The sequence below is a fragment of the Pseudomonas putida genome (assembly GCF_025905425.1).
Taxonomy (GTDB): domain Bacteria; phylum Pseudomonadota; class Gammaproteobacteria; order Pseudomonadales; family Pseudomonadaceae; genus Aquipseudomonas; species Aquipseudomonas putida_AF.
In genome coordinates this window covers 6,036,638-6,094,308 of record NZ_CP109603.1, presented here as the reverse complement: position 1 = coordinate 6,094,308, position 57,671 = coordinate 6,036,638, and the positions used below count along the sequence as shown (strand labels likewise).

Here is a 57,671-nt window from a genome sequence, read left to right as displayed (position 1 = left end):
GAGCAGCACGTGGAGTCGGCGCTTTTTCCTTCTCCTTGACCTTGACCTTGATCGACACGCGAGGCGCTTCGCCACGACGACGATCGTCATCGCGAGTGCGGCTTTCGTTGCGACGGGTCTCGTCTTTCTTGCGCTCGGCGGCACGTGCAGCGGCATCTTCCGATGCCGGCGCGTCAGCGACTACCGGTGCAGGGGCAGCTGCGGCGGCAGCGGCAGGCGCGGCAGCCGGCTTGGCAGCTGGGGCTGCAGGGGCGGCATCAGCGGACTGACGACGGGCCTGCTCTTCGTTGCGCTGGCGAACGTCGGCGTCAACCTTGTCACGCGCAGCGTTTTCCGCCGCACGGCGCTCATCTTGCTCGCGCTTCTGCTCAGCCTGGATCTCTTCCGGGCTGCGCTGAACGAAAACTTTCTTCTTGCGTACTTCTACGCTAATGCTCTTGCTACCGGCGACACGCAGGGTGCTGGTGGTTTTGCGCTGCAAGGTAATCTTGCGCGGCTCTTCCGCCTTGCTCTTGTGGCTGCTTTTCAAATGAGTCAGCAGAGTCTGCTTCTCATTGTCGGTCACTACCTGACCGGCGTCGGTGTGCGGCAGACCTGCCTCACGCATCTGCTGCAGCAGGCGCTCTACCGGTGCCTCGACCTCTTGGGCCAGTTCTTTCACCGTGACTTGCGTCATGCACTTCTCTCCTCAGGCCGCGCCTAATTACTCGAACCAGTGGGCTCGGGCGGCCATGATCAACTTGCCGGCACGCTCTTCGTCGATGCCGTCGATGTCGAGCAGATCGTCGATCGACTGCTCGGCCAGGTCTTCGCGGTTAACCACGCCGCGCACCGCCAGTTCCGCCGCCAGGTCCTTGTCCATGCCCTCAAGGGAGAGCAGGTCTTCGGCCGGATGGGCGTCTGCCAGTTTTTCTTCGGTAGCGATGGCCTTGGTCAACAAACGGTCCTTGGCTCGAGCGCGGAGCTCATTGACGATATCTTCGTCAAAGCCATCGATGTTGAGCATTTCTTCCAACGGTACGTAGGCAATTTCTTCGAGGCTGGTAAAGCCTTCGTCGACCAGCACTTGGGCCAGCTCCTCGTCGACTTCCAGTTCATCGATGAAATTGCGCAGGATGTCACCGGTTTCTGCTTGCTGCTTGGCCTGGATGTCCTTTTCGGTCATCACGTTCAAGGTCCAGCCGGTCAACTGACTGGCCAAACGAACGTTCTGACCGCCACGGCCAATGGCCTGGGCAAGGTTGTCTTCGGCGACGGCGATGTCCATGGCATGGGCATCCTCGTCAACGATAATCGCCGCGACTTCAGCCGGCGACATGGCGTTGATGACGAACTGCGCCGGGTTATCGTCCCAGAGGACGATATCCACACGCTCACCACCCAACTCTCCGGATACGGCCTGGACGCGCGAACCGCGCATGCCGATACAGGCACCTTGCGGGTCGATACGCTTGTCCTTGGAGCGGACGGCGATCTTGGCTCGCGAACCCGGATCACGGGAGGCAGCCATGACTTCAATGAGGCCCTCGGCAATTTCCGGCACTTCAATGCGGAAAAGCTCGATCAGCATCTGTGGCGCAGTGCGCGACAGGATCAGCTGAGGACCACGGTTTTCAGTGCGGATTTCCTTGAGCAGTGCACGCAGGCGCACGCCAACCCGGAAAGTCTCGCGGGGAATGATGTCTTCGCGAGCCAGCAAGGCCTCGGCGTTGTTGCCCAGGTCAACGATGACGTTGTCGCGGGTAACTTTTTTGACGGTACCGGAGATGATCTCACCCACGCGTTCGCGGTAGGCATCGACCACCTGGGCGCGCTCGGCCTCACGGACCTTCTGCACGATGACCTGCTTGGCGGTCTGGGCGGCGATACGACCGAACTCGATAGACTCGATCTTCTCCTCGATCACGTCACCGACCTTGGCTTCAGGGTGGGTCTCGTGAATCTTGCTCAACCAGGTCTCGATCGCCGGATCATCAAGATCGGCTTCATCGACCACGGTCCAGCGACGGAAGGTCTCGTAGCTACCGGTGTGGCGGTTGATTTCCACACGCAGGTCGACTTCGTCCTCAAAACGTTTTTTGGTTGCAGTGGCCAGGGCCACTTCCAGCGCTTCGAAAATGACGCCGGGCGGTACACCTTTTTCGTTGGATACCGATTCAACAACCAGCAGTACTTCTTTGCTCATCGTACGCCTCGCCTTGCGCAAGCCATTAGGCCCGGATAGTCCGCCGGGCCCGGCACGTCTCAGTCAAAACTGGGAATAATATTGGCCTTGTCGATCGAGTCGATCGGCAACAGGAACTCCTGGTCGTCCACCTGGACCACCACATCCTGCTCCTCCACACCGCGGAGAAGGCCCTGGAAGTTACGACGACCCTCGAAGGGTGAGCGCAGCTTGATCTTCACTTGTTCGCCGGCATGCGAGGCAAACTGTTCAAGCGTGAACAGTGGGCGTTCCATGCCTGGAGAGGACACCTCAAGGGTGTATTCAGAGCTGATCGGATCTTCTACATCGAGAACACCGCTGATCTGGCGGCTGACGATTGCGCAGTCGTCCACCAGAATCCCGCCTTCTTTGTCGATATAGACGCGTAGTACCGAATGCTTGCCCTGGGAGACGAACTCGATCCCCCAGCATTCAAAGCCCAGCCCCGTAACCACCGGGGCCAACAAGGCCTGCAACTGTTCTAGCTTGCTCGACACCTGAACCCCCTCGTGCATGCTGTGCAAATAAAAAATGGGCGAAGCGCCCATCCCTGAAAGCGCCGTTGGACAACGACGCCGAAAAAACTGTTCGGCTAGCAAAAAGCCCCTGAAAAGGGGCTCCGCTGAAGCTGGTTGCGGGGGCTGGATTTGAACCAACGACCTTCGGGTTATGAGCCCGACGAGCTACCAAGCTGCTCCACCCCGCGACAAAGCTGGGGCGAAAGTATAAGACCGAACCCTGTACTGGGTCAATCCAACCTCCACCTACAAGAAAGCCCGCTTAAAGCGGGCTCTCTTGCTTCAATTGGTACCGAGAAGGGGACTCGAACCCCTACACCCTATGGGCACAACCACCTCAAGGTTGCGTGTCTACCAATTCCACCACCTCGGCAATACTACATCTTGAAACCCGTTACTTCTGCTCTTGAGCCGGAGGAGGTACATCACCCGTTGTAGGAGTGGTTTCGCTCTTCTGCTGTTGGAGCACCGGTACATCATCATTTACTGCCGGCTTCTGCTCTTTCACTTCCAACACTGCTGGATCTGGAAGGCCCGCCTGGGTCAGCTTGTGAGCTTGTTCCTTGGCGAAGTATCCTAACCCAAGTGCTGTCAAAAAGAAAGTGGCAGCGAGTATTGCAGTGAATTTACTTAGGAAGGTTGCAGAACCCTGGCTTCCGAACACAGTATTTGAAGCACCTGCGCCGAAAGATGCACCCGCTTCCGCACCCTTACCCTGTTGCAACAGAACCAGCACTACTAGCGACAGCGCTGCCAACAGATGAAAAACAACGATGACTGTTTCCAGCATTTGTTCAGTTTCCTGCGGCGCGACAAATTGCACCGAATTCGTCTGCGTTCAGGGACGCTCCACCAATGAGCCCCCCATCGATATCCGGCATGCCGAACAGTTCGGCCGCATTGGCCGCCTTCACGCTGCCGCCGTAGAGCAGCTGCACCTTCGCAGCCACTTCAGCATCTTCTGCCGCCAACTGACCGCGGATGGCTGCGTGCACATCCTGAGCCTGTTGTGGCGTGGCCGTTAGGCCAGTGCCGATGGCCCATACAGGCTCATAAGCAATTACTGCATTGGCAAAAGCCTTAACACCGAACGCTTCGATGATACTGCTTAGTTGACGCCCGACAACTTCGAGTGTCTTGCCCGCCTCGCGCTCTTCAAGGGTTTCCCCTATGCAAAGCACTGGCTTCAAACCTTTAGCCTGTGCGGCTGCAAACTTGCGGTTAAGCACTTCATCACTTTCGCCAATGATCTGACGACGCTCCGAATGCCCGACCAACACCAACTTGCAGCCCACTTCGGCCAGCTGCTCCGGGGAAACTTCCCCGGTCAGCGCACCCTGTTCGGGTTGTACAGCAGAATTCTGTGCGCCGACAGTTATTTCTTTACCTGCCAGGCCATCGATCACTTGATTGATGAACAAGGCCGGTGGAAACACCGCGACTTCCACTCCGCTCGGCAGGGCGAGATTGCTCAAGCCCTCGGTCAGCTCAGCGACGCTGGCGCGGGTACCGTGCATCTTCCAGTTACCAGCTACCATGGGGCGACGCATGCTTTACCTCGTCGGTCAAAGTGGGCGCAGATCTTACCCAACCAGATCTGCGCTGGCAAGCGCCTTCAGACACAAACTTCGCCGACCAGTTTCGCCAGCGCTTCGGCATGGGCGCGAACCTGACTTTCGTCATCGCCTTCGACCATGACCCGCACCAACGGCTCGGTGCCGGATTTGCGCAGCAGCACGCGACCACGACCGGCCATTGCCTCGGTAACCTTGGCACTGGCTTCCTTGACCGCTGGGTGCTCCAGAGGGTCGACCTTGCTTGCCCCATAGCGCACGTTGATCAGCACCTGAGGGCACTTGCGCAGGGCCTGACGGGCCTGGGCCAGCGTCTCTGCGCGACGCTTGAGCGCCATCAGCACCTGCAGTGCGGCGATGATCGCATCACCGGTGGTGGTGTGGTTGCAGCACACGACATGCCCGGAGTTTTCGCCACCGACCAGCCACTCGCGCTCGAGCAGCTCGGCCATGACGTAACGGTCGCCAACCTTGGCCCGCACGAACGGAATGTCCAGCTCCTTGAGCGCAAGCTCAAGGCCCAGGTTGCTCATCAGCGTACCCACTACCCCGCCCTGCAGCTTGCCGCGGTCATGCAGGTCACGCGCGATGATGAACAGCAATTCGTCACCATCGACGATGGCACCGGTGTGATCGACCATCAACACCCGGTCACCGTCGCCATCAAAGGCAATACCGAGGTCCGCATGACCGACCAGGACAGCAGCCTGCAGTGACTCGATGTGGGTCGAGCCGCAGCCTTCGTTGATGTTCAGCCCGTCGGGCTGAGCATTCAGAATGGTCACGTCGGCACCCAGCTCGCGGAACACGCTCGGCGCGACCTTGTACGTGGCGCCGTGGGCGCAATCGACCACCAGCTTGAGCCCTTCGAAGAGTGTGCTCGACGGCACGCTGCTCTTGCAGAACTCGATATAACGGCCGGCCGCGTCGTTGATACGCGAGACCTTGCCCAGCTTGCCCGACTCAACCACCGTCATGGGCTGATCGAGCAGCTCTTCGATCATCAGCTCGACTTCGTCAGGCAGCTTGGTGCCCTGGCCAGAGAAGAACTTGATGCCGTTGTCATCGTGCGGATTGTGCGAAGCGCTGATGACAATGCCGGCTTCGGCGTGGAACGTGCGCGTCAGGTAGGCGATGGCCGGGGTCGGCATCGGCCCGAGCAGCATCACATCGGCACCGGCCGCGGAAAGCCCGGCTTCGAGTGCAGATTCGAACATGTAACCGGAAATACGCGTGTCCTTGCCCACCAGCACACGGCAATGGCCTTGCTTGCGGAAGGCCATGCCGGCCGCCCAACCGAGCTTCAGCATGAAGTCCGGCGTAATCGGGAATTCGCCGACGCGGCCACGAATGCCGTCGGTACCAAAGTATTTTCTGCTCATAGCGACTCCAATGTTCTTATTCGGCGTTTTGTACCGCAGCGATCATGCGTACTACATCGACAGTTTCGGCCACATCATGGACGCGAAGGATGCTCGCCCCCTTGGTCATGGCCAACGCTGCCAGCGCCAAGCTGCCGTACAAACGCTCGCCGACCGGACGATCCAGCGTCAGGCCGATCATGCTCTTTCGTGAAACGCCCACCAACAGTGGGCGCCCAAGGCGATAGAGCGCTTCCATGTGCTTGAACAGGCTCAGGTTGTGCGCCAGCGTTTTGGCAAAACCGAAGCCTGGGTCAAGAATGATTCTGCTTGCATCGATGCCCGCCGATGCGCAGGCGGCCATCCGTTGCTCAAGATATCGCGTTACGTCAGCCGTCACATCATCGTAATGCGGGTCGTCCTGCATGTTGCCCGGCTCGCCACGCATGTGCATCAGGCAGACCGGCAGACCGGTATCAGCCGCGGCGTCCAGGGCACCATCGCGCTCCAGGGCGCGAACGTCGTTGATCAGGCCAGCCCCCAGCCGCGCAGACTCACGGATCACCGCAGGCGTGGACGTATCGACCGAAATGACCACATCCAGACAGCTGCTTATCGCCTCGACCATCGGCGCCACGCGCTCGATTTCTTCGGTCACGGACACTGCACGCGCACCTGGGCGGGTGGATTCGCCACCGATGTCGATCAGCGTGGCGCCGGCGGCCACCATCGCTTCGGCATGGCGCAGCGCTGCGTCGCGCTGACTGAAGCGCCCGCCATCGGAGAAGGAGTCGGGGGTGATATTGAGGATACCCATGACATGGGTACGCGACAAATCAAGAACCCGGTTGCCGCAAGGCAACCGGGTTGGGTACTGCACTGAACTCATAGATGCCCTTAGTGTTGAGCCGCTGGGCCGCCAATCGGCGATTCTGGGCGATCACCCTGGGCTGCAGGGGTACCTGAAGCCGAGTCACCATCCCAGTCCCGCGGTTCGCGAGGGGTACGGCCGGCCATGATATCGTCGATCTGCTCGGCGTCGATGGTCTCGTACTTCATCAGCGCGTCAGCCATGGCATCGAGCTTGTCGCGGTTGTCGGTCAGCAGTTGCTTGGCAGTGGCGTAGCACTGATCGATGATGCTGCGCACTTCCGAGTCGATCAGCTTGGCGGTTTCGCCCGACACGCTGGCGTGCTGGCTGCCGGCACTACGGCCGAGGAACACCTCACCCTCTTCTTCAGCATACATCAACGGGCCAAGCTTCTCGGAAAGGCCCCACTTGGTGACCATGTTCCGGGCAATCTGGCTGGCACGCATGATGTCGTTGGAGGCACCGGTGGTGACGCCATCGAAGCCCAGGGTCATCTCTTCGGCGATACGGCCGCCGTACAGCGAGCAGATCTGGCTGATCAGCGCACGCTTGGACAGGCTGTAACGGTCTTCCTCAGGCAGGAACATGGTCACACCCAGGGCACGACCACGCGGGATGATAGAGACCTTGTAGACCGGGTCATGCTCAGGCACCAGGCGACCCACGATGGCGTGACCGGCTTCGTGGTAGGCGGTGTTCTGCTTTTCCTTCTCGGACATGACCATGGACTTGCGCTCTGCGCCCATCATGATCTTGTCTTTGGCCAGTTCGAACTCTTTCATTTCGACCAGGCGCTTGTTGGAGCGGGCGGCAAACAGCGAAGCTTCGTTGACCAGGTTGGCCAGATCGGCACCGGAGAAGCCTGGAGTGCCACGGGCAATGACCGCCGGGTTGACGTTCTCGCCAACCGGCACCTTGCGCATGTGCACCTTGAGGATCTGCTCACGACCGCGAATGTCCGGCAGGCCGACCACCACCTGGCGGTCGAAACGACCAGGACGCAGCAGCGCCGGATCGAGGACGTCTGGACGGTTGGTGGCGGCGATGACGATGATGCCATCGTTCATCTCGAAGCCGTCCATCTCTACCAGCAACTGGTTGAGGGTTTGTTCACGCTCGTCGTGACCACCGCCCATGCCGGCGCCACGGTGGCGACCAACGGCATCGATTTCGTCGATGAAGATGATGCATGGCGCGTGCTTCTTGGCCTGCTCGAACATGTCGCGCACACGGCTGGCACCCACACCAACGAACATTTCAACGAAGTCCGAACCGGAAATGGTGAAGAACGGCACTTTCGCCTCACCTGCGATGGCCTTGGCCAGCAGAGTCTTACCGGTACCCGGAGGGCCGACCATCAGCACACCGCGCGGAATACGGCCGCCGAGGCGCTGGAACTTGCCCGGGTCGCGCAGGAACTCGACCAGTTCGCCGACCTCTTCCTTGGCTTCGTCGCAACCTGCGACGTCAGCCAGGGTGGTCTTGACCTGATCTTCGGACAGCAGGCGCGCCTTGCTCTTGCCGAAACTCATCGGCCCGCCTTTGCCGCCCGCGCCACCTTGCATCTGGCGCATGAAGAACATGAATACCGCAATGATTACCAGGATCGGGAAGCTGGCTACCAGCAACTGAGTCCAGATGCTCTGTTGCTCAGGCTGCTTGCCTTCGACGACGACGTGGTTGTCGACCAGGTCGCCGATCAGGCCATTGTCGGTAATGGCCGGGCGCACGGTCTTGAAGTTGTCGCCGTCGGCACGCTTGCCGGTAATGATGTAGCCGTCGACGGTCACACGCTCGACTTTCCCGTCTTTAACCTGTTGGATGAAGTCGGAGTAGTTGAGGGTCTGCGGCTCGTTAGGGCTGGAGAAGTTGTTCATCACTGTCACCAGGACAGCCGCGATGATCAACCACAGGATCAGATTCTTTGCCATGTCGTTCAATTCGCTACCCTCTGAGGCCGGCGCACGACGCAGCCGTGCCTCGCATGATATTCATCGCCCTAACTTACTACATTACCTACGCATCCGCAGGCACCGTCTGTAACCCTTTGTGAAACCTAGACTACACGAAGTTCGGACGATACAGACGGGGCGGCCGATTGGAATTAACTATCGACCATCCCGTAGCACGCCTTTCACACGCCTTTGAAACCTTTACCCAGCAGGTACTGCTCACGCGAGCGATCCCGCGAAGACGATGGCTTGCGCATCTGTACCTTGTCGAACTTGGTGCGCACGTCCTTTAGGTACATGTCAAAGCCTTCGCCCTGGAAAATCTTGATGAGGAAGTCACCACCAGGCTTGAGCACGCGGGTGGCCAGGTCCAGTGCCAATTCGCACAGGAACATGGCGCGTGGCATATCCACCTCAGGCGTACCACTCATATTGGGGGCCATGTCGGAAATCACAAGGTCTACGTGAGAATCACCGACGGCGTCGAGGATCTGCTGCAGGACTTCATCCTGAGTGAAGTCGCCTTGAATGAAGGTAACGTCAGGGATCGAGTCCATTTCCAGGATGTCCGAGGCGATCAGACGGCCTTGGCCACCAATCAGACGACTGGTCACCTGCGACCAGCCACCAGGCGCAGCGCCCAGGTCGATCACACTCATGCCAGGGCGGATCAGGCGGTCTTTCTCCTGGATCTCCAGCAGTTTGTAGCTCGCACGCGAGCGGTAGCCATCCTTCTGCGCCTGCTTCACAAAAGGGTCGTTAAAATGCTCTCGCAGCCAGTTAGCGCTGCTTTTGGAACGTTGTACCACGGGGCACCTCGATGATATGCGTCGTGATTGACTGGGCGGAGCCAGGGGCCCTCGGGTAAAATGCCTGTCAATTTTACAGAATCAGACGGAAAGGGTCAGATTATGCCGCTCAATAACGAGCAGAAGAAGCAATACAAGTCCATTGGTCATGACCTGAAGCCGGTCCTGATCGTTGCTGGCAACGGTGTTAACGAAGGCGTTGCCGCCGAACTGGAACGCGCACTCGCCGATCATGAACTGATCAAGGTCGAGATTCGCTCCGAAGATCGTGAAGAACGTGCCGCCGCCATTGCCGAATTGTGCAAGGTCGGCCGCGCTGAGCTGGTGCAGACCATCGGCAAGAAAGCGCTGATCTACCGCAAGAACCCACAGCCTAACAAACAGCTGTCCAACATCCACCGCTTCAAGTAACAGCGGCTCCGATCAGTGGCGCGCCTGGCGCGCCCTGACCGGTACTGGTTGGGCTACCAGCACGATGCCGGAAAAACCCAGCACCAGAAAACAGAACATCTGCCAACGCTCGCCCACGGAAACCCCGTAGCGCAACGTGTAGTAGCTGACGCAAGCGCCAAAGCCGAGCAACAGCATCTGCCCACGGAACTGCCGCCACCAGGCTGACAGGCCGTCCACCCTCGCCAATACCGCCAACTGGGTCAACAACCCAAGCAGCGCCACCCCGACCAACCAACGATCGATCTGGCCAGCGACGTCCTGCACCAGCAACGGCGCCAAGCCAGTGACTTTGAGCGCGGGCACCAGCCCCACATGGAACACCCACAAGCCGCCGACCCAGAAAACCTGGGCCAGCTGCCAGAGGATCCCTTCAAGGGATGGCGCCCGCAGGCGCCGGTCAGATGTGCTGGACTTCGACAATCTCGTACTCGACCGTGCCGCTTGGCGTCTTGATGACGACGATGTCGCCTTCTTCCTTGCCGATGATGGCACGGGCAATCGGCGCACCTGCCGAAAGCTTGCCGAGCTTGATGTTGGCTTCGTCCTCACCAACGATCTGGTACTTCACCCGCTCGTCGGTCTCGGTATTGGCCAGCTCAACGGTGGTGCCGAAAATGACCTTGCCGGTATGGGCAATGGTGGTCACGTCGATCACGACCGAGTTCTGCAGGCGGCCTTCGATATCGCGGATACGCGCTTCGACCATGCCCTGCTCCTCACGGGCGGCATGGTATTCGGCGTTTTCCTTGAGATCGCCCAGCTCGCGCGCCTCACCAATGGCCTGACTCAAGCGCGGGCGCTCGGTCTTGCTCAGGAAAAGGTGCTCTTCTTCCAGGGCGCGAGCGCCCTGGACGGTCATCGGGTATTTGGTAATGCTCATGCTTTGAGTCCTGCATGCAGATCCTGCAAGCGACGAACGGTCTTCTCAGGACCAAACTTCAACGCTTCGCAGATGGCTTCACCGGCCGCAATGGTGGTGGTGCAGTAAATCTTGTGCTGCAGCGCATTGCGACGAATCGAGTAGGAATCAGCGATCGACTGACGGCCTTCGGTGGTGTTGATGATCAGCGACACTTCGTCGTTCTTGATCATGTCTACCACGTGCGGGCGACCTTCGGTCACTTTGTTCACACGGCGCACTTTCAGGCCTGCCGCCTCGATAACCTTGGCGGTGCCGGCAGTAGCAACCACTTCGAAGCCCAGGGCGATCAGGTCGCGGGCAACGCCAGCCACTTGTGGCTTGTCGTCGTCACGCACGCTGATGAACGCAGTACCGCCGGTCGGCAACACTTCGCTGGCACCCATCTGGGCCTTGGCGAAGGCTTCACCGAAGCTATCGCCGACGCCCATGACTTCACCGGTCGATTTCATCTCAGGGCCGAGGATCGGGTCAACCCCTGGGAACTTGGCGAACGGGAAGACGGCTTCCTTGACGCTGTAGAAGTTCGGGATGATTTCCTGGGTGAAACCGATCTCTTTCAGGGTTTTGCCAGCCATGACACGGGCCGCGATCATCGCCAGGGAGGTGCCGATGCACTTGGAGACGAACGGTACGGTACGCGAAGCGCGCGGGTTGACTTCGATCACGTAGATCTTGTCGCCCTGCAGGGCCAGCTGAACGTTCATCAGGCCGACTACGCCCAGCTCCAAGGCCATTTTCTTGACCTGTTCGCGGACTTCGTCCTGCACGTGGGCCGGCAGCGAGTACGGTGGCAGCGAGCACGCCGAGTCACCGGAGTGAACACCCGCCTGCTCGATGTGCTGCATGATCGCGCCGATCACCACGTCAGTGCCGTCGCAGACCGCATCCACGTCCATCTCGATGGCGCAGTTGAGGAAGTGGTCGAGCAGTACCGGGCTGTCGTTGGAAACCTGTACCGCCTCACGCAGGTAGCGCTTGAGCTCGTCCAGTTCGTAGACGATCTCCATGGCGCGGCCACCCAGCACGTAGGACGGGCGCACCACCAGCGGGTAACCGATACCGCCAGCGGCACGGATTGCCTCTTCTTCGCTGCGCACGGTGGCGTTTGGCGGCTGCAGCAAGTTCAGGCGCTGAACCATCTGCTGGAAACGCTCACGGTCTTCGGCACGGTCGATGGCGTCTGGGCTGGTACCGATGATCGGTACGCCGGCCTCTTCCAGGGCGCGCGCCAGTTTCAACGGGGTCTGGCCGCCGTAATGGACGATCACGCCCTTCGGCTTCTCGACGCGGCAGACTTCCAGCACGTCTTCCAAGGTCAGCGGCTCGAAGTACAGACGGTCGGATGTGTCGTAGTCGGTGGAGACGGTTTCTGGGTTGCAGTTGACCATGATGGTCTCGTAACCGTCTTCACGCAGGGCCAGTGCCGCGTGTACGCAGCAGTAGTCGAACTCGATGCCTTGGCCGATACGGTTAGGGCCGCCACCCAGAATCATGATTTTGTCGCGGGTCGACGGGTTGGCCTCGCACTCTTCCTCGTAGGTCGAGTACAGGTAGGCGGTGTCGGTGGCGAACTCGGCAGCGCAGGTGTCGACGCGCTTGTAGACCGGGAACACTTCCAGCTTGTGGCGGTGGCGACGCAGGTTCTTGTCGGTGATGCCGAGCAGCACAGCCAAACGCTGGTCCGAGAAGCCCTTGCGCTTGAGGCGCAGCATCAGGTTCTTGTCGATGGCCGACAGGGCGAGGGTCTTGACCTTCTCTTCTTCCTTGATCAGATCTTCCATCTGAACCAGGAACCACATGTCGATGCCGGTCAGGGCAAAGATCTCTTCGCAGGTCATGCCCAAGCGCATGGCGTCGGCGACGTACCAGATGCGCTCGGCGCCCGGCACGGTCAGCTCGCGCTTGAGGATGCTGGCAGCTTCTGGGCTGGCCAGGTCGACTTTCGGGTCCAGACCGCAGGCACCGACTTCCAGGCCGCGCAGGGCTTTCTGCAGGGACTCCTGGAAGGTACGGCCGATGGCCATGACTTCACCCACGGACTTCATCTGGGTGGTCAGGCGGGCGTCGGCTTTCGGGAACTTCTCGAAGGCGAAACGCGGCAGCTTGGTGACGACGTAGTCGATCGACGGCTCGAAGGACGCTGGGGTGCGGCCGCCGGTGATGTCGTTCTGCAGCTCGTCGAGGGTGTAACCAATGGCCAGCTTGGCGGCGATCTTGGCGATCGGGAAGCCGGTGGCCTTCGAAGCCAGGGCGGACGAACGCGATACGCGCGGATTCATCTCGATGACGACCATGCGGCCGGTGTCTGGGCAGATACCGAACTGCACGTTGGAACCGCCAGTTTCGACACCGATTTCACGCAGCACCGCCAGCGAGGCGTTGCGCATGATCTGGTATTCCTTGTCGGTCAGGGTCTGCGCAGGGGCAACGGTGATCGAGTCACCGGTGTGCACGCCCATCGGGTCGAAGTTTTCGATCGAGCAGACGATGATGCAGTTGTCCTTTTTGTCGCGGACCACTTCCATCTCGTACTCTTTCCAGCCGATCAGCGATTCGTCGATCAGCAGCTCTTTGGTCGGCGACAGGTCCAGACCACGGGTGCAGATTTCTTCGAATTCTTCACGGTTGTAAGCAATACCGCCACCGGTGCCGCCCATGGTGAACGACGGGCGAATGATGCACGGGAAGCCGAGCTTTTCGAGGACCGCATAGGCCTCTTCCATGCTGTGGGCGATACCGGAGCGCGGGCACTCCAGGCCGATGTCCTTCATCGCCTTGTCGAAGCGCGAACGGTCTTCTGCCTTGTCGATGGTGTCAGCGTTGGCACCGATCATCTCTACGCCGAACTTCTCCAGAACGCCATGGCGCTCCAGGTCCAGGGCGCAGTTCAGTGCGGTCTGGCCACCCATGGTCGGCAGGACCGCGTCTGGGCGTTCTTTTTCGATGATCTTGGCTACCGACTGCCACTTGATCGGCTCGATGTAGGTAGCGTCGGCCATCGACGGGTCGGTCATGATGGTGGCTGGGTTGGAGTTCACCAGGATGACGCGGAAACCTTCCTCGCGCAGGGCTTTACAAGCCTGGGCGCCGGAGTAGTCGAATTCGCAGGCCTGGCCGATCACGATCGGGCCAGCGCCGAGAATCAGGATGCTTTTAATGTCTGTACGTTTTGGCATGGTTGTCACTCAAATCCGCGGGTCAGTCGGCAAGCCGTCTTGAACAATCTGGGTCAGGCGCTTCCGGGCGCGGCGCGAGCCGGCCCGGGGCCTTGATGCAGGATGCTCAGCGGCGCTTGGCCATGGCATCAGTGAAACGATCGAACAGTGGCGCGACGTCAGTCGGGCCTGGGCTCGCTTCAGGGTGGCCCTGGAAGCTGAACGCGCTCTTGTCGGTGCGCTCGATACCCTGCAGGGTGCCGTCGAACAGCGACTTGTGGATGGCGCGGACATTGCCCGGCAGGGTGGCTTCGTCAACGGCGAAACCGTGGTTCTGGCTGGTGATCATGACCACACCGGTGTCCAGGTCCTGGACGGGGTGGTTGGCGCCATGGTGGCCGTGGCCCATTTTCAGGGTATTGGCGCCGGAGGCCAACGCCAGCAGCTGGTGGCCCAGGCAGATGCCGAATACCGGGATCTCGGTTTCGAGGATCTCTTTGATCGCCTGGATCGCGTAGTCGCACGGCTCAGGGTCGCCAGGGCCGTTGGACAGGAACACGCCATCGGGGTTGAGGGCGAGCACTTCGCTGGCTGGGGTCTGGGCAGGCACCACGGTCACGCGGCAGCCACGGGCAACCAGCATGCGCAGGATGTTCAGCTTGACGCCGTAGTCGAAGGCGACCACGTGGTAGGGCAGCTCGGAGGCTTCCAGGGTCGGGTGGCTGTCGGTTTTCAGTTCCCAGACGCTTTCGCGCCACTCGTAGCGCTCCGTGGTGGAAACGACCTTGGCCAGGTCCATGCCCTTGAGGCCCGGGAAGGCGCGGGCAGCGGCGATGGCGGCTTCTTCGCTGATGTTGTCACCGGCGAGGATGCAGCCGTTCTGAGCGCCCTTTTCACGCAGGATACGGGTCAGGCGACGGGTGTCGATGCCAGCGATGGCGACGACGTTGTTGGCCTTGAGGTAGTCAGGCAGCGACTGGGTGTTACGCCAGTTGCTGGCCAGCAGCGGCAGGTCACGGATGACCAGGCCGGCGGACCAGACGCGGTTCGACTCGGCGTCTTCCGGCGTGGTGCCGGTGTTGCCAATGTGCGGATAGGTCAGGGTAACGATTTGCTGGGCGTAGGAAGGGTCTGTAAGGATTTCCTGGTAGCCGGTCATAGCGGTGTTGAATACCACCTCACCAACGGTCTGACCGTCGGCACCGATGGCTTCACCGCGAAAAATACTGCCGTCGGCAAGGGCGAGTATGGCTGGCTTTGTCAAGAAGACCTCCCGTAAATCAAGCATGAAAGGGCGATCGCAGGTTGCAAAAAAGCGGAGTGACGTATGGACACGTCACCCCGCTTTCATGTGCTGAATTCAATTCGCTGCGCGCTTTTAGTGGACACACTAAAGCTGTAGCTTACAGAAAAGTGCGTTTTGGGTCTACCGTATATGTGTCTCTAAAACACATGATTGCGACAGACCTGATGAACTGCGGTGGCTTGCCCGCGAAGAGACCACCGCAGCTCGAACGGCTCAGCGCAGTTCGAGCACATCCTGCATGTCGTACAGGCCCGGCTCGCGCCCGTCCAGCCACAGCGCAGCACGTACCGCACCCTTGGCAAACGTCATGCGGCTCGACGCCTTGTGGGTGATTTCCAGGCGCTCGCCTTCGGCGGCGAACAGCACGGTGTGGTCACCCACTACGTCACCGGCACGCACAGTGGCGAAGCCGATGGTCTTGCGATCACGCGCGCCTGTCTGGCCTTCACGGCCATACACTGCCACCTCCTGCAGGTCACGGCCCAACGCATTGGCAACCACTTCGCCCATGCGCAGCGCAGTACCCGACGGCGCATCGACCTTGTGCCGGTGGTGCGCCTCGATGATCTCGATGTCGACATCATCACCCAGCACCCGCGCCGCCATGTCCAGCAGCTTGAGGCTGAGGTTGACACCCACACTGAAGTTGGCGGCGAACACGATCGGAATTTCCTTGCCCGCGTCAGCCAGCAATTGCTTCTCTTCGACGCTGAAGCCAGTGGTACCGATGATCATGGCCTTGCCGTGCTTACGGCAGAAGGCCAGGTTCTTCAGGGTCACCGAAGGGTGCGTGAAGTCGATCAGCACGTCGAACTCGTCAATGACCTTGTGCAGATCATCGACGATTGGCACGCCAATGCGCCCCAACCCCGCCAGCTCGCCAGCATCGGCACCCACCAGGGTGCTGTCCGGACGATGGATGGCAGCCGTCAGGCCAGCCTTCGGGGCCTGATGCTGAACAGCCTCGATCAGGACCTTGCCCATCCGCCCTGCTGCGCCCATTACCGCAATACGTCGCATAACCTGTTCCTTGTCAGAGATCGCCGAAGAAGCGCTTCACACCATCGAACCAGCCACTGGCCTTGGGCGAATGGGAGCTGTCGCCTTCCAGCGAGTCACGCAGCTCTTCGAGCAGCTCGCGCTGACGACGGCTGAGGTTGACCGGGGTTTCCACCGCCACACGGCACAGCAGGTCGCCCGCACCACCGCCACGCACCGGCGCAACACCCTTGCCCCGCAAGCGGAACTGCTTGCCGGTCTGGGTACCTTCCGGAATCTTCAGCTTCACGCGGCCATCGAGGGTCGGCACTTCCAGCTCGCCACCCAGGGCCGCATCGGTATAGCTGATCGGCACTTCGCAGTACAGGTGCTTGCCATCGCGCTGGAAAATCTCGTGCTCACGCACGCTGATGACCACGTACAGGTCGCCAGTCGGGCCACCATGGGTACCGGCCTCGCCCTCGCCCGACAGGCGAATGCGGTCACCGGTATCGACACCCGCCGGCACCTTGACCGACAGCGTCTTGTATTCCTCGACACGGCCTTCGCCCTGGCACGCGCCGCAAGGGTCGGTGATGATCTTGCCCTGGCCATGGCAACGCGGGCAGGTCTGCTGCACCGAGAAGAAGCCTTGCTGCATGCGCACCTGGCCGATACCGCCGCAGGTCGGGCAGGTCGATGGGGTCGAGCCCTTCTTCGCGCCGGAGCCATCGCAAGGCGTGCAGTTGACCAGCGTGGGCACGCGGATATTGACCGTGGTGCCACGCACCGCTTCTTCCAGGTTCAGCTCCAGCGTGTAGCGCAGGTCGCTGCCACGCTGGGCGCCGCCACGACCACCGCCACGGCCACCGCCGAAGAAGTCACTGAACACATCGCCAAAGATGTCAGAGAAGTTGGCACCGCCAAAGCCTGCACCGCCGCCACCCATGCTTGGGTCGACGCCGGCATGGCCGTACTGGTCGAACGCCGCACGCTTGCTCGCGTCAGACAGTACTTCGTAGGCCTCGTTGGCCTCCTTGAACTTGTCTTCCGACTCTTTGTCACCCGGGTTGCGGTCTGGGTGGAACTTCATCGCCAGCCGGCGATAAGCCTTTTTCAGGTCAGCTTCACTGGCGCCGCGCTCGACACCCAGGACCTCATAATAATCACGCTTGGACATAGGTCATTTGCACCTTGTTGGGCGTTCGGCATCCGCGCCGCGCCATCAGCACCTGCCCGAATACCACGAAGGGCCTAGACAAATGCTGTAAAAATTCTCGAATTCCAGATACGCCAACGCGGGAGCAAGCCCCCGCGCGGCGACATCCTACCAGCTCACCGACAACCGCCGGTGAGCTGGCCGACAACATGCAACGATTACTTCTTGTCGTCGCCTTTCACTTCTTCGAACTCGGCGTCAACCACGTCATCGTGCTTGGCTTCCGGCTCGGCCTGCTGCGCGCCACCCTGAGGTTGTTCAGCCGACTGCTCGGCGTACATCTTCTGGGCAACCGGTGCGGAGACCTTGGACAGCTCTTCGACCTTGGCGTCAATCGCGGCCTTGTCGTCGCCTTTGACAGCGGCTTCCAGGGCAACCACAGCCGCTTCGATGGCGGTTTTCTCTTCAGCGGTGACCTTGTCACCTGCATCAGCGACCATCTTGCGGGTCGAGTGAACCAGCGCATCACCCTGGTTACGGGCAGCGGCCAGCTCTTCGAACTTGCGGTCTTCCTCGGCATTGGCCTCGGCATCACGCACCATGCGCTCGACTTCTTCATCCGACAGGCCGGAGTTGGCCTTGATCACGATCGACTGAGCCTTACCGGTGGCCTTGTCTTTCGCGCCGACGTGCAGAATGCCGTTGGCGTCGATGTCGAAGGTCACTTCGATCTGCGGAACACCGCGTGGCGCTGGTGGAATCTCGGCCAGGTCGAACTTGCCCAACGACTTGTTCTGCGAAGCTTGCTTGCGCTCACCCTGCAGCACGTGAATGGTCACTGCGCCCTGGTTGTCGTCGGCAGTCGAGAACACCTGCGACTTCTTGGTCGGAATGGTGGTGTTCTTCTCGATCAGCGCGGTCATCACGCCACCCATGGTTTCGATACCCAGGGTCAGCGGGCTGACGTCCAGCAGCAGTACGTCTTTCACATCACCGGCCAGAACGGCACCCTGGATGGCGGCGCCCATGGCGACGGCTTCGTCCGGGTTGACGTCCTTGCGTGCTTCCTTGCCGAAGAAGTCGGCAACGGTTTTCTGTACCAGCGGCATACGGGTCTGGCCGCCGACCAGGATCACGTCGTCGATCTTGCTGGCGTCGATGCCGGCGTCTTTCAGCGCGATGCGGCAAGGCTCGATGGTGCGTTGCACCAAGTCTTCTACCAGCGACTCCAGCTTGGCGCGGGAGATCTTCACGTTCAGGTGCTTAGGACCGGTGGCGTCTGCAGTGATGTACGGCAGGTTGACATCGGTCGACTGAGCGGACGACAGCTCGATCTTGGCCTTTTCAGCAGCTTCTTTCAGGCGCTGCATGGCCAGCGGGTCGCCCTTCAGGTTCATGCCGGACTCTTTCTTGAACTCCTCGACGAGGTAGTCGATCAGCAGCATGTCGAAGTCTTCGCCACCCAGGAAGGTGTCGCCGTTGGTAGCCAGTACTTCGAACTGGTGCTCACCGTCAACTTCGGCAATTTCGATGACCGAAACGTCGAAGGTACCGCCACCCAGGTCATAAACGATGACAGTGTGGTCGCCCTTGGCCTTGTCCATGCCGTACGCCAGTGCAGCAGCGGTCGGCTCGTTGATGATACGTTTTACGTCCAGACCCGCGATGCGGCCGGCGTCTTTGGTGGCCTGACGCTGGCTGTCGTTGAAGTAGGCCGGAACGGTGATGACCGCCTCGGTAACAGGCTCGCCGAGGTAGTCTTCGGCGGTCTTCTTCATTTTCTTCAGCACTTCGGCGCTGATTTGTGGCGGCGCCATTTTCTGGCCGTTGACTTCGACCCAGGCGTCACCGTTGTCAGCCTTGGCGATTTTGTACGGAACCAGCTGAATGTCTTTCTGCACGACTTGCTCATCGAAGCGGCGGCCAATCAGGCGCTTCACTGCGAACAGGGTGTTGTGCGGGTTGGTGACAGCCTGGCGCTTGGCCGACTGACCTACCAGGATTTCGCCATCGTTGGCGTAAGCCACGATCGAAGGGGTAGTACGCGCACCCTCGGCGTTTTCGATGACTTTGACGTTACCGTTTTCCAGGATGGAGACACACGAGTTGGTGGTCCCCAGGTCGATACCGATGATTTTGCCCATGTTAACTCTCCCGAAACTTGAATTTGGTAGCAGCGACTACTTTGGCCAACTGCAGTAATACTTGAAGGCTTGACACCTAGATGGGGTTGCCCCGGTGGATTTCAAGCCTTTTCATTGATCGAAGGTTGCGCTGCGCTCGGCGCCTTGCTGACCACCACCATGGCGGGGCGCAGCAGGCGGCCGTTGAGCAGGTAGCCCTTCTGGAACACGTTCAATACGCTGTTCGGCTCTACTTCGCCGTTTTCCTGCATGGCCATGGCCTGGTGGTGCTCAGGGTTGAACGGCTGGCCGTGCGGATCGACGGCTTCGAGGTTGTAGCGCTTGAGGGTGTCCTGGAACATCTTCAGGGTCAGCTCGACGCCTTCACGCGTGCTCTTGACTTGTTCGTCGTCAGGTTTGAGATGCGCCAGGGCCATCTCCAGGCTGTCGATCACCGGCAGCAGGTCGCCAGAAAACTTCTCGAGGGCGAACTTGCGGGCCTTCTCGACCTCCTGCTCAGCGCGACGAATGCTGTTCTGCGCTTCTGCAGCGACACGCAGCGACTGATCCTTGGCGGCGGCCAGCTGTTCCTCGAGCTCCAGAACACGGGCGCCGACATTCTCTGCACCGGTCTCTTCGACGTTAAGGTCTTTCTCATTCAGCTGTTCGTCAGCCATTGGGTCTCTCCTGCGCAAATTTCTGGATTACGAGCCAGGCTCGCCTTTGTTGTCGGCTATATGGGGCCGGAAAAACCAGCTTCAAGGGGCAGCATGGTTTTCCGGGCCTTATGAGAATCTCCGAACGGGCATTGTCAGGGTGGAAAAAAGTACTGTATAAATAACCAGACCTGACCCTTCGGGAGCCGCCCACATGCTGGTGCACCTGTCCATTCACAACTACGCCATCGTCGAACACCTCGACCTCGAACTTGCCCGCGGCATGTCCGTCATCACGGGCGAGACCGGCGCAGGCAAATCGATCATGCTCGACGCCCTCGGCCTGACCCTCGGCGACCGCGCAGACAGTGGCGTGGTGCGCCCCGGCGCAGACAAGGCAGACATCCTCGCCACCTTCGACCTGGCCGACATCCCCGAAGCCCGCACCTGGCTGGCCGAACGTGATCTGGACAACGATGGCCCGTGCATCCTGCGCCGGGTCATCACCGCCGAAGGTCGCAGCCGCGGTTACATCAACGGCACGCCCTGCCCACTGGGCGACCTCAAGTCGCTCGGCGAACTGCTGATCGACATCCACAGCCAGCATGAGCATCAGTCACTGCTCAAGACCGATACCCATCGGCGCCTGCTGGACGAGTACGCCGGCGCCATCGACCTGGCCCGCCAGGTACAACTGGCCGCCAAACGCTGGAACCAGACCCGCCTTGAGCGGGAACGCCTGTCCAATTCAGGTGACGAGCAACGCGCCCGCCACCAACTGCTCAGCTATCAGCTAGAAGAGCTGGACAACCTGGGCCTGGGCGAAAACGAGCTGGAGCAGCTAGAGCAGGAACACAAGAACCTGACCAATGCCGAAGCGCTGTTCGGCATCTGCCGCCAGGTCATCGACCAGTGCAGCGAGAGCGACTCGGGCAATGTGCTCAGCGCCCTCACCTCCAGCCTCAACCGGTTGGGCGCCGCCACCAACTCGCCCAAGGCCCTGGGCGAGGCCGCCACCCTGATCGCCAGTGCACAGATCCAGGTCGAGGAAGCCGTGGGCGAGCTCAATCGCTTTCTCGATCACTTCGACGCCGACCCAATGCGCCTGCAGGCCCTGGAAGAGCGTCTCGACACCATCTATACCCTGGCCCGCAAGCACCGCGTGCACCCCACCGAACTGCCGCATCTGCAGCAGCGGCTGATGGAAGAGCTGGAAAGCCTCAATGCCAGCGACGAGTCGATCGAGCGCCTGGGCGAAGAGCTGGCCGCCTACGCCCAGCACTACAAGGAACGGGCGCGCGAGCTGAGCGCCTTGCGCCAGCAGGCCGCTCAACAACTGGCGGTCGCCGTCGAGCAAGAAGTCCAACGCCTGGGCATGCCGGGGGGGCGCTTCTGTATCGAACTCACCCCTAACGAAGGCAACGACCTGTCGCCCCACGGCCTGGAGCAGATCGAATTGCTGGTAAGCGCTAACCCTGGGCAACCGCTCAAGGGCCTGGCCAAGGTGGCTTCGGGTGGCGAGCTGTCACGCATCAGCCTGGCGATCCAGGTGATTACCGCGCAGACCTCGCGCATCCCTACCCTGGTGTTCGACGAAGTCGACGTGGGCATCGGCGGCCCTACGGCCGAGATCGTCGGCCAACTGCTGCGCCGGCTGGGTGACCGCGGCCAGGTACTGACCGTGACCCACCTGCCACAGGTCGCGGCGCAAGGGCATCACCACCTGTTCGTGCACAAGGTGCGCAACAGCGACACCACCCACACGGCGGTGGCCAGCCTGGGCAAGCGCGAGCGGGTCGAGGAAGTGGCGCGCATGCTGGGCGGCATCGACCTGACCAAGGAATCCCTGGCGCATGCGCGCAAGATGGTGGTCAGCGGCAAGGCTTGATTGCCCACCCCAAAAGCACAAAGGCGACCCGAAGGTCGCCTTTGCTGTTTATAACGATCGAAATCGTTACTTTTTCTTACGCACGTAGAGGACCAGATTGTGGTCCACCAGCTCGTAGCCATGCTCGGCCACGATCTCGCGCTGACGCTTCTCGATTTCAGCGTCCATGAACTCGATGACTTCACTGGTCTCCACGTTGACCATATGGTCGTGGTGACCGCCATCCGCCAGTTCGAAGACCGCGTGACCGCCGTCGAAGTTGTGGCGAACCACCAGACCCGCCGCTTCGAACTGGGTCAGCACGCGGTAGACGGTGGCCAGGCCGACGTCCTCGCCAGCCTCCATCAAGGCCTTGTAGACATCCTCGGCACTCATGTGACGCTGCTCGGTAGAATCGAGCATCTGAAGGATCTTTACTCGAGGCAGGGTAACCTTGAGACCGGCTTTGCGTAATTCGCTATTTTCAACCATGGTCAGCTTTCTCGCCGATGCTGCTTCGCAGCTTCTCTTAATACGGGTATGATCGGGGTTTACGTTGTCCAGCCAAGATAGTGGAAGTCGCCCACCGATGCAAAACACCAAGCTCTTGCTAACCAGCCTCACCCTAGTGGGACTGCTCGCACTCGCCGGTTGCTCGTTTCCCGGGGTTTACAAAATCGACATCCAGCAGGGCAATGTCGTCACGCAGGACATGATAGACCAATTACGCCCGGGAATGACCCGACGGCAAGTAAGGTTTATCATGGGCAACCCGCTGATTCAGGACACGTTCAACACCAACCGTTGGGACTACCTGTACAGCCTGCAGCCTGGTGGCGGAAAACGCCAGCAAGAGCGCATGAGCATTTTCTTCAACGAAAGCGACCAACTGGTCAACCTGTCTGGCGATTTCATGCCAGGCGTGAGCCGCGACCAGGAAATCCTGGGTGGCAGCAGCGACACCACGGTCAGCCCGGCGACTCAGCCAGAGCAGGCCACACCTCAGCCAGAAGAGAAACCGGCCAAGCCGGGTTCGGTGGAAGATTCCATCCAGCGCGAGATCGACACCATCGAGACCACCCCGGTCCCGACACCAGCACCGCTGGAAACCTCCCCGCAATAAACGCGGGCGGCAATAAAAAGCCCGGGCCTAGGCCCGGGCTTTTTTGTGCCCGACAAGCACTCAGGCATTAAGCTGCTTGGCGCGCTGGCAGAAGGCATCCACCAGGGTGTTGGCCGCCTGATTGAACAGCGGCCCCAACGTGGCCCGTACCAAGGGCCCTGCATAATCGAAGGACAGATCCAGGCTGATCTTGCAGGCCTTCTCGCCCAGTGGTTTGAACACCCACACGCCATGTAACTGGGAGAACGGCCCCTCTTCCAGATTCATTTCGATGGACTGCCCCGGCACCAGCACATTGCGCGTGACGAAATGCTGGCTCATGCCACCTTTGGCAACCTCAAGCTTGGCGCGCATGTGCGTGTCACTGGCCTCGATGACCGTGGACGCCGAGCACCATGGCAAGAATTGCGGGTAGCTGGCCACGTCATTGACCAGATCGTAAAGCGCCTGGGCGGGATACGGCAGCAGGGCAGAGCGTTGAATATGGGTAGTCATCCAGGCGTCACTTCCAAGGCTGGGTGGCGGCGCTTCGCAGCGCGCCAAAAGCAGGTTCTGTACCTACGACAGGGCCTGTATTGTCCGGTATTCATTGCAGTGGCTCAAGCACACCGAAATCCCATAGCCGACGACGCATCGAGTTGCCTATAATGCCGCCCCTATGGCTAAACAAAAGAAACATCCGACCGGGACCATCGCGCAAAACAAGAAAGCGCGACACGATTACTTCATCGAACACAAGTTCGAGGCCGGGCTGGTCCTGTCCGGTTGGGAAGTAAAGAGCCTGCGGGCCGGCAAGGCGCACCTGACCGACAGCTACGTGCTGCTCAAGGATGGCGAAGCCTGGCTGTTCGGCAGCCACATCACCCCGCTGACCACGGCCAGCACCCACGTCATCGCCGACCCTATCCGTTCACGCAAGCTGCTGCTGAACAAGCGCGAGCTCGAACGTGTGGAAGCGGCCGTGGCGCAGAAGGGCTACACCTGCGTGGCCCTGGCGCTGTACTGGAGCAAGCACCTTATCAAGTGCGAGATCGCGCTTGGCAAGGGCAAGAAGGAATTCGACAAGCGCGACACCGTGCGCGAACGCGATTCCAACCGCGAGCTGCAGCGTGCCGTGCGTAACAAGGGCAAGGAAGACTAGATCTTCTTTAGCCTGTGCGGGCCTCTTCGCGGGGCAAGCCCGCTCCCACAGGTAACCCACTGCCTTCAAATTTGGTGGGTTACGTGTGGGAGCGGGCTTGCCCCGCGAAGAGGCCCGTGCTGCAAACGCAAACCTCAGCGCCCGCTGCGCCGCTCCGCCCGCGCCACACGCTGCGCCTCTTCGTGCGCCTCATGCAGCACCTCCTGCACATACAAAATGTGCCGGCTGGAAACCTCCCGCGCATCCTCCGCCCTGCCCTCGACAATCGCCAGGTACAGCTCCCGGTGCTGACTGATCAGCATGTCCCGGGTTTCGGTCCGCTGCTGGTACATGCCGCCAATATTGGTCACCACGTTACGCTTTAGCAGGTCGAACAGGCCGCGAATGGTATGCAGCAAGACCGCGTTATGGCTGGCCTCAGCTATCGCCAGGTGAAAGCGCGCATCGGCCGCGCCCTCCTCCGCCCGGGTCACCTCGTCAACCCGGGTGTAGCAGTCCTGCAGCACGTCGAAGGCCGCTTTGAGCCGTGCCCGGTCAGGCTCGGTGGCGCGCTGGGCCGCGTAATAGGCGCAGGAAGCCTCCAGGGTATGGCGGAACTCAAGCAAGTCGCGCTGCGCCTCGGGGCTGTGCTCAAGCAACTGCAACAGCGGGTCGCTGAACGTCGAGCCCAGCGACTCTGCAACAAAGTTGCCACCGCCCTGACGACTGATCAGCAACCCCTTTGCCACCAGCTTCTGAATCGCCTCACGCAGTGACGGGCGCGACACACCGAACTGTTCGGCAAGGGCGCGCTCGGCCGGCAGCCGCTGGCCCGAGGTCAGCGTGCCTTCGAGAATCATCCCTTCCAACCGATCGACGATGTCGTCGGACAGGCGCCGTTGGCGGACCTGATCAAAAACCATCACATGCTCTCCACAAACCCCCGGCAGATATCAGGGGGCGCCTATTCTCGCCGATCCACGCCGTACACACACCCATCACCGGGTGTTTTTCCAAGGCCATCAGACGCCCGCTCATCGGCACGCGACCAAAGTTTTGTGTCGGACAAATTGACACACCCACGACAGCGCTTTTAACCTAGCGCCCAGACATTGTAAATTGGTCTTACCAATTATCCAATGCCAGTGCTGACCAACAACAATTAGGGGCCACCCCATATGCAAACCTGGCAACAACTCTATAGCCCGCTTGGTAGTCTTGGCCTGTCCGCACTGGCGGCAGTCATCCCTATCGTGTTCTTCTTCCTCGCCCTCGCCGTGTTCCGCCTCAAAGGCCACGTCGCCGGCAGCATCACCCTCGCGCTGTCGATCCTGGTGGCGATCTTCGCCTTCCAGATGCCTGTCGACATGGCCTTTGCCGCCGCGGGTTACGGCTTCTTCTACGGCCTCTGGCCAATTGCCTGGATCATCGTTGCCGCGGTGTTCCTGTACAAACTCACGGTCAAGAGCGGCCAGTTCGAAGTGATCCGCAGCTCGGTGCTGTCGATCACCGACGACCAGCGCCTGCAAGTGCTGCTGATCGGCTTCTGCTTCGGTGCCTTCCTCGAAGGCGCGGCCGGCTTCGGTGCACCCGTGGCCATCACGGCCGCGCTGCTGGTGGGCCTGGGCTTCAACCCGCTGTACGCCGCCGGCCTGTGCCTGATCGCCAACACCGCGCCGGTCGCCTTCGGCGCGCTGGGCATCCCGATCATCGTGGCCGGCCAGGTCACCGGCATCGACGCCTTCCACATTGGCGCCATGACCGGCCGCCAACTGCCGCTGCTGTCGCTGTTCGTGCCGTTCTGGCTGGTGTTCATGATGGACGGCCTGCGCGGCGTGAAAGAAACCTGGCCTGCAGCGCTGGTCGCCGGCCTGAGCTTTGCCGTAACCCAGTACTTCACCTCGAACTTCATCGGCCCAGAACTGCCGGACATCACCTCGGCCCTGGCCAGCCTGATCTGCCTGACCCTGTTCCTGAAAGTCTGGCAGCCCAAGCGTTCGTTCACCGAAGCCAAGGGCAGCGTCGGCGCCGCCGTCGTGCAATCCAGCGGCAGCCAGCCAACCCCTTACAGCTTCGGCGAGATCTTCAAGGCCTGGTCGCCGTTCCTGATCCTCACCGTGCTGGTCACCATCTGGACCCTGAAACCGTTCAAGGCCGCGTTCGCGCCGGGCGGTGCGATGTACAACTTCGTGTTCAACTTCGCCATCCCGCACCTTGACCAACTGGTGATCAAGACCGCCCCGATCGTCGCCGCGCCAACCGCCATGCCAGCGGTGTTCAAGCTCGACCCGATCTCCGCCACCGGCACCGCGATCTTCCTCTCGGCGCTGATCTCCATGGCGGTGCTCAAGATCAACTTCAAAACTGGTCTGACCACTTTCAAAGAGACGTTCTGGGAACTGCGCTGGCCCATCCTGTCGATCGGCATGGTGCTGGCCTTCGCCTTCGTCACCAACTACTCGGGCATGTCCTCGACCATGGCCCTGGTCCTGGCCGGCACCGGCGCCGCGTTCCCGTTCTTCTCGCCGTTCCTCGGCTGGCTGGGCGTGTTCCTGACAGGCTCGGACACCTCGTCCAACGCCCTGTTCAGCTCGCTGCAAGCCACCACCGCACACCAGATCGGGGTCAACGACACCCTGCTGGTGGCCGCCAACACCAGCGGCGGCGTGACCGGCAAGATGATTTCGCCGCAGTCCATCGCCGTGGCCTGCGCTGCCACCGGCCTGGTGGGCAAGGAATCCGACCTGTTCCGCTTCACCGTCAAGCACAGCCTGTTCTTCGCCACCATCGTGGGCCTGATCACCCTGATCCAGGCTTACTGGCTGACCGGCATGCTGGTTCATCACTAAAGTGAAAGGGGCCGGGCGCCACGCTGCGCCCGGCATTCCCCTCAAGCAACGCTGCGAGAATCCATGATCATTTCCGCCTCCACCGACTATCGCGCCGCGGCCCAACGCAAGCTGCCCCCCTTCCTCTTCCACTACGCCGACGGCGGCGCCTACGCCGAGCACACGTTGCGCCACAACGTCTCGGACCTGGCCAGCATCGCCCTGCGCCAGCGCGTGTTGAAGAACATGTCCGAGCTCAGCCTGGAAACCAAGCTGTTCGACGAAACCCTGAGCATGCCCGTGGCCCTGGCCCCGGTCGGCCTGACCGGCATGTACGCCCGCCGTGGCGAGGTCCAGGCGGCACGCGCCGCTGCGGCCCATGGCATTCCGTTCACCATGTCGACCGTGTCGGTGTGCCCGATCGAAGAAGTTGCCCCGGCCATCAACCGGCCGATGTGGTTCCAGCTGTATGTGCTCAAGGACCGCGGCTTCATGCGCAATGCGCTAGAGCGGGCCAAGGCGGCCGGGGTCAAGACCCTGGTGTTCACCGTCGACATGCCCGTACCCGGTGCCCGTTACCGCGACGCCCACTCCGGCATGAGCGGCAGCAACGGCCCGATGCGCCGCGTACTGCAAGCCATGACCCACCCTGAGTGGGCCTGGGACGTCGGCGTGATGGGCCGCCCACACGACCTCGGCAACATCTCCAAATACCGTGGCAACCCCACGGGCCTTGCCGACTACATCGGCTGGCTGGGCAACAACTTCGACCCGTCGATCTCCTGGAAAGACCTGGAGTGGATCCGCGACTACTGGGAGGGCCCGATGATCATCAAGGGCATCCTGGATGCCGACGATGCCCGCGACGCGGTCAAGTTCGGTGCCGACGGCATCGTCGTGTCCAACCACGGCGGCCGCCAGCTCGACGGCGTGCTGTCCAGCGCCCGCGCCCTGCCGGCGATTGCCGACGCGGTCAAGGGCGACCTGAAGATCCTCGCCGACTCCGGCATCCGCAGCGGCCTCGACGTGGTGCGCATGATCGCCATGGGCGCCGACACCGTGCTGATCGGCCGCGCCTTCCTCTGGGCCCTCGCCGTGCATGGCGAGGCCGGGGTGAAAAACCTGCTCGAACTGTTCGAGAAGGAAATGCGCGTGGCCATGGTGCTGACCGGCGCCAAGACGATCAGCGAGATCACCCGCGATTCGCTGGTGCGCGAACTGGGCGCCTGATTGCGCCCCCCACGAAACACCGCCTGATTGACCGGGGCATGCGGCGCACCAGACGCCGTGGCCCCGCGAGGAGATTGCATGAGCCTGCCCGCCGCGTTCCTGCGTGATGTCGAGCGCCTGATACCCGCCGAACGCCGTTTCGACGACCCGACCTCCACCCTGGCCTTCGGCACCGATGCCAGCTTCTATCGGCTGATCCCCAAGCTGGTGGTACGCGTCGAGTCCGAGGACGAAGTGGTCGGCCTGCTGCAGTTGGCCCAGCGCGAGCGCGTGCCGGTGACCTTCCGCGCCGCCGGCACCAGTTTGTCTGGGCAGGCCATCAGCGACTCGGTGCTGATTGTGCTCGGCGACAACTGGAACGGCCGTGAAATTCGCGGCCAGGGTGAGCAGATCCGCCTGCAACCCGGCGTCATAGGCGCCCAGGCCAACGCCTGGCTGGCCCCCTACGGCCGCAAGATCGGCCCAGACCCCGCCTCGATCAACGCCTGCAAGATCGGCGGCATCGTCGCCAACAACGCCAGCGGCATGTGCTGCGGCACTGCGCAAAACACCTATCACACCCTGGCGGGCCTGCGCCTGGTGCTGGCCGACGGCACCCGCCTGGACAGCGAAGACCCCGCCAGCGTCGCGGCCTTCAAGCGCAGCCATGCCGACCTGCTGGAAGCCCTGGCCCGCCTGGGCCGCGAAACCCGCGCCAACACCGAACTGGCAGACCGCATCCGCCACAAGTACCGGCTGAAGAACACCACCGGCCTGTCACTCAATGCCCTGGTGGACTACGACCAGCCGCTCGATATCCTGCAGCACTTGCTGGTCGGGTCTGAAGGCACGCTGGGCTTCATCAGCGCCGTCACCTACGACACCGTGCCCGACCACCCGCACAAGGCCAGCGCCTTGCTGGTGTTCCCCAGCGTCGAGAGCTGCTGCCGCGCGGTGACCGTGCTCAAGCGCCAGCCCGTGTCCGCCGTCGAACTGCTCGACCGCCGCAGCCTGCGCTCGGTACAAAACATGCCCGGTATGCCCCTGTGGGTAAAAGGCCTGTCAGACAACGCCTGCGCCCTGCTGATCGAGTCCCGCGCCGCCAGCCAGACGCTGCTGCATGAACAACTGCACCAGGTGATGGCATCGATTGCCGACTATCCCTTGGAGCAAAAGGTCGAGTTCAGCGAAGACCCAGCGGTGTACAACCAGCTGTGGAAAATCCGCAAGGACACCTTCCCCGCCGTCGGTGCCGTGCGCCAGACCGGCACCACAGTGATCATCGAAGACGTGACCTTCCCCGTCGAGCAACTGGCCGAAGGCGTCAACCGCCTGATCCAGCTGTTCGACAAGCACCACTACGACGAGGCGATCATCTTTGGCCATGCCCTGGAGGGCAACCTGCACTTCGTCTTCACCCAAGGCTTCAACAGCGCCGAAGAAGTCGCGCGTTACCAGGCCTTCATGGACGACGTGGCACAGCTGGTGGCCGTGGAGTTCGGTGGCTCGCTGAAAGCCGAGCACGGCACCGGGCGCAACATGGCGCCGTTCGTGGAACTGGAGTGGGGCCATGACGCCTACCAGTTGATGTGGGCACTCAAGCGCCTGCTCGACCCCAACGGCATCCTCAACCCCGACGTGGTGCTGAGTGAAGACCGGGATATCCACCTGAAAAACCTCAAGCCCTTGCCGGCTGCCGACGAAATCGTCGACAAGTGCATCGAATGCGGTTTCTGCGAACCGGTATGTCCGTCCAAGGGGCTGACCCTGAGCCCCCGCCAGCGCATCGTCATGTGGCGTGATATCCAGGCCAAGAAACGCGCCGGCGTCGACACGCGGGAGCTGCTCAAGACCTACCAATACCAAGGCCTCGACACCTGCGCCGCCACCGGCCTGTGCGCCCAACGTTGCCCGGTCGGCATCAACACCGGCGAGCTGGTGAAGAAGCTGCGCAGCCAAGCCGCCGAGCACGCAAAAACCGCCGACTGGCTGGCCGATCATTTCCACACGGCATTGAGTGGCGCCCGCCTGACCCTGACCGCCGCCAATGCTGCCCGCAAGCTGCTCGGCGCCCCACGCCTAAGCCGCCTGACCGCATCGCTGAGCAAAGCCAGCAACGGCCGACTGCCGCAGTGGACGCCGGCCATGCCGCAGCCGCTGCGCGCCATCGACTTCGGCCCCGCGAGCAACGATGCCCGCCCCCGCGTCGTGTACCTGGCTGCCTGCGTCTCACGCGTGATGGGCCCCGCCTATGCCGACCGCGAACAAAGTTCGCTGCTGGACAAGACCCGCGCCCTGCTGGAAAAAGCCGGTTACCAAGTCGTGTTCCCGGACAACGCCGACAGCCTCTGCTGCGGCCAGCCATTCGCCTCCAAGGGCTACCCGGAGCAGGCCGAGCACAAACGCCAGGAACTGATCAACGCCTTGCTCCATACCAGCCGCGGCGGCCTCGACCCAATCTACTGTGACACCAGCCCCTGTACCCTGCGCCTGGTGCAGGACCTGGGCGACACCCGCCTGGACCTGTACGACCCGGTGCGCTTCATCCGCACCCACCTGCTGGACAAACTGGAGTTCACCCCCCAGGACGAGCCGGTGGCCGTGCACGTGACCTGCAGCACCCAGCACCTGGGCGAAAGCCAGGCGCTGATCGACCTGGCGCGGCGGTGCAGCAAGCACGTGGTGATCCCGGAAGGCATTCACTGCTGCGGGTTTGCCGGTGATAAAGGCTTTACCACCCCAGAGCTCAATGCCCACTCGCTGCGCAGCCTGAAGGATGCGGTGCAGTATTGCAGCGAAGGCATTTCCACCAGCCGCACCTGTGAGATCGGGTTGTCGAGCCACAGCGGCATCGACTACCACGGCCTGGTCTACCTGGTAGACCGCGTCACCCGCCCCCGCAGCATCTAACAACTGCCGCAAGCGTTGTGAGAGCAACTGTCTTGCTCAAACGTCTAAAGTCGGCCCGATCCCTGTGGGAGCGGGCTTGCCCGCGAACACGGGCGAAGCCCGTGCCATCCCACCTCGACTTCCTAAGGTTTTCAGGGCTCGCGCGCCAGCACCAGCTCAGCCAACGCCCTGCTCATCTGCACGTTATGCACCGAGTTGACCAGCATGCCGATACCCGGCTCACCGGCATTGCCGCAGATGTATTCGTCCAAGGTGTCTTCAATCCCGCGCATCAGCTGAATGGCGTACAGCAACGCCTCTGGTGAGGGGACTTTGTTGTCGATGGTATAGAACGAACGTGGTGACGTTTGGCTGGGTGGATCAGGAACGAGTTTCTTCATGATGAATTCTCCGAGCTCACAAAAGGAGCTGTCACCCGCTTCCTCTCACAGAAGGAAGGCGGCAGCCGTACGCGGGGTGAGAGACCGGCGAACATCGGGATTCCGGCCAGGCCGAAGCCTGCCCACGAACGGCTGCCATAACACAGGCACGATGTAATCGCCGGGCTCTCACACCCGATCGCCAAACCACGGCGACCCAGGGAAACTAGCCCCTACGCCCATCATCGACAACAGAGAAACGGCTGCGGCGCCAGTAGGATAATTCCCAAACCCATTCCACCCGAAGCATTTAGTTTCAAGTTCAGAATTTACCTACAGCCCCGCCAGCATCCTGATTGAACCCTCGCCAAATTCGTACAGTCCACCTTACAGGCCCACCTTCCCGAGGCCTCAGAAGGAGACACCCATGAAAGGTACCGCGCTTTCGGCCCTCTTCGCGGCCGCCACCCTCCTGGCATCCCCGGCGTTTGCCGCCGACGACCTCTGCACCAACAACCTGCAGAAGATCGACGACAGCATGGCCACCGCCGGCGCCACCTCCGAAGGCCTCGACAAGGCCCTTACCGAGCACGTCGACAAAGCCAAGGCCGCGCAAGCCTCGGGCGACACCAAAGAATGCATAGCCATCACCAGTAAAGTGCTGGAACGCCTGGAAAAAACCGAGAAAGGCAGCGGCTCGGCCGGTGGCAGTGGTAGCTGAGCCTGAGGCGGGCGGCGGAACCTGTTGTCGACGCCGCCCGCTTTAGCGCGTATACTCAGCCTCACGTGCCGAAAGGTACGGTCAGCTAGAGCTGAGTGTGGGGCCGATTAGGATTCGACGCCGGTAGCGAAACTCTAGGTGCATGCCGAGTTGGTAACAGAACTCGTAAATCCACTGTTGCAACTTTCTATAGTTGCCAATGACGAAAACTACGAGGGTTACGCTCTCGCTGCGTAAGCAGCTGAGCCCGCTCTCCTGGTAGCTTCGGCTCCAGCAATCATCAGGGGATGCCTGTAAACCCGAAATGATTGTCATACAGAACAGGATCGTCGTGTAGCACGTTGGGGGCAAAGCGACTAAAACTTACCCAACTCATCCAAAGCACCCTGCCCGTCGGGCGGCTGCGGATTAAATCAGTAGACACGGCTAAGCATGTAGTACCGACAGCGGAGTACTGGCGGACGGGGGTTCAAATCCCCCCGGCTCCACCAAATGATCAATCAAAGACGTCCACGGACGTCTTTTTTTATGCCTGGAAGTCAGTGAAATCAAGGATTTACTGCTCTTTTGAGGGCCACAACGGTTTTTTGAGTTCCAGCCATCCCGGTATTCCCGGTGGTATTCCCGCCTACCTGGGGCTAATCTTGGGAATACCAAAAGGTGTCATGGAGCTCATCCCATGTGCGCTCAAACAGCTCGTCTCTCCGACCGCCAGCTCAAGGCGGTCAAGGCCAAAGACAAGGACTACGTCCTCACGGATGGCGACGGCCTGCAGCTTCGCGTCCGGGTCAACCGCTCGATGCAGTGGAATTTCAACTACAGGCATCCGGTCACCAAAAATCGAATCAACATGGCGCTCGGCTCCTACCCTGAGGTCACTCTGGCACAAGCTCGGCGGAAAGCGGTTGAGGCTAGGGAAGTACTTGCGCAGGGGATCGACCCCAAAGCTCAGCGCAATGATCTCGCGCAGGCCAAGCTAGCCGAGACGGAACATACATTCGAGAAAGTAGCTACCGCCTGGTTCGAGCTGAAAAAGGACTCGGTTACGCCTGCCTATGCCGAGGACATCTGGCGCTCACTCACTCTGCACGTTTTCCCGAGCATGAAATCGACTCCGATCTCGGAAGTCAGCGCACCGATGGTGATAAAAATCCTTCGCCCTATCGAAGCCAAAGGCAGTTTGGAAACGGTGAAGCGGCTTAGCCAGCGCCTCAACGAGATCATGACCTACGGGGCCAATTCGGGAATGATTTTCGCGAACCCGCTCAGCGGGATTCGGGCGGTATTCAAGAAACCGAAGAAAGAAAATATGGCGGCGCTACCTCCCGAGGAGCTTCCTGAGCTCATGCTGGAAATAGCGAATGCCAGTATCAAGCGCACGACCCGCTGCCTGATCGAATGGCAGTTGCACACCATGACTCGCCCCGCCGAGGCGGCAACTACTCGCTGGGTAGACATCGATTTTGAAAGGCGAGTCTGGACTATCCCACCGGAGCGGATGAAGAAGCGCCGCCCACACAACATCCCGTTGAGTGATCAAGCAGTTGCGCTGCTGGAATCACTTAAGACTCACAGCGGCCATCGCGAATACGTCTTCCCATCAGACAGAAACCCGCGCACCCACGCCAATAGTCAGACTGCCAACATGGCGTTGAAACGCATGGGGTTCCAGGACCGATTGGTCAGTCATGGCATGCGCTCCATGGCCAGCACCATTTTGAACGAGCATGGGTGGGATCCCGAGCTCATTGAGGTTGCCCTCGCACACGTAGACAGGGATGAGGTACGCAGCGCATACAACCGGGCCGACTATATCGAGCGGCGGCGTCCCATGATGGCTTGGTGGAGTCAGTACATCAAGCAAGCCGCCACTGGCAGCCTGCTTGCATCTGCCTACAGCGAAATTAGAGATAAAAAATAATTACGTTACTAGCTGCGAAGTATCCATTTTGTCGACCTCAGAAGGGAAGATTACTCCTTGGTCTAATGGCACAAAATTTGAAGATCACTATAGATTCATAGCGTATACTCCGGAAAACAGCATGTTACGTGCAAATCACAACCACTGAAAACACAGTATTATTTAAAATGAGCCACGCACAACGCCTTCAAGCCCTGATAGATAAGTTCGACAACAACATAAGTCACTACCAATCATCTCAATATAATGAAACCCAGCTCAGAACTGACTTCCTAGATGAGCTATTAACGATTTTCGGATGGGACATAACCAATAAAACAGGAAGAAAGACAAACGAACGCGAAGTATTGGTTGAAGAAGGGCTGAAAACAAAAGCAGGAGAGAACACAAAAAAACCTGACTACACATTTCGCTTATTTTCCGAGCGAAAATTCTTTGTAGAAGCCAAAAAACCAAGTGTTAAAATATTTTCTGACCCAGAACCTGCCAAGCAACTGCGTCGTTATGGCTTCACTGCAAAATTAAAAGTATCTGTACTTTCAAACTTTGAATACACTTCAATTTATGACTGCTCTAATCCAGTATCTGAAATAGATGCAGTAAGCAACTCCAGAGTAAAAACATACCACTACAAAGACCTTGTATCAAAGTACGACGAAATCAGCCGCCTCATAGGTAAAGAAAGCGTATATTCTGGACAATTTGAGCGCGAATGGAGCGATATCGGGAACAGGGTATCAAAATTCAGTATCGACAATTTATTCCTGGATCAAATTAACCGCTGGCGTGTAAGCCTTGCAAGGGAATTCCTAAAGCTTAAACCCGGAATTACCAGCATACAGCTTAATGATCTAACCCAAAATTACATAAACAGTATAGTTTTTCTAAGAGTCTGCGAAGACAGAGACCTTGAAGAACAAGAAACCCTCTATCAATTCGCAAAAGACAGAGACATTCAGTCACTACTCAAGCAGCTGAAAACTGCAGACAAAAAATATAATGCAGGGCTGTTTTCTCTATCTCACGCAGATTTACTACTTAGCAATACAGACTCAACAATATGGGAAATAATTGAGCAACTATACTTCCCGCTGAGCACTTACTCATTCTCCGTACTTTCATCTGACATTCTAGGAAACATATATGAAGTATTCCTAAGCGAGAAAATTGTTACCGACGACTCTGGGACAGTTTCGTTACAACGCAAGGAAGAGCACATCGATCGAGACGTTGTCACTACTCCCGACCATATCGTCAAAGAGATAATAAGACATACCATTACAGAACACTGCAAAAATAAGACAGCCGATGAAATCCTTGACTTAAAGTTTGCGGACATCGCATGCGGCTCGGGCGCGTTTTTGTTAGAGACATTTCAAACCTTACAAGACCTTATAACTGACTACTATATAGAGCACGACCGGAGCAAATTACAACAACTCTCGCAAAACACCTATAAGCTTAATTTCCCGATAAAGCGAAAGCTTCTAACAAGTTGCATATACGGAATTGATAAAGACTATAACGCAGTCAAAGCCTGTACATTCGGACTATTACTTAAGCTACTTGAAGGTGAAACCAAAGCAACAATAGGATATTCAAACCCACTTCTGCCCTGCCTAGATAATAATATTTTCTTTGGGAACAGTCTCATCGAAATCAATGATGTCATCAGCGACAGTGCTTTAGACATCAACCCATTCGATGTCCCGCATGAGTTCGATGTAATTATCGGTAATCCTCCGTACATGGCGACGGAGCACATGGTACAACTAACTCCGATTGAGCTGAACATATACAAAAAAAAATATCAGTCCGCCTATAAACAATTTGACAAATACTTCTTATTTGTGGAGCGGTCTATTCAGCTACTAAAACATGGCGGGGTGATTGGGTACATACTTCCATCAAAATTTACAAAAGTTGCTTCTGGTCGAGGACTACGCAAGCTTATTTCAGAAAAAAAATACTTGCATAAATTGATCTCCTTTGGTTCCAATCAAGTATTTAAAGAAAAAACCACTTACACTTGTTTGTTATTCCTAAAGAAATCCGAGCAATCGCAGTTTGAATTTCATGAAGTTCGAGACTTCAAGGCATGGCTCACCCGATCTGATAGATCTGAAGGTGTAAGTAGATACAGCGCAAGCTCTATAACCTCGGACACCTGGATCTTAGAGAGCGAGACAAACCAAATACTGGAAATGATGCACCGCGTATCCAAGCCACTTGGATCAATTCTAGGAGAGAAAGCCATTGCCAACGGCATTCAAACAAGTGCCAATGAATTTTACATACATAAAAAAATCAAGTCTATTGACGGCTACACCCATTTTTCATATAAGGGGAAGCCTTATCAAATTGAAGAGGCATTAACCAGGCCATACTTCGAGACGCAAAGAGCGCAGGATGCTCAGTTCTACACCTACAAAGATGTAGAGCCGAACTCTTTTGTGGTCTATCCGTACAAAAAAGAAGGTGAGCGGGTAGTTCTAATCCCTTACGAAGATCTCCATGAAAATTATCCAAAGGCATATGCTTTTATTAATACCTTGAAGATTCATCTTGATAATGGAAAACGCTCCATCCTCCCTACACCTTTAACCGAAAATGAGTGGTACCGATATGGGCGGAGCCAGGCACTAGAAAACTGTGATGTACCGCAAAAAATTATTGTTGGAATACTGTCTAACGGATATAAATACTCCATTGATAACAAGCGAACATTCGTATCCTCTGGCGGCACAGCTGGTTACAGCATAATAAACATACCAGCCTCTTGTAAGTATTCGATCTACTATATCCAAGCAATGCTTTCATCCAAATACTTAGAATGGTTTGCTTCGCATTACGGGGAAATATTTAGGGGCGGTTTCATCGCTCGAGGAACTAAAGTTCAAACTCGAATGCCTATTCCAATCGTAGACTTCGACAACGCTATACAGCTACGGCGCCATGATCAGATTTCTGAAATACAGAGACGGTTAAATGAGCTGCATTCCGAGATTGTAAAGGCAGACGATCGAGAATCTATCGTTATGAAAAGGCAATTTCATGCCTTGCAAGAAGAACTAAATTCCCTAGTCAAGGAGCTATTTAACTTAGGCGTGCTTGATTCGAAAATACCAAGCGTCAAAGAGCTATACGAAGCACTGTGACGTAGTCTGGGGCATCCGCCTAAAGCGAATGCCCCATTTGGTCATTACCAAATTTCAATTCGGAATTGGAACGATTCACCTTGTGCTGCATATAGGGTCAAAGTCTTACCAATAAGGTTTTCGTCCTGAACATATTTCAGAGCTGCCCCCCAGTGTAACCCCGTCGTATAGTTATCTTGATTTGACTCCCACGAATCTTTATGACTAATTTCCAAGTTGAATACACCACAACTTTTACCACCAATGACCAAATCAAAAGCTGCTTTGGTCATCTCTTTACCTTGTGTAGAAATCCAAGGTAGATGAGCAAAAATCTGATGTCGGAAATACACCGTTTGGTCAATACTATAATTTGATTGAGTTAACCGTAAAACTCCGGAGGCGTTAGAGTTCTGGAGTAGTTGCACATCGCCTCTTGGAAGATTTACCTTTTCCCAAATTTTCTGCAATGGCATAGTGTCTTCTTTCCCTAGTAAGCACAGTGAAGAAGTACCTATACACCATCCCTTCAAACAAAGTCAAGAGACCCGTCACTTCCAGTAGTCGGTCGGCGAACTCGTAAAAAGCGCCCAGTTTTAACAAGGGCGCCATTCACAAAATTATAAGATTTAGCCCATCAACAGTCGCCAAGAGTGCATACCATACAAGTATATGGCGATATTAATCATAGCCCACTTTAATTAATCTTGAGAGTTTCTTTGTCTGCGATTGCGCATATATATCCACGCACCAGCAATATCATCCACCTGTGAATTTTTAAGACCAATATTACGAAGGACAGCTAATCCATGACTCAAAAGCGCATCACGCATATTTGTATCTTTAATACTACTATCTAACGAGCCAAGATTCAGTGCCCCTTCCCCCGAAGACACTAGTAACAGCTTCTCAATTTCAGAGGGAACCAACTCCAACACGCCCCCGCCGTAGGTTCGCCCCTCTAGCTCCGCACTCAAAGCAGTCAATGGGTTAACAAATGCAGCCACCATTTGATCTGCAGGCTGCTTTAGTGAGGTAATCCTATAGGCTGTGTCAGTAGTAAAAGCCTTGGCTTTATTCAAAATCAAACGTGGTGCGTCATGCGAGCGCTTTAGCATTCCTATATCCGAGCTATACACGGACGGAACAGTGTACCAGCACCGTCGAACACTACACTTATACCGCGTATGGAGATTCTGGGCCTCGCCTGACTTAATATAATTAGCAATCTCAGGATAATACTCTGCAGAGCCTTCTGGAAATAAAAGAAAATTAGAAGGTAATCCTTTGCTGCTATTTATTCTGTGCTGCTTCTCATCATAGACTACTCCTGGGCAATGCTCGCTTCTGCCAAACATTTTATGCGCCCATCTTTGCAAGCGGTACGTCTCAACCACCTCGTCACTTACTAGGAAAAACTTATTCGCCCCAGTAACAATACCTACGTCAACCTTTGCTATATTTTTGAATCTATCGATTCCAGGTAATTCCTCAACATCCTCGATTAGGCTCCTAACATATGGACTCAAAAAAGCTGTAGTCCATTTGCCGTCTATCGCCTTACCACTGACTGGTACTGCTTTTTCGAACATCTCCTGGGGATCTTCATTAAGAAAGCTTCTGCCTGATACTGGCAACAAACCTAGGCCTTGGGTCGGCTGGGCTAAGTCGACTTTCTTTTCTGCCATCAAAATGACAGCCCCTTGAAGTGTGCCCTCGAACCAAATTTCCTCTGGGTCAATAATTACAATTTTTGAGCACTCATTTACCAACAAACTTCTAAGCGACTGTGCATGCAGCACATGGATTAGCTCTGATGGTAACACCATAGCTAAACGACCACCTGGTTTGAGCAGTGCCATTGACGCAATAACAAATGGAACCCAGGCATTCGTATGCTTAGTAAATTTACACTTACGGGATTTGAAAACCTTTTCCGCTATCGCCTGAAAATTCTCTGGAAGATATTGATACCTAATGAAAGGGGGATTACCTAAAACCCCATCAAATAGTTCTACACCACTGTTCAGGCGTGGCAGCGCCCAGGCCAGGAAATCCGCATTTACAACGTTCACGTTGAAATCAAAATTATCGGATAACGACTTAGACTTAGCAGCTTCAATAAAATCCAACTCAAATGCAGTGATAGCTTTCCCTTCACCCACACCCAGCTCGTTTACCGCTCTTAGAAATATACCATCACCACAGCTTGGCTCTAATATACTACTCGCCCCACTTTGATGGACCCAGCGAGTCAAAAATCCAGCAATATCTAATGGGGTATAGTATCCCCCCCTCAGTTTTTGCTCTGTTTCGTTGATCATGAAATTCATTGCTTCACCGACGCCGCCATAAGAACTCCACGGCGAATTGGAGCCAACTCACCACGTTCTTTAATGTGTTTTTCTGCAGCTCGAATAAACCAATCCTTTAAAGTTTCACCGTCGGCAGCTAAAACAGAGTAAAGGTCTCTCTTAAACGCGGGATCAACTTCAATTACAATTCGACCAGAACTACCCTTAGCCATTAGCTTTTTGACCCCAATATCACATATGTTACATAACATAGCATAATTACCCATCCCGCACAACATTCATGTGTAGGCGCAATACTTCAACCAGTCTGATCCGTTCACTTGATAGACGTTCTAAGTGCATGTGAGAACATGGATAAAAGCTTGGCGCTGGTTGATATTTGATTTTCAAAATATTCGAAATTACTTAGATTTCGCTTTACTAGCGGGTCCATCTGAACAAGGCGGCATGCCGCCCTGTTCAGATGGACCTCACTTAAAAAACCAAAAATACCATATCGGCCACTGGAAACTACGGGGTTCCATACACAGCCAATGCCATTTTCAACCGCAAAATACAGCTGGCGTGCCGCTTGACCCTCCAGGATTGCGGGCGTAGAAAAGACAGTGCAAAGGCTGTCGTTGACAGCACCCCAGGTGACCTGAGCCTTCAAGGTCACGCCGTTCCCGCGGTGGTTCTCCCCAAGGGCGATTCGCATCCGGCAGCTCGCCCGGTCACTACCCATGTGATGGATGCTCTTACACATATGGCGCTCGTGCGCCAATACACCGTACCCAGCTGCCCTGCAGCAACCTATCCGCTTGGCCGATTCCTGCGCCAACCTGTGCACGTCTCTTTCTCTGGAAAGAGACGGGCACTTCTACCACTGCTGCAGCCCTGATCGCACAAAGCTTTGCGGCATTCCCCCTCGTGACAATCAGCGTGACAAACGCCGATGTCACCAGCAAAAGCGCTGTAGATGATGGTGCCGCAGACCAAGGAATGGACTGCACCTGACTGACAGTCAGGTATGCCCCGGTTATCGCATTGCTGCGTTCACCCGGCTCAGGATCTTCAGGCGCTGGTTTAGTCAGCCAGCACCGCCTCCACCCGCCCACCGGCAACGGTGTTCAGGAGGCCAGATCATGAGATGCCCTTGCTCCCGGATGTAAGGAGCCGCCAGTCCTGCGTAGTGGACATTCCCCACAGGTCGCAGGGGCCTTGATCCCTGATAACACTCAACATTCTTGGCGGGATGACGTGGGGCGAGGATCGGAGAGCGAACGATGAGGTGACCGACATGGCTTTAGTGGGTGGACGCGATGGCCGCAATTTCGGCTACGGCAGGCAACTGAGCTATGCAGGGCCGCAAGCATTGAAAGACATGTTCGGCGGTGGCCATTACGGCACGGTCAAGGCGCACTGTGATCGGTGGCAGGCATTCGTGAAATGGTGCCGCTCAGAACAGGGGCCGGGTATCAATGATGCGCGGCAGATTGATCGGAAGGTGTTGGCGGACTATGCGGCGTACCTACGCGACGTGCTTAGCCGCGGTGACCTTGCTGTCAGCACCGCACAAAACCGCCTATCCAGCGTTAACAGGACTATGGCAGCGCTTCGCGGTGATCAGTACGTGAAGTTGCCAAGTCCGAGCAAGGCCTTGGGTATGCAGCGCACTGCGGTTCGCCAGTCGGTGCCGCAGGGCCAAGACCGTGCGCAGGTTAAACAAATCGCCAATGCGCTTTGCCGCCATCATCAGTTACGAGTTGCGGCGATCGTTCTGCTGGCGCGAGCCACCGGCATGCGCTTGCGTGAGGCAATCCTAGCCGACTTGCCACGGCTGAGCCGTGAGGCTAACGGCCTAGGCAGGATCAACATCCAGGATGGCACCAAAGGCGGCCGAGCTGGCGCCTCAGCGCCAAGATGGATTGCGGTGGACCACCATGTTCAAGACGCAATTAGTTTTGCACGGCAAGTGTCGCCTGCGAGTAGCCGTAACCTGATTGCGCCACGCGAAAGCTACTTTGACGTTCTGCAGAACATCGTCCGCCCGGCACGGGACATCCTGCATGCACACAACCTCAAGGGCTTCCATGAGCTACGAGCGGCGTACGCATGTGAGCGCTACGAGCAGATCACCCAACGCCCCGCGCCAATCAACGGCGGCCAATGTTGCCAGGTAGATAGGAACCTTGATCGTGAGGCCCGGTGGCAAATCAGCTGCGAGCTGGGGCACGGGCGGATCGACGTGGTCGCCGCCTACATTGGTGGCCCGGGCATGAGTAAGCCATTCGATATGGAGCTGTTTTGTAAGCGCTCCATAAACCCCACCTAACCAAAGATGGGCAGCGCACCTAGCTGTGTATGTGAGGTGTGCAATTCCATGGCAGTAGCGCTTCGTAGTCTTCGACTGAGCACGCCTGCGGCAGGCGTTCCAGTGCGTGGCGCAGCCACGCATAGGGTTCTTGGCCGTTGGCTTTGGCCGTTTCTACCAAGCTGTAAAGTTGTGCGCTGGCAGTGGCACCTTTGGGCGTGTCACTGAACAACCAGTTCTTTCTCCCGATGACAAACGGGCGGATCGCACGCTCGGCCGCGTTGTTGTCCATCGGCAAGTAGCCGTGCTCGACGTAGCGTTCCAATTTGCTCCAGTTGCTGGCCAAGTAACCGATGGCCTTGCCCAAGGCATTCTGCGTCGTGACCTGAGGTTGCGTTTTCTCTACCCAGTTTTTCAGCTGAGTCAGCAATGGCAGGCTGCGCTCCATGCGGGCAACCTTACGATCTTCGTCGTCACTGTCCTTCAAGTCGCGCTCGACGCCATAGAGCTTATTGATCAAGTTCAATGCGATGTCAGCGCGTCCTGTTTTGCCCTTGGGCTGTACTTTCTGCGCTTCGACGAACTTGCGGCGCGCGTGCGCCCAGCAGCCCAATCGCTCCAGCCCGTCCTGTGCGGCCAGCGCGTTGTAACCGGCGTAGTCGTCGGTCATGACATAGCCGCGATAGCCGTCCAGCAGGCGCACCGGCACCTCCTGCGCTCGGCTGGTGGTGTAGTCGAAAAGGATCACCGGGCGATCAGGTGGGCCGCCGGTTTGCACCCACATCCAGGATTGGCTGCTGGGCTCACGACCAGGCTCTTTCAACACCTGCACACGTGTTTCATCACAGTGGATGATCCGACTGTTCAACAGGCTTTCGCGCATCAGATTCAGCAGCGGCTGAAAGTGCTCGCTGCATTGAATCACCCAGCGTGCCAGGGTTTGGCGCGGGATATCGATACCGTGACGCCCCAGCACTTTTTCGAAGCGGTGAAGCGGCAAGCCGTCTACGTATTTAATGGTCAGCAGCATGGCCAGCACACTCGGGCTGGCCATGCTTTTCTCGATCATCTGGGCGGGCTTGTCCGCCGTTACGGGCGCTGACTCGCAGTCCCGGCAGCCGTACACCTTGCGAACATGTTTGATGACGCGAATCTGCATCGGGACGATTTCAAGCTGTTCGCTGACTTCTTCACCGATGGCATGTTTACGGCAGCCACAAGCGCAGGTCAGTTCATGCTCGGGCAGTTCGTGGACAACTTCGATACGCGGCAAATCAGCTGGCAGCGGCTTGCGCTTGCCACGGCGTTTGGTTGGCGCAACGACTTCTTCGTCGTCAGCCTCATCCAAGGGCTCGGCCAGGCTTTCCGCTTCGTCGAAGAGTGGCAACTGTGGTGTCGCCGTATCGCCAGTCTGCTCGGTCTTGCGCCCGAACAAGCGCTGGCGCAACAGCGCAACTTCCTCTTCGAGATGAACGATCTTGCCCTTGTCGGACGCGCGCTCGTGGATCATCTGCTCAAGCAGTTGCTTGAGCAGAACAGGATCGTCAGGGAGGTTTTCGGGCATGGAAATCATGCCGCGGATTATACCGAATCAGGCGACGTATCGAGGCGTCAAAACCTGATGCGGACGGTTGCGCCAGAGGTCGAAGCCATCGAGCAGCCAGTTCAGTTCCTGAACGGTCAGGACAATGGCGACGTCAGTCGGATCAGGTGAAGTTTTGAAACGTTCGGACTCCAGGCGTTTGAGCCAGAGGCAGAAGCCGTTGCGTTCCCAATACAGGATCTTCACGCGGTTGCGCGGCTTGTTGAGGAAGACGAAAAGCACTGGGTCGAACACCGCCACTTTGATATCGAGTTCGACCAGTGCGGCCAGTCCATCGATGGATTTTCGAAAGTCGACGGGCTTGGGGTAGAGGTACACTTTTTCGACTTTGGCGTCGGGTCGCATCATGGTCGGCGAGCTCCAGAAAGAAATCGGGAGCACAGCATCGAGGATCAGGTAAGCGCTTTGAATGTGGGGTTCATGGAGCGCTTACGCTGTTTTTGGCTGGAGTTCTGACCGGCTCGCACGCAACGCGGCAGCGTCATTTGGGGCAAGCGAAGGTGATTCAAGCTGAAATCGCAAAGCGGTGGCATCGGGAAACGCCTTGGGCTTGGCAAAGGAAGCACGTTGTCTGGTTTATTGACCATCATTTACACCACCACAGCGAATCGACGAAGTATTACTACAGTCTTACTGTGCGGCTGCTTGCTCGAAGAATGGGAAAATCTTGGATTTTCGTTCGCTAATCATCAGCCAGGCCGGGATCACTCGGCAGCTGCGTGCAGATTATCTCTGCAAATATCATGACGCACTCCTAAAAACTTTCTATTAGTATTCCGGGCGGTATTCCCCTGAATATTTTCACTCACTATATGCATTATAGATCATAGCGTTGCTGGATCGATTCAGATCACCCCGGCCCATAAAATTCTAAAAAAAAAGTCGCCCTAGGGCGTCTTCTTTTGTGCCTGGAATTCCGCAAAATCGCGGGCTTTAGGGCTACCGAGCAACCCTACGCCGAACTCACGGAATACTCATATACTCCCCTGCACTCCGCTTCCTCGCCCCCTTCGCCTTACCTATCCTCCACCCGAACACATTGCCCCCCTAAAACCGGTAGGCCTTTTTCACATCATGCTGCGGCCAGTACTCGCCAACTAAATTGCGACGTGGAAACGACGTGATATCTGCTGTACTAAGCCCGACACTATCAACTGTAATAATTTGCTGCACCACCCTATTGTAAAAAGCCCTAAAATGGTTAGCCCCCTTAATCGCAATGATCTTATGGTTACCCACATCCAAACCATGCAGCAAAAAAGGTTCCGTGTCATAAACCTGCTCTGCACGCGAAGCCACAATTACGTCCACCCCATTTATCACTAACCGACACATTGCTCCTAGATCAAATTTCACCCCTTCAAACATCGCCCCAGGGCGGTTTACAAATCGCCCATCCGTGATGGACTTCACGTAGGCCGTCGCTTGAATCGGCGTACCCTGAAAACGCCCCTGCTTGGCACCCAGTGAAATCTGTATCGTTGCCCCCACGCCCGCACGTTGCGCTTGTTGGACTACCGCAGCATCATTAATTGAGGCAAAACAGCACTCACCAGAAGGCAGGTTGGCCTCCAACAATGCACGTAAAAGATAGGTTCCATCACCGGGCGTACCGCCTCCGGGATTGTCCGCATACTCGTTAATCACGATAGGCCGCTTGTCACTCTTGAGTGCCAGGGCAATACCTTCATCAGGCGAAGGGTGCGTGGGCCTGAAGGATTCTCGATTTTCCCATATCCACTCGGCGACGGTATCTATACAGCTATTGGCGAGACCTTCATCGTTGTCCGTTGTGCAGATGACAGTCGGACACGGTGCGGCGATATCGGCGTAAGGAAACCCGTGAAACCAAGAGCAATCGATAACACCCGGCCGGCTCATAAGCTCTCGGCAGATTTCGTTGACCCGAAAGGGTATAAAACCTTCCTGTGTCGTTACGATATAGGGCAGCATCGGTAGGCGCCGGATAGCTGTAAACGGTTTAAAGCCTTCTCTCAGCATCCGCATAGTAAGTTCTACTGCCTCAACCCCGCGCATCAAAAAGTCTGTGTGGGGATACAGCCTGCAGGGAAGTGAGATATCGCAGGCTTCGTGCATCTGTGGAGTAACATTTCCATGAAGGTCATAGACAGCCGCTATTGGAATTTCGGGGCCCACTAAATTCCGCACCGCTTGAGCAAGGTCACCTTCAATATCTTCGACGCCCTGCGCAACCCCTGCCCCATGTAATGCTAGCAAAACACCCTGTACGGGCATAGCGCCACGGATACCAGAGAGTATTTCCTGCTTCATAGCCTCATAGGCGCCCGCCTCAATGATGGCGGATGGCGTTGCCTGGCCCAAAAACGTATTTTTTAGTTGAACACCGGCAAGCCTTGCGCCCTCGATAAAACCACCAACTTGATGGTTGGCGCCTTGGAAGGCATGCACGATCTCATCCCCCCAGTATTGTTCAAATGCACTCAGCGGCGTCGGGCCTGAAACCTCAGTAGTGTAGGTATTGGTCTCGTGAATGATGCCAGCAACGGCCAAGGTGATAGTCGGGTTAGCGAACACAGTAATACCTCCATGCCGTTAGCGGCTAAATTGGGTCTTGTCCAGCGTAAGGGATATGACTGCACCCACTAGAAGGGCACTGGCTATCAAATAAATCGCGGGCGTCGTGCTGTGGTAAGTGTCTCGAACCCATCCAATAAGATAAGGCGAAACAAAACCGCCCAAGTTGGCCAGGCTATTGATGACGCCAATGCATGCCGCAGCGGTGGCTCCGCCAAGGAATGTCGTCGGTAATGTCCACATGATGGGTGAAAAACTAATAATGCCGCCCGCTGCAATCGATAGGCAGAAAATAGCCATGTACAGGTTTTGCCCTGCGAAGGTGCTGGCGAAAAGCCCAACAGCGCCTGCCACCATCACCCCAGCCAAATGCCAACGACGCTCACCCAGCTTATCGGAGCTGCGGCCCACCAATACCATTGTGATCATGGCGAACAGGTACGGAATAGCACTGAGCAGGCCGATCTCAGTCGCTCCACTAGCGCCTGCATCCTTCACCAGGGTGGGCAAGTAGAAGCCGAGTGTGTAAAGCGCCATCATTGCAGCAAACGTCATGGCTATGATTTTAACAATGCGCGGATCACGCAAAACTTGCAGGAAGGACAAATGCTCCCGCGCGTGGTCGTCTTGTGCGATATCGCGCTCAATCAGGGCTCTTTGCTCGGTGCTCAGCCACTGAGCATCCTGAACCCTGTTGGACAAAATCAGCAGAACGCCAACCGCAAGTGGCAGGGTTGGCAGCGCCTCTAGAACAAACACCCATTGCCATCCGGGGTGTCCGCCGACCATATGAAAATGCTCCATGATCCAACCGGACAGGGGGTTTCCGATCAATCCAGCCATTGGAATGCCCGCTTGAAAAATGGCCGTCATCTTTGCGCGGCGACGGTTGGGAAACCAATAGGTAAGATAAAGAATAACACCGGGATAAAAACCGGCCTCTGCAACACCGAGCAGAAAACGCAGCGTGTAAAAGTGCCAGTCGGCTGTGACGAAGGCCATCATCGCGGAGAGGATGCCCCAGGTAATCATGATCCGCGCAATCCAGACGCGTGCCCCCACCCGGTGGAGAATCAAATTACTGGGCACCTCAAAAAGCAGATAGCCGATGAAGAACAGCCCAGCCCCAAGACCATAGGCCGCTTCGCTGAATTGTAAATCAGCCTGCATATTCAGCTTGGCAATACCGATGTTCACCCGGTCAAGGTAAGCCACCACATAGCAAAGCATCAAAAAAGGGATGAAGCGCAGAGCAACTTTACGATACGTTTTATCCGCAAAGGACTTTTCAGGGGTGCTGAGCGAAGCCTCTATAGAATAGCCCACTTGACTGCTCCTTGTAGTTTTTGAGATCGGCAGTTTAACAAAGGTGTGGCGAGCGCCTTACATCTGGCTCTTGATGCGCTCGGCTTTAGTGATAAACCCATGAAGTTCAATTGGCGGCACGAGAGACCCACCGGTAGCCCACATCACATGTGTCACGTTATTTAGATTAATCCCGTGATGTTTGACGTAAGCTTTACCCTCTGCTGAGTTAATTATCCAGTCTGGCCCTGAAAACCCTGCTGCAGCGGACGGCTCGACTTCGACACCCATCGAGTCTCTCAGTGCAAGTAGTTGGAGATAGAGATCATCATCCGCTACGGTGAATACCCCAGAAAGCTGTTTCCGCATCAAGGGGCAGACAAATTCTGAAGCCTGTCCGACCGCCAAGCCATCGGCTTCCGTTTTATTATCCAGGCCAATGTCGTACACAGAAACGGGGTCATCGCTGCCAGACGCCAACTGAACTAATACGCAAGGTGAAGCAACAGGCTCTGCGAAGAAGCAATGCACGTGCTCACCGAACAGGCCTTTTAATCCATAAGTAATCCCGCCTGGTGCGCCCCCTACGCCACAGGGTAGATAGACGAACAGTGGATTGTCAGCATCTACCGGACGCCCCTGCTCGGCGAGTTGTTCTGCAAGCCGAGCGGCGGCGGCGGCATAACCAAAAAATAGAAGGGGTGAGCGTTCATCATCGACAAAATGGCATTTATCCGATTGCAGTGCTAAAGCGCGTCCAGCCTCTACGGCCTCGGCATAGTCCCCCTCATGCTCAACCACCCGAACCCCACGGTTACGAAGGCGGTCTTTCTTCCACGCCTTTGCATCTGCCGACATATGGACCACTGCATCAAAACCGAGTGCGGCTGCCATCACGCCAATACTGAGGCCTAGGTTTCCAGTACTGCCTACCGTCACTGAGTACTGTGAAAAAAGGGCTCTGGCTCTCTTGCTTGCCAGAACTGTGTGATCTTCTCCCTGCGCAAAAAGGCCTTGCGCTGCTCCCACCTTCTCTGCAAAAGCGAGCACCTCATGGAAGCCGCCCCGTGCTTTGATCGACCCAGCGATTGGCAACTGGTCATCTCGCTTGATGAACCAGTGGCCAGGCTGTTCGCACCCTGGGAGCGTTGCCTGTTGGAATGGGCGGGCAGGCATGAGCGCAGATTCGATGACACCCTTGCTGGTCACCAGTTCCGGGAACAGTTGCACCAGCAGCGGGCCACATCGATCAAGCCGCGCTCGCGCTTCGTCAACACGAGGGTCTATTGAATTGGAGCCGGGGTCGCCCGCCGCCAGGTGGGGGTTGCACCATAGCAGGGGCTGCTTTGCCACAAGTTTTTCTACTAGAATTGCATCCAATTTTGCACAGTGCATCGTCGGTTCCCGATAGGATAGTTTTCAACGGATACTAGGGCTATCGGCAGCCTGTCGGTAGCGATGGTTTCTAAGGGTGGTATTAGGTGGGCTTATGGGTACGAATCTGGACACCTCACTGTTAGGCGGTCTCAGGTGTTTTGAGTCGTCGGGGCGTTTGCTGAGTTTCACGCGCGCTGCCGCAGAGCTGAACTTGACGCAAAGTGCAGTTAGCCAACAAATTAGACACCTGGAGAACAGGCTCGGATACCCGTTATTCGTGCGTCACCCCCGGGGGCTGGAGCTGACGTCGAAGGGCGTTGTGCTCATAGAAGTGACTTCTCGGCTCATTAACGAGTTGCAGCAAACGATAAACCGCCTCAGCCTGCTGAACGCCCCCTTGCAAATAAATTGCCTTCCCTCCTTCACGTTGCAATGGCTTATGCCCCGGCTGACGGACTTCAATCGTCAGGAGCCCGATATCTCTGTGAGGCTCAAAGCGGAGTTCCAGTCATTAGACAAGCATATGATGGATGCGTTAGACATCGACGTCGCCATCCGGTTTGACCCGGTCAGTTATAGTTATCTGCACGCGGATTTCATTATGGATGAATACCTCATCCCGGTAGCGACGCCCAACTATGTCAAGGAGCACCTGCAAGTAGATGGCCACATCTCGCTGGCTAACGCCGTTTTACTACACGATGCTTCGCCTTGGATGGATGCGCCCGAATATATCGAGTGGCGAACGTGGCTGGGCGCCCATATGCCAGACTATCAAGGTTCGATAGAGGGGCCTCAGTTTAACCTCTCCAGTTTGGCGATCAGCGCAGCGTTGAATGGGCAGGGTATCGCCATGGGACGTGCTGCACTGGTTTATGATGATTTGATGAGTGGGCGTTTAATTGACCCATTCAAAAAGCAGGTCATCGCACCTGCGCGCTATGTCATGCTACGCCGAGGCGATGAGGACCAGCGCGTACACATTTTTGCTGAATGGTTAAAGGCCGCCTGCAAACAGTTTGTGAGTGACAGGCGAGCCATTCTCAATCTCGCCTGACCGATTGGACCTTGGATCACGAGCCCCAATGTGCCACACCTGCCCCCTTCACCGCCCCGGCAGCACCAGGCCAGCGGTGAGCGCGTCGAGCAAAGCACTGACCTTGGGCAGCATCTGGCGGCTTTTGATCCACACCAGATTGATCGCCAACCCTTCGGTAGCCAAATGCGGAAGCACCTCCACCAACGTACCGTCCTCAAGCTGACGGCTGATCAACCACGTCGGTAGCTGTGCAATGCCACATCCCGCCAGTACCGCCGTTACCTGGCCCTCTCCGTCGCCCAACACATAGCGGGCGGGCATGACCCTGCGCTCGGTCTCGCCGGGCCGGCTTCCCGAAAAACGCCAAGGGCTGACCGTTCCATCTGCTCGGCCGTAGGCGATGCAGTGGTGACGCTCCAGGTCGCGGTCATGCAAAGGCGTGCCGTGCTTGCTCAAATAGGCCGGTGACGCACAAAAGATATGCCGCTCGCAGCCTAAGTAGCGATGCCCCAGTGCGGGCGGCCAGACATCAGAGCCGCCAACGCGTACGACGATATCGACGCCGTCTTCGACCGGGTCGATGAAGCGGTCAGAAAACGAAATGTGCGGCAGCAGCAAGGCGTGATCCTGGGCGAACCGCAGAATGACCGGCAGTGCCTGCAAACGGCCGAAGGCCGCAGGTAGGTCGATGCGCAGCCTGCCGCGAGGCTCGCTGTGCTCGGCGTGCAGCGACAACTCTGCTTCTTCAAGGCTGCCCAGCACACCCGTGCACGTGCGATAGAACGCTGTGCCGGCGTCGGTCAGTGCCAAACTGCGGGTTGTGCGATTGAACAACCGAACCCCAAGCCTGCTCTCCAGCCGGGCAATGCTTTTGCTGATGGCCGACCCCGTCAAATTCATGCGCTCGGCAGCAGTCTTGAAGCTGCCGGCATCCGCAGCACAGACAAATACATCGATGCCTTTCAAGCGCTCGGAAGAAAACATAAACCTCCTATTGATGAATTTGGTTCATTTCATTGGGTAAAACGTATCGTAAATCCGACCTGTTTTCATCGGTAAGCTGGCAATCACTGAATTCATCACCACAAGGGTATGTTCATGTCTTTGCACAAACCGACGGTCCTTATTACTGGCGCCAGCGGCCAGATTGGCAGCGCCACGCTGCGCGAGCTGCAGGCCGACGACTCCATCACGCTGGTGGCAGCCGTGCGTTCAGCCGCCAAAGCCGAGGCTTTTGCAGCCAGGGGTATTCGCACGGTCATGCTGGATTTTGATCGAGAAGAGACGCTGGCCCCTGCCTTGGAAGGCATCGACCGGGCCTTTCTGGTCACTGGCTACACCGTGGACATGCTGCGCCAGAGCAAGGCGTTTCTCGATAGCGCGAAACAGGCCGGGGTGAAACACATCGTGCATCTGGGCGCGTGCGGACGTGACGACACCACGGTGGGGCATTGGGCCTGGCATCAGTTTGTGGAGCGCTACATTGAATGGGCGGGGTTCACGTTTACCCATCTACGCCCGGAAGCCTTCATGCAGAACCTACTCAGCTACGACGGCACCCAAGCGGTGAACGCTGGCGTCATTCAGCAATATACCGGCCATGCACCGTTCAGTTGGGTCGATGGCGATGACGTCGCCGCAGTTGCTGGCCAGGCGTTGCTACACCCCGACACCCACGCTGGGAAAACCTATCGGCTGGGCTACGACGCAAAATCCTACGACGAAATCGCGACAATCTTGACCGAGTTATTGGGGCAACCCTTCCGCTACGAAGCACTTTCACCGGCTGTGTTTCTGCAGAACATGCGCGCAGCCGGTGCCGAGATGGCGTACATGCAATGTGTGGCGGATAACTTCAAACGCATTGCCGCACGGGCCATTCCAGGGGTTGAAGAGACGTTTGACAATTTTGTGCAGATTACCGGCCGCGAGCCTGTTCGCTGGAAGGCGTTCATACACAAGCATCGCAGCGCATTTGCCTACTGAGCGCTGGCTCGGTAGCAGTGACTCTCACTCTGGCCATTAAGCAGCCCTACGCTCTGTACGAAAAGTTTTGTGGGAGCGGGCTTGCCCCGCGATGGAGTGCGAAGCGCTCCTGTACCTGATATCAAATAGTGTCAAAGACGCCGCGAATTCAGGCTTTGCTGCCGCGTTGCGGCAGATCGCGGGGCAAGCCCGCTCCCACAGCGATGGATGACCATACTTTTCGTACAAAACCTAGAGCATCTGCGCCAATCGAACCGCCACCTTCGATGCCTGTTCAGCACTGGCAATGTTGGTGAACCCAAGCACCAGCCCCTGCTTGGGTTCAGCCTCCAGGTACCACCGTGAAAGCGGTTCAACAGCAATGCCCAGGGCGCGAGCACGCTGCGCAATCTCAACATCATCACCTTCACGAAGCCCTACAACCAGGTGCATCCCCCCCGCTTGAGGGTCGATCAGCAAACGCCCCCCAAATTGCGCCCCCAGCGCCTCAACCAACCACCGCCGCCGAACCCCATAAAGGCTGCGCATTTTCTTCAGATGCCGCGCAAAGTGCCCCTCCTGCAAAAACGCACTGACAGTCGCCTGCAGCACCTGCGGGCAGTGGTTATGCAACCGGTCCGCCTGGCGAGCAAACGCCTCGCTCTGCTCCGCCGGCACCACCAGATAAGCCAAACGCAACCCCGGAAACAGCACCTTGCTAAAGGTCCCGGTGTAAAGCACGCGCCCCTGCTGGTCGAGGCTCTTGAGCGCGGGCAAGGGCTTACCCTGATAGCGGTACTCACTGTCGTAATCGTCCTCGATAACCCAGCTACCGCGCCGGTTGGCCCAGTCCAGCAACGCCAACCGGCGCGGCAATGACAAAGACACGCCAAGTGGGCTCTGGTGGGTCGGCGTAACCACGGCAAAGCGTGCATCCGGGGCACGGGCGATGCCCTGCGCGACGTCGAGCCCGTCCTCATCCACGGTGACCGGCACCAGCTGCGCACCGGCTTCCAGCAGGGCATTCCTGGCCATGAAGTAGCCGGGCTCTTCCAGCCAGCAGGCGTCGCCTTGGCGCATCAGTGTGTGGCTGATCAGGTCCAGGCACGCGCGATAACCTGCACACACGAACACCTGCTCCGGGTGGCAGGTAATACCCCGTGAAATGCCCAGGTAGGCCGCGATGGCCGCGCGCAAAGGGGCATGCCCTCGCGGGTCGGGGTAGACAAGCCCCTCAAGGCCTGCCTGGCGCAGTTGGCGGCCTGCCAACCTTGTCCAGAGCTTGCGGGGGAAGGCATCCAGCGCCGGCAACCCCATTTGCAGGGCCAACGGCAGCTCACCGCAATGGGTGGGCTGGTACTGTGCCGAGGCCACTGGAGCGCGGGGCGTAGGGGTGGATACGGGGGGCAGGTGCGGTGTGACCACCGTTCCGGCGGCGCCACGGGCGATCAAGTAGCCCTCCCCTATCAGCAACTGGTAAGCCGCCTCCACCGTGCCTCGCGCCAGGTTCAACTCCGCCGCCAACGCGCGCACTGCAGGTACCCGGTCGCCCGGGCGCAGGCGGCCGTCGGCGATGGACTCACGGAAGCGGTGATAGAGCTGACGATAGATCGGCTCTGACTGGCTGCGGTCCAGCGTGAAGGGAAGCATCTTGGCCCAGTCGTTTATGCACTTTTCGGCCCTGTAGCTTAAGTCATTGGCGCATTAAGGTCAGCCATCACTCCTACAGTGGACGACGGCTATGCCTTACACACTGCAACACCTCGAAGACCGGGATGGCTTTCAGGCGAGCTTCGATCTCATGCAGGTACTGCGCCCGCATGTCACCGATCGCGACAGCTATGTGGAGCAACTGGCTCGGCAAACTCAACAAGGCTACCGCCTACTGGCCGCGCTGGACGGTGAACAGGCTGTCGGCCTGGCCGGCTACCGCGAGCTGGAAAACCTGCTCTACGGGCGCTTCCTTTACGTAGACGACTTGGTGGTGCGGCCCGACGTGCAGCGCTGTAGCCTGGGGGCGCGGCTGCTTGGCGCGGTTCGCGAAGAGGCGGTGCGGCGCGGTTGCGCCCATTTCGTGTTGGACACCGGGCTGCACATGCCGTTGGCCCAACGTTTCTATTTTCGCCAGGGATTGCTGGCTCACGGCATGCACTTCACCCAGCGCCTTCAAACAGAGAATCAGCCATCATGAACACTGTGCTTTTGATCAATGCCAGCCCGCATGGCCACGTCTCCCATGCCAACCAGGTGGCACTGGAATTAGTGGCGTCTTTGCGCCGTCGGTATCCGCAGCTCGAACTGGTCGAACGCGACCTGGGCAAGTATCCGCTGCCACCGCTCGATAGGGACTACGCCCACGCCCTGGCTACCCCCACGCCGTTCGAGTCACCGGTGTTCGAGCTCTCGGAAGCACTGATCGGCGAGTTGGAACGCAGCGATATCCTGCTCATCGCCACGCCGATGCACAACTTCACGCTGCCCGCCGCACTCAAGCTCTGGGTCGATTACGTGCTGCGTATTCACCGGACATTCCGTTCAGGCCCGGAGGGCAAGACCGGGCTCCTGAAAGACCGTCCGGTGTACGTGCTGGTGGGCTCAGGTGGCTTTCACCAAGGCGAATCAGCGCGGCAACCGGACTTTCTGACGCCTTACCTGCGCCAGGTACTGAGTACGCTAGGCCTGTTCAATCCACATTTCACCTACCTTCAGGGCTTGGTGTTCGGTGATGCGGCCGTGCGTTTAGCGCTTGAAGATACCCGTGCTCGGCTGTCACAGGAGCCTCTGTTCAAAGACCTGCTGGGCGCTTGATCCAGTCACTGATGAAGGCCAAAGTGCCGGGCGCATAGGCGCGACGCCCAAGCGCCACGAACAAATACTCCTTCCATAGGGGCCATTGCGAGACCAACTGATAATTGAATAACCCTGCTCGCAACAGGCTATGCGTGGCGTTGGGGACGACAACCACTTGCCTTCCGCTGACACCCGTAAAGAGCGCCCGGTAGACGCTCGAGTCTTCGTCTGTATTGACATTCACATCCTGCGCACCCCACACCGCCAGCACCGGCCCTTTCATGGTTTTCAAGGCTGCCGTCACGTCTTCGTTGTAGTTTTTCAAGACGAAGTTGAAATGGTCACGGTCCATCTCAGGAAAAGCATGGGGGGCGTGTTGTGCTTTCAAATGGCCGAACACCTTGTCGTTCTGTCGGTATTGCGCACGCACCCTCGCGTCAATTTCAGCTGGAGTAAGCCCCTCGTCTGCCAATCGCAAGCGGGTGTAGTAGATGCCCTGGCGCCGCCAGTTTACCGCCCCGCCGATGATCACCGAGAAGTCTGGGTCACCTTCACTGGCCGCTCGCGGTATGACCCAGCCACCTTGAGAGAACCCCAGAAAACCTACTTTATGCACAGCAACGCCAGGTTCCTTGCGCACGCGAGCCAGTGCGGCCAGGGCTTCAGCAGCGCGATCTGACATCGACTGGTTGAGCCAATTGCCGCTGCTCTCCCCTATGCCTTGTTTGTCCCAGGTAAACACCCCTACCCCAGCGTCGAGCAGGCTATTGATAAGCGGCAAATACCCACGGGATGCGAAGCGGTCCATAGGGCCGTCGCCGTGAATGATCAGCACCACAGGCGCTGATTGCACATGCGTCGGCAGTAGCAGGGTTCCGACTAAATCCGCTTCACCTGAGCGAAAGCTCAAGGTCGAGACCCGCGCATCGTCGAGCTCAAAGTCGGCTACGTTCTGCACCACAAATACAGCCAGCCCTAAAAGCACCGAAACGCCACCTGCCAAAGCCAGAATCCAGAATTTTCTTGCCACTCCAACCTCCCCTTGCACCGGAACAAGCCGCTCGGCTCATCCCTTTGCGATTTATAGACTAAGCACTTAGTCTAGAATACACTCGCGCCGAGTGGAGCGTCCAGAGCGCCGTTGCGGCCTCGGCTCAGGGAAATCGATACAAGCAACGCTCACCGAGGGTGAGCAACCATTCAGCGCCTACAGGGCCGGAATACACATGACTGAACATGGCAAAGCAAAAGCCGACACCTACCATGACCTTGCAGCCAAGCATGTCTCGGCAAGCCGGATCATCGCGTTGTTCATCCCCTACAAAATGCAGATTGCGCGGGTCATCTGCCTGATCCTGGTGTGCTCGGCGATCGGCATGGCTTCTCCTTTCCTGCTGCGGGCGATTATTGACGAGGCGTTACCCGAGGCGAACATGCGCCTGCTGGTGTACCTGGCGGGTGGGCTGATTGGTGTTGCCGCTTTGACTGCCGGGCTGAGCACGCTGCAAATTGTGATGTCGACGAAGATCGGCCAGTCGATCATGCATGACCTGCGTGTGAGGCTTTACTCACACCTGCAATCGCTCTCGTTGTCGTTCTTCACGGCAACACGCTCTGGCGAAATCCAATCACGTATCGCCAGCGATATCGGCGGCCTGCAAACACTCGTCACCCATACCGCCAACGAGTTGGCGCGTAACTTCAGCATCGTGGTGATGACCACCATCGCCATGTTTCTGCTCGACTGGCGGCTTGCGTTGTTTTCAATGATTGCGGTGCCGATCTCCCTGCTGCTCAGCGACCGCGTCGGCAAGCTGCGCGAAACCATTACCCACGAACAGCAGGTGCGCCTTGGCGATATGTCTGCAGCGGTTCAAGAGTCGCTGTCGATTTCGGGTGTGATCCTGGCGCGTACCCTGGGGCGCGCTGCACATTTGACCCAACGCTTCACGCGTACCTCGAAAGAGGTCGCAAGCCTGGAAGTGCGCTCCCACACCGCAGGAGAGTGGCAGTGGCAGTTGATCCTGCTGATGTTGTCGATGTTCCCTGCACTCACCCTGTTGCTGGGCGGCTTTTTGATGAATGCGGGGGCTCCGGCCACGATCGGCACGCTGGTGGCAATGATCGCGCTGCAGGAGCAGTTGCTCTGGCCGTTGGAAGGGTTACTGGAGATCGGCCGTGAAATGCGCACCACCCGCGCCTTGTTCACCCGCGTTTTCGAGTATCTCGACCAGCCCGTAGAAATCACCGAAAAACCCGATGCCATCACCTTGGATCGGCAGCACATGCAAGGCGCGGTGCAACTGAGAAACGTCAGTTTCTCTTACCCAGCTAACCTGCAACCGACGCTGTCGGATGTATCCATCGATATTCCAGCCGGCTCCAGCGTCGCCATCGTAGGCTCCACAGGGTCGGGCAAGACCACGCTGGGGTACCTTCTGGCGCGCCTTTACGACGTTTCGGCCGGTGAAATCCGCTATGACGGCGTGGATGTGCGCACGCTGAGTTTTGAAACAGTGACCGATATGCTGGGCGTCGTCACCCAGGAACCCTATCTGCTCTACGCCTCCGTGGCGGAAAACCTTCGCTTCGCAAAACCCGACGCCACCGATGAAGAGTTGATCGCGGCGGCCAAGATCGCGCAAATCCACGACAGCCTGTCGGCCTTGCCCCAAGGCTATGACACGCTGGTTGGCGATCGCGGATACCGCTTCTCGGGGGGAGAAAAGCAGCGCCTTGCGCTCGCACGCACGATCTTGCGCAACCCGCCGATCCTGCTGCTCGATGAAGCGACCAGTGCGTTGGACACAAAAACCGAACGCGCCATGGAAGTGGCCCTGGCGGCCCTGTCAAAAGGTCGAACCACCATCACCATTGCACACCGCCTCTCCACCATTCGGCATGCTGATCAGATCGTCGTTCTCCAGCATGGCCGCGTTGTTGAATGCGGCACGCACACCGAGCTGGAGCACCTCAACGGGGTTTATGCCGGGCTCATCGCGAACATGAATGCAAATGCCGCTTGACCTCACCTTAACCTGAGGTTTTATAAGGGTTGTCGGTTTGCCTTCGCAAACCCTGCTCGCCGCGGCGGGTGAACTTACGAAGTGGAGCCGACATGAACAAGCATCACGCCTCTCCTGACACCAGCTCGCAATCCGAGTCAGCAGCAGCGCCTGTGGATAACCGC

51 protein-coding genes, 2 tRNA genes and 1 other RNA gene (2 of these 54 running past the window's edge) are annotated in these 57,671 nt (G+C 57.9%); 19 read left to right on the top strand and 35 right to left on the bottom strand.

Features of this window, described 5'->3' with window-relative positions:
* The 11 genes from infB to rlmE all read right to left on the bottom strand — a co-directional run.
* Positions 1-676: the beginning of a translation initiation factor IF-2 gene (gene infB, locus OGV19_RS27445; RefSeq protein ID WP_264311524.1), read on the bottom strand. Its footprint begins 1,859 nt before the window's first position; only the first 676 of its 2,535 coding nucleotides appear in the window; it begins with the start codon at positions 674-676; the stop codon falls past the left edge of the window.
* A 27-nt stretch (positions 677-703) separates the two neighbouring features.
* Positions 704-2,185 (bottom strand): transcription termination factor NusA, encoded by a 1,482-nt coding sequence (gene nusA / locus OGV19_RS27440; RefSeq protein ID WP_027595024.1) that lies wholly within the window; start codon positions 2,183-2,185, stop codon positions 704-706.
* Between the two features lie 59 nt (positions 2,186-2,244).
* Complete coding sequence (gene rimP / locus OGV19_RS27435) at positions 2,245-2,703, bottom strand: ribosome maturation factor RimP (RefSeq protein WP_264311523.1); 459 nt, start codon at positions 2,701-2,703, stop codon at positions 2,245-2,247.
* 132 nt (positions 2,704-2,835) lie between these two features.
* Positions 2,836-2,912: transfer RNA gene (locus tag OGV19_RS27430), tRNA-Met, on the bottom strand.
* Between the two features lie 99 nt (positions 2,913-3,011).
* A tRNA-Leu gene (locus tag OGV19_RS27425) sits at positions 3,012-3,097 on the bottom strand.
* A gap of 21 nt (positions 3,098-3,118) precedes the next feature.
* A complete protein-coding gene (gene secG, locus OGV19_RS27420) occupies positions 3,119-3,514 on the bottom strand; it encodes a preprotein translocase subunit SecG (RefSeq protein WP_264311522.1) in 396 nt (131 codons plus the stop codon).
* A 4-nt stretch (positions 3,515-3,518) separates the two neighbouring features.
* On the bottom strand, positions 3,519-4,274 hold the full coding sequence (gene tpiA, locus OGV19_RS27415; protein WP_264311521.1) for a triose-phosphate isomerase: 756 nt from the start codon (positions 4,272-4,274) through the stop codon (positions 3,519-3,521).
* A gap of 65 nt (positions 4,275-4,339) precedes the next feature.
* A complete protein-coding gene (gene glmM, locus OGV19_RS27410; RefSeq protein WP_264311520.1) occupies positions 4,340-5,680 on the bottom strand; it encodes a phosphoglucosamine mutase in 1,341 nt (446 codons plus the stop codon).
* A 16-nt stretch (positions 5,681-5,696) separates the two neighbouring features.
* The gene (gene folP / locus OGV19_RS27405) at positions 5,697-6,548 is read right to left on the bottom strand and encodes a dihydropteroate synthase (protein ID WP_264311519.1); all 852 of its coding nucleotides are present in this window, start codon (positions 6,546-6,548) and stop codon (positions 5,697-5,699) included.
* A gap of 8 nt (positions 6,549-6,556) precedes the next feature.
* Positions 6,557-8,461, bottom strand: a complete 1,905-nt coding sequence (ftsH, locus tag OGV19_RS27400; RefSeq protein WP_264311518.1) for an ATP-dependent zinc metalloprotease FtsH — start codon at positions 8,459-8,461, stop codon at positions 6,557-6,559.
* A gap of 203 nt (positions 8,462-8,664) precedes the next feature.
* The gene (rlmE, locus tag OGV19_RS27395; RefSeq protein ID WP_258703328.1) at positions 8,665-9,291 is read right to left on the bottom strand and encodes a 23S rRNA (uridine(2552)-2'-O)-methyltransferase RlmE; all 627 of its coding nucleotides are present in this window, start codon (positions 9,289-9,291) and stop codon (positions 8,665-8,667) included.
* A 102-nt stretch (positions 9,292-9,393) separates the two neighbouring features.
* Between rlmE and OGV19_RS27390 the strand changes: the two genes are divergently transcribed.
* Positions 9,394-9,702: a YhbY family RNA-binding protein gene (locus tag OGV19_RS27390; RefSeq protein WP_027595032.1), complete on the top strand. Its 309-nt coding sequence runs from the start codon at positions 9,394-9,396 to the stop codon at positions 9,700-9,702.
* A gap of 12 nt (positions 9,703-9,714) precedes the next feature.
* On the opposite strand, the gene OGV19_RS27385 is transcribed toward OGV19_RS27390, so the two are convergent.
* The 8 genes from OGV19_RS27385 to grpE form a co-directional block, all read right to left on the bottom strand.
* Entirely contained in the window at positions 9,715-10,164 is a 450-nt protein-coding gene (locus OGV19_RS27385; RefSeq protein ID WP_264311517.1) for an MFS transporter, read from the bottom strand.
* Complete coding sequence (greA, locus tag OGV19_RS27380; protein ID WP_264311516.1) at positions 10,142-10,624, bottom strand: transcription elongation factor GreA; 483 nt, start codon at positions 10,622-10,624, stop codon at positions 10,142-10,144. The genes OGV19_RS27385 and greA overlap by 23 nt, the downstream gene beginning before the upstream one ends.
* Positions 10,621-13,842, bottom strand: a complete 3,222-nt coding sequence (gene carB / locus OGV19_RS27375) for a carbamoyl-phosphate synthase large subunit (RefSeq protein ID WP_264311515.1) — start codon at positions 13,840-13,842, stop codon at positions 10,621-10,623. Before carB ends, greA begins: the two co-directional genes overlap by 4 nt.
* 106 nt (positions 13,843-13,948) lie before the next feature.
* Entirely contained in the window at positions 13,949-15,085 is a 1,137-nt protein-coding gene (carA, locus tag OGV19_RS27370) for a glutamine-hydrolyzing carbamoyl-phosphate synthase small subunit (RefSeq protein WP_264311514.1), read from the bottom strand.
* 255 nt (positions 15,086-15,340) lie between these two features.
* Positions 15,341-16,147, bottom strand: coding sequence for a 4-hydroxy-tetrahydrodipicolinate reductase (gene dapB, locus OGV19_RS27365; RefSeq protein ID WP_264311513.1), 807 nt, complete (start codon positions 16,145-16,147; stop codon positions 15,341-15,343).
* Positions 16,148-16,160: 13 nt separating this feature from the next.
* A complete protein-coding gene (dnaJ, locus tag OGV19_RS27360; protein WP_264311512.1) occupies positions 16,161-17,285 on the bottom strand; it encodes a molecular chaperone DnaJ in 1,125 nt (374 codons plus the stop codon).
* Between the two features lie 197 nt (positions 17,286-17,482).
* Positions 17,483-19,408, bottom strand: a complete 1,926-nt coding sequence (gene dnaK, locus OGV19_RS27355) for a molecular chaperone DnaK (RefSeq protein WP_264311511.1) — start codon at positions 19,406-19,408, stop codon at positions 17,483-17,485.
* Between the two features lie 101 nt (positions 19,409-19,509).
* Positions 19,510-20,064 (bottom strand): nucleotide exchange factor GrpE, encoded by a 555-nt coding sequence (gene grpE, locus OGV19_RS27350; RefSeq protein ID WP_264311510.1) that lies wholly within the window; start codon positions 20,062-20,064, stop codon positions 19,510-19,512.
* Positions 20,065-20,257: 193 nt separating this feature from the next.
* Between grpE and recN the strand changes: the two genes are divergently transcribed.
* Positions 20,258-21,931: a DNA repair protein RecN gene (gene recN, locus OGV19_RS27345; protein ID WP_264311509.1), complete on the top strand. Its 1,674-nt coding sequence runs from the start codon at positions 20,258-20,260 to the stop codon at positions 21,929-21,931.
* Positions 21,932-21,997: 66 nt separating this feature from the next.
* On the opposite strand, the gene fur is transcribed toward recN, so the two are convergent.
* A complete protein-coding gene (gene fur, locus OGV19_RS27340; protein ID WP_015271870.1) occupies positions 21,998-22,402 on the bottom strand; it encodes a ferric iron uptake transcriptional regulator in 405 nt (134 codons plus the stop codon).
* Between the two features lie 97 nt (positions 22,403-22,499).
* Between fur and bamE the strand changes: the two genes are divergently transcribed.
* Positions 22,500-23,033 (top strand): outer membrane protein assembly factor BamE domain-containing protein, encoded by a 534-nt coding sequence (gene bamE, locus OGV19_RS27335; RefSeq protein WP_264311508.1) that lies wholly within the window; start codon positions 22,500-22,502, stop codon positions 23,031-23,033.
* 60 nt (positions 23,034-23,093) lie between these two features.
* On the opposite strand, the gene OGV19_RS27330 is transcribed toward bamE, so the two are convergent.
* Positions 23,094-23,528, bottom strand: coding sequence for a type II toxin-antitoxin system RatA family toxin (locus tag OGV19_RS27330; RefSeq protein WP_264311507.1), 435 nt, complete (start codon positions 23,526-23,528; stop codon positions 23,094-23,096).
* A gap of 163 nt (positions 23,529-23,691) precedes the next feature.
* Between OGV19_RS27330 and smpB the strand changes: the two genes are divergently transcribed.
* Positions 23,692-24,174 carry an SsrA-binding protein SmpB gene (smpB, locus tag OGV19_RS27325; RefSeq protein ID WP_012312633.1) on the top strand — a complete coding sequence of 161 codons (483 nt, stop codon included), beginning with the start codon at positions 23,692-23,694 and terminating at the stop codon, positions 24,172-24,174.
* A 134-nt stretch (positions 24,175-24,308) separates the two neighbouring features.
* Here smpB and OGV19_RS27320 read toward each other — a convergent pair whose 3' ends face one another.
* Positions 24,309-25,076 (bottom strand): FCD domain-containing protein, encoded by a 768-nt coding sequence (locus tag OGV19_RS27320; protein ID WP_264311506.1) that lies wholly within the window; start codon positions 25,074-25,076, stop codon positions 24,309-24,311.
* 255 nt (positions 25,077-25,331) lie between these two features.
* On the opposite strand from OGV19_RS27320, the gene OGV19_RS27315 reads away from it, so the two are divergent.
* The 3 genes from OGV19_RS27315 to OGV19_RS27305 all read left to right on the top strand — a co-directional run bounded on the left by OGV19_RS27315 (position 25,332) and on the right by OGV19_RS27305 (position 31,100).
* Positions 25,332-27,002, top strand: a complete 1,671-nt coding sequence (locus OGV19_RS27315) for a lactate permease LctP family transporter (protein WP_264311505.1) — start codon at positions 25,332-25,334, stop codon at positions 27,000-27,002.
* 63 nt (positions 27,003-27,065) lie between these two features.
* On the top strand, positions 27,066-28,211 hold the full coding sequence (gene lldD, locus OGV19_RS27310) for an FMN-dependent L-lactate dehydrogenase LldD (RefSeq protein ID WP_264311504.1): 1,146 nt from the start codon (positions 27,066-27,068) through the stop codon (positions 28,209-28,211).
* A gap of 78 nt (positions 28,212-28,289) precedes the next feature.
* Complete coding sequence (locus tag OGV19_RS27305) at positions 28,290-31,100, top strand: FAD-binding and (Fe-S)-binding domain-containing protein (protein ID WP_264311503.1); 2,811 nt, start codon at positions 28,290-28,292, stop codon at positions 31,098-31,100.
* 131 nt (positions 31,101-31,231) lie between these two features.
* Here the strand turns inward: OGV19_RS27305 and OGV19_RS27300 are convergent, their stop codons facing one another.
* Entirely contained in the window at positions 31,232-31,480 is a 249-nt protein-coding gene (locus OGV19_RS27300; protein WP_264311502.1) for a hypothetical protein, read from the bottom strand.
* A 406-nt stretch (positions 31,481-31,886) separates the two neighbouring features.
* Here OGV19_RS27300 and OGV19_RS27295 point away from each other — a divergent pair, with 406 nt between their 5' ends.
* The 4 genes from OGV19_RS27295 to OGV19_RS27280 all read left to right on the top strand — a co-directional run bounded on the left by OGV19_RS27295 (position 31,887) and on the right by OGV19_RS27280 (position 37,259).
* Positions 31,887-32,180, top strand: a complete 294-nt coding sequence (locus OGV19_RS27295) for a PA2433 domain-containing protein (RefSeq protein ID WP_264311501.1) — start codon at positions 31,887-31,889, stop codon at positions 32,178-32,180.
* Between the two features lie 99 nt (positions 32,181-32,279).
* Positions 32,280-32,671, top strand: a transfer-messenger RNA (tmRNA) gene (gene ssrA, locus OGV19_RS27290).
* 188 nt (positions 32,672-32,859) lie between these two features.
* Positions 32,860-34,101, top strand: coding sequence for an integrase domain-containing protein (locus OGV19_RS27285; RefSeq protein WP_264311500.1), 1,242 nt, complete (start codon positions 32,860-32,862; stop codon positions 34,099-34,101).
* Positions 34,102-34,229: 128 nt separating this feature from the next.
* Positions 34,230-37,259: an Eco57I restriction-modification methylase domain-containing protein gene (locus tag OGV19_RS27280; protein WP_264311499.1), complete on the top strand. Its 3,030-nt coding sequence runs from the start codon at positions 34,230-34,232 to the stop codon at positions 37,257-37,259.
* 44 nt (positions 37,260-37,303) lie between these two features.
* Here OGV19_RS27280 and OGV19_RS27275 read toward each other — a convergent pair whose 3' ends face one another.
* The 4 genes from OGV19_RS27275 to OGV19_RS27260 all read right to left on the bottom strand — a co-directional run bounded on the left by OGV19_RS27275 (position 37,304) and on the right by OGV19_RS27260 (position 40,250).
* A complete protein-coding gene (locus OGV19_RS27275) occupies positions 37,304-37,714 on the bottom strand; it encodes a hypothetical protein (protein WP_264311498.1) in 411 nt (136 codons plus the stop codon).
* Positions 37,715-37,939: 225 nt separating this feature from the next.
* A complete protein-coding gene (locus OGV19_RS27270; protein WP_264311497.1) occupies positions 37,940-39,571 on the bottom strand; it encodes an Eco57I restriction-modification methylase domain-containing protein in 1,632 nt (543 codons plus the stop codon).
* Entirely contained in the window at positions 39,568-39,819 is a 252-nt protein-coding gene (locus tag OGV19_RS27265) for a hypothetical protein (RefSeq protein ID WP_264311496.1), read from the bottom strand. The genes OGV19_RS27270 and OGV19_RS27265 overlap by 4 nt, the downstream gene beginning before the upstream one ends.
* Positions 39,820-39,869: 50 nt before the next feature.
* The gene (locus OGV19_RS27260; RefSeq protein WP_264311495.1) at positions 39,870-40,250 is read right to left on the bottom strand and encodes a hypothetical protein; all 381 of its coding nucleotides are present in this window, start codon (positions 40,248-40,250) and stop codon (positions 39,870-39,872) included.
* Between the two features lie 582 nt (positions 40,251-40,832).
* Here OGV19_RS27260 and OGV19_RS27255 point away from each other — a divergent pair.
* Positions 40,833-41,867: an integrase domain-containing protein gene (locus OGV19_RS27255; RefSeq protein WP_264314018.1), complete on the top strand. Its 1,035-nt coding sequence runs from the start codon at positions 40,833-40,835 to the stop codon at positions 41,865-41,867.
* 19 nt (positions 41,868-41,886) lie between these two features.
* On the opposite strand, the gene OGV19_RS27250 is transcribed toward OGV19_RS27255, so the two are convergent.
* A complete protein-coding gene (locus OGV19_RS27250; protein WP_264311494.1) occupies positions 41,887-43,419 on the bottom strand; it encodes an IS66-like element ISPpu13 family transposase in 1,533 nt (510 codons plus the stop codon).
* An 18-nt stretch (positions 43,420-43,437) separates the two neighbouring features.
* Positions 43,438-43,797, bottom strand: coding sequence for an IS66 family insertion sequence element accessory protein TnpB (tnpB, locus tag OGV19_RS27245; protein ID WP_010954006.1), 360 nt, complete (start codon positions 43,795-43,797; stop codon positions 43,438-43,440).
* A gap of 86 nt (positions 43,798-43,883) precedes the next feature.
* Here tnpB and OGV19_RS27240 point away from each other — a divergent pair, with 86 nt between their 5' ends.
* Positions 43,884-44,135 (top strand): hypothetical protein, encoded by a 252-nt coding sequence (locus OGV19_RS27240; RefSeq protein ID WP_264314017.1) that lies wholly within the window; start codon positions 43,884-43,886, stop codon positions 44,133-44,135.
* Between the two features lie 361 nt (positions 44,136-44,496).
* On the opposite strand, the gene OGV19_RS27235 is transcribed toward OGV19_RS27240, so the two are convergent.
* The 3 genes from OGV19_RS27235 to OGV19_RS27225 are packed head-to-tail and all read right to left on the bottom strand — an operon-like array spanning position 44,497 to position 48,705.
* Entirely contained in the window at positions 44,497-46,005 is a 1,509-nt protein-coding gene (locus OGV19_RS27235) for a M81 family metallopeptidase (protein ID WP_264311493.1), read from the bottom strand.
* An 18-nt stretch (positions 46,006-46,023) separates the two neighbouring features.
* Positions 46,024-47,331 (bottom strand): MFS transporter, encoded by a 1,308-nt coding sequence (locus tag OGV19_RS27230; RefSeq protein WP_264311492.1) that lies wholly within the window; start codon positions 47,329-47,331, stop codon positions 46,024-46,026.
* A gap of 57 nt (positions 47,332-47,388) precedes the next feature.
* Complete coding sequence (locus OGV19_RS27225; RefSeq protein WP_264311491.1) at positions 47,389-48,705, bottom strand: D-serine ammonia-lyase; 1,317 nt, start codon at positions 48,703-48,705, stop codon at positions 47,389-47,391.
* A 94-nt stretch (positions 48,706-48,799) separates the two neighbouring features.
* On the opposite strand from OGV19_RS27225, the gene OGV19_RS27220 reads away from it, so the two are divergent.
* A complete protein-coding gene (locus OGV19_RS27220; RefSeq protein WP_264311490.1) occupies positions 48,800-49,744 on the top strand; it encodes a LysR family transcriptional regulator in 945 nt (314 codons plus the stop codon).
* A 48-nt stretch (positions 49,745-49,792) separates the two neighbouring features.
* Here the strand turns inward: OGV19_RS27220 and OGV19_RS27215 are convergent, their stop codons facing one another.
* Positions 49,793-50,710: a LysR family transcriptional regulator gene (locus tag OGV19_RS27215; RefSeq protein WP_264311489.1), complete on the bottom strand. Its 918-nt coding sequence runs from the start codon at positions 50,708-50,710 to the stop codon at positions 49,793-49,795.
* Positions 50,711-50,824: 114 nt separating this feature from the next.
* On the opposite strand from OGV19_RS27215, the gene OGV19_RS27210 reads away from it, so the two are divergent.
* Entirely contained in the window at positions 50,825-51,712 is an 888-nt protein-coding gene (locus OGV19_RS27210) for an SDR family oxidoreductase (RefSeq protein ID WP_264311488.1), read from the top strand.
* 231 nt (positions 51,713-51,943) lie between these two features.
* Here OGV19_RS27210 and OGV19_RS27205 read toward each other — a convergent pair whose 3' ends face one another.
* Complete coding sequence (locus OGV19_RS27205; protein WP_264311487.1) at positions 51,944-53,341, bottom strand: MocR-like pyridoxine biosynthesis transcription factor PdxR; 1,398 nt, start codon at positions 53,339-53,341, stop codon at positions 51,944-51,946.
* A gap of 91 nt (positions 53,342-53,432) precedes the next feature.
* Here OGV19_RS27205 and OGV19_RS27200 point away from each other — a divergent pair, with 91 nt between their 5' ends.
* Positions 53,433-53,882 (top strand): GNAT family N-acetyltransferase, encoded by a 450-nt coding sequence (locus OGV19_RS27200; RefSeq protein WP_264311486.1) that lies wholly within the window; start codon positions 53,433-53,435, stop codon positions 53,880-53,882.
* On the top strand, positions 53,879-54,499 hold the full coding sequence (locus OGV19_RS27195) for an FMN-dependent NADH-azoreductase (RefSeq protein ID WP_264311485.1): 621 nt from the start codon (positions 53,879-53,881) through the stop codon (positions 54,497-54,499). Before OGV19_RS27200 ends, OGV19_RS27195 begins: the two co-directional genes overlap by 4 nt.
* Here OGV19_RS27195 and OGV19_RS27190 read toward each other — a convergent pair.
* Positions 54,477-55,511 carry an alpha/beta hydrolase family protein gene (locus OGV19_RS27190; RefSeq protein ID WP_264311484.1) on the bottom strand — a complete coding sequence of 345 codons (1,035 nt, stop codon included), beginning with the start codon at positions 55,509-55,511 and terminating at the stop codon, positions 54,477-54,479. The genes OGV19_RS27195 and OGV19_RS27190 overlap by 23 nt on opposite strands.
* 196 nt (positions 55,512-55,707) lie before the next feature.
* Between OGV19_RS27190 and OGV19_RS27185 the strand changes: the two genes are divergently transcribed.
* Together OGV19_RS27185 and OGV19_RS27180 are read left to right on the top strand one after the other, a co-directional pair.
* Positions 55,708-57,507, top strand: a complete 1,800-nt coding sequence (locus OGV19_RS27185; RefSeq protein ID WP_264311483.1) for an ABC transporter ATP-binding protein — start codon at positions 55,708-55,710, stop codon at positions 57,505-57,507.
* Between the two features lie 92 nt (positions 57,508-57,599).
* Positions 57,600-57,671: the 5' portion of an MFS transporter gene (locus tag OGV19_RS27180; RefSeq protein WP_264311482.1), read on the top strand. It continues 1,437 nt past the right edge of the window; only the first 72 of its 1,509 coding nucleotides appear in the window; the start codon lies at positions 57,600-57,602; the stop codon falls past the right edge of the window.

Coding starts and splice junctions, on each gene's coding strand:
- nusA (WP_027595024.1), bottom strand. CDS start 2,185: ATGAGCAAAGAAGTACTGCTGGTTGTTGAATCGGTATCCAACGAAAAA.
- secG (WP_264311522.1), bottom strand. CDS start 3,514: ATGCTGGAAACAGTCATCGTTGTTTTTCATCTGTTGGCAGCGCTGTCG.
- tpiA (WP_264311521.1), bottom strand. CDS start 4,274: ATGCGTCGCCCCATGGTAGCTGGTAACTGGAAGATGCACGGTACCCGC.
- glmM (WP_264311520.1), bottom strand. CDS start 5,680: ATGAGCAGAAAATACTTTGGTACCGACGGCATTCGTGGCCGCGTCGGC.
- folP (WP_264311519.1), bottom strand. CDS start 6,548: ATGAGTTCAGTGCAGTACCCAACCCGGTTGCCTTGCGGCAACCGGGTT.
- ftsH (WP_264311518.1), bottom strand. CDS start 8,461: ATGGCAAAGAATCTGATCCTGTGGTTGATCATCGCGGCTGTCCTGGTG.
- OGV19_RS27390 (WP_027595032.1), top strand. CDS start 9,394: ATGCCGCTCAATAACGAGCAGAAGAAGCAATACAAGTCCATTGGTCAT.
- greA (WP_264311516.1), bottom strand. CDS start 10,624: ATGAGCATTACCAAATACCCGATGACCGTCCAGGGCGCTCGCGCCCTG.
- carB (WP_264311515.1), bottom strand. CDS start 13,842: ATGCCAAAACGTACAGACATTAAAAGCATCCTGATTCTCGGCGCTGGC.
- dapB (WP_264311513.1), bottom strand. CDS start 16,147: ATGCGACGTATTGCGGTAATGGGCGCAGCAGGGCGGATGGGCAAGGTC.
- dnaJ (WP_264311512.1), bottom strand. CDS start 17,285: ATGTCCAAGCGTGATTATTATGAGGTCCTGGGTGTCGAGCGCGGCGCC.
- dnaK (WP_264311511.1), bottom strand. CDS start 19,408: ATGGGCAAAATCATCGGTATCGACCTGGGGACCACCAACTCGTGTGTC.
- grpE (WP_264311510.1), bottom strand. CDS start 20,064: ATGGCTGACGAACAGCTGAATGAGAAAGACCTTAACGTCGAAGAGACC.
- recN (WP_264311509.1), top strand. CDS start 20,258: ATGCTGGTGCACCTGTCCATTCACAACTACGCCATCGTCGAACACCTC.
- fur (WP_015271870.1), bottom strand. CDS start 22,402: ATGGTTGAAAATAGCGAATTACGCAAAGCCGGTCTCAAGGTTACCCTG.
- bamE (WP_264311508.1), top strand. CDS start 22,500: ATGCAAAACACCAAGCTCTTGCTAACCAGCCTCACCCTAGTGGGACTG.
- OGV19_RS27330 (WP_264311507.1), bottom strand. CDS start 23,528: ATGACTACCCATATTCAACGCTCTGCCCTGCTGCCGTATCCCGCCCAG.
- smpB (WP_012312633.1), top strand. CDS start 23,692: ATGGCTAAACAAAAGAAACATCCGACCGGGACCATCGCGCAAAACAAG.
- OGV19_RS27320 (WP_264311506.1), bottom strand. CDS start 25,076: ATGGTTTTTGATCAGGTCCGCCAACGGCGCCTGTCCGACGACATCGTC.
- OGV19_RS27315 (WP_264311505.1), top strand. CDS start 25,332: ATGCAAACCTGGCAACAACTCTATAGCCCGCTTGGTAGTCTTGGCCTG.
- lldD (WP_264311504.1), top strand. CDS start 27,066: ATGATCATTTCCGCCTCCACCGACTATCGCGCCGCGGCCCAACGCAAG.
- OGV19_RS27305 (WP_264311503.1), top strand. CDS start 28,290: ATGAGCCTGCCCGCCGCGTTCCTGCGTGATGTCGAGCGCCTGATACCC.
- OGV19_RS27300 (WP_264311502.1), bottom strand. CDS start 31,480: ATGAAGAAACTCGTTCCTGATCCACCCAGCCAAACGTCACCACGTTCG.
- OGV19_RS27295 (WP_264311501.1), top strand. CDS start 31,887: ATGAAAGGTACCGCGCTTTCGGCCCTCTTCGCGGCCGCCACCCTCCTG.
- OGV19_RS27285 (WP_264311500.1), top strand. CDS start 32,860: ATGTGCGCTCAAACAGCTCGTCTCTCCGACCGCCAGCTCAAGGCGGTC.
- OGV19_RS27275 (WP_264311498.1), bottom strand. CDS start 37,714: ATGCCATTGCAGAAAATTTGGGAAAAGGTAAATCTTCCAAGAGGCGAT.
- OGV19_RS27270 (WP_264311497.1), bottom strand. CDS start 39,571: ATGAATTTCATGATCAACGAAACAGAGCAAAAACTGAGGGGGGGATAC.
- OGV19_RS27265 (WP_264311496.1), bottom strand. CDS start 39,819: ATGGGTAATTATGCTATGTTATGTAACATATGTGATATTGGGGTCAAA.
- OGV19_RS27260 (WP_264311495.1), bottom strand. CDS start 40,250: ATGCGAATCGCCCTTGGGGAGAACCACCGCGGGAACGGCGTGACCTTG.
- OGV19_RS27255 (WP_264314018.1), top strand. CDS start 40,833: ATGGCTTTAGTGGGTGGACGCGATGGCCGCAATTTCGGCTACGGCAGG.
- OGV19_RS27250 (WP_264311494.1), bottom strand. CDS start 43,419: ATGATTTCCATGCCCGAAAACCTCCCTGACGATCCTGTTCTGCTCAAG.
- tnpB (WP_010954006.1), bottom strand. CDS start 43,797: ATGATGCGACCCGACGCCAAAGTCGAAAAAGTGTACCTCTACCCCAAG.
- OGV19_RS27225 (WP_264311491.1), bottom strand. CDS start 48,705: ATGCACTGTGCAAAATTGGATGCAATTCTAGTAGAAAAACTTGTGGCA.
- OGV19_RS27220 (WP_264311490.1), top strand. CDS start 48,800: ATGGGTACGAATCTGGACACCTCACTGTTAGGCGGTCTCAGGTGTTTT.
- OGV19_RS27215 (WP_264311489.1), bottom strand. CDS start 50,710: ATGTTTTCTTCCGAGCGCTTGAAAGGCATCGATGTATTTGTCTGTGCT.
- OGV19_RS27210 (WP_264311488.1), top strand. CDS start 50,825: ATGTCTTTGCACAAACCGACGGTCCTTATTACTGGCGCCAGCGGCCAG.
- OGV19_RS27205 (WP_264311487.1), bottom strand. CDS start 53,341: ATGCTTCCCTTCACGCTGGACCGCAGCCAGTCAGAGCCGATCTATCGT.
- OGV19_RS27200 (WP_264311486.1), top strand. CDS start 53,433: ATGCCTTACACACTGCAACACCTCGAAGACCGGGATGGCTTTCAGGCG.
- OGV19_RS27195 (WP_264311485.1), top strand. CDS start 53,879: ATGAACACTGTGCTTTTGATCAATGCCAGCCCGCATGGCCACGTCTCC.
- OGV19_RS27185 (WP_264311483.1), top strand. CDS start 55,708: ATGACTGAACATGGCAAAGCAAAAGCCGACACCTACCATGACCTTGCA.